We start from the raw sequence: 49,142 nt of genomic DNA on the forward strand, positions 1-49,142 counted from the left end.
CGGAGAAAGACGGACTGGAAGTACTTGCCGAACTGCGTGAAAATAAACAAATGACTCCTGTCATTCTGTTGACGGCAAAAGGAGAAGAATCGGATCGTGTCGGAGGTTTTGAGAGCGGCGCAGATGATTATATTGTCAAACCGTTCAGTCCCAGAGAAGTGGTTCTGCGCGTTAAAGCGATGCTCAGGAGATCTGTTTCTTTCCCGAACGTTTCGACTTCATCCACCTCCAAAGATTTGGTTGTCTTCCCTCAGCTGACGATTGATCACGATGCACACCGCGTCACGGCGGAAGGCAAAGAGGTAAATTTAACGCCGAAAGAATATGAATTGCTTTATTTCCTGGCGAAGTCTCCAGATAAAGTGTTCGACAGGGAACAATTGCTGAAAGAAGTTTGGCATTATGAATTTTTCGGTGACTTGCGGACGGTAGATACCCACGTCAAACGTCTCCGTGAAAAACTCAGCCGCGTATCTGAACGGGCAGCTAAAATGATCGTCACCGTTTGGGGTGTCGGCTATAAGTTCGAGGTTCCGAACGAATGATCAGAATATGGAATTCAATTGTCGGGAAGCTATGGGCCACCATATTGCTTCTCGTTTCATTTGTATTGTTCATTGTGACATTGCTTCTGCTTGAATTTCTGGATAATTTTCATACGAAACAGGCGGAAGAGTCTTTGCAGAGGGAAGCTGCCACCATCAGCAAAATTGTCAATGACCGGGAAGAACGATCATCGAGTTCCATGCACCAAATTATTGATGACATATTAGATATGGAAACGAATGCAGTAATAGTCGATGAGCAAGGGACTGTTCTGTATTCTTTTCACAATGCGGACGCGAAAGAGGAAATCGAAAAGAAACTGCTGTCTGAAAACAGCCTATTCAGATCTCCTGAGGCAGGGAAGCAGAAAGTGAAAGAAATGATTCTGCCTTCATTGACGGAAGATAAAGTAATGGAACAGTATCTGATTCTGTCCTATCCGTTTACACAGCTGTCAGGCGAAAAAGCCAGTGTTCTGATGTATCAGAGTCTGGATGCCGTGCATCGGACAACAAAAAGCACGACAAACATCGTATTTCTGTCAGCCTTCATCGCATTTATACTGACTACGTTTTTTGCATTTTTCCTATCAACACGAATTACACTGCCTTTGCGCAAAATGAAACAGGCGGCATTTGAATTGTCTAAAGGGAACTTTGATACACATCTGCCAGTCGCTCAAAAAGATGAAATCGGTCAGCTGGCGACGGCCTTTAATCAGATGGGACGGCAATTGAAATATAATATCGAACTGATCAAACAGGAGAAAGAGCAATTATCCAGCATCCTCACATCGATGGCGGATGCAGTCGTTACATTTAATCAAGATTATTCTATTTTACTGAAAAATCCACAGGCAGAGCTGCTGCTGAAAAAGTGGTACGGCTATAATAATAATAAGAATAAACCGCTCCCTAAGGAAGTTTTCCACATGCTGGAACATGCGATTTCATTTTCTGAAGAAGTGGAAGATGAACTGGAATTGGGCGGTCAGTTTTATGTTATATCCATTAGTCCGCTATACAGTGAAAACAGTATACGCGGTGCTGTCGCTGTGTTCCGGGATATGACGGAGCAGCATAAGCTGGATAAATTGCGCTCAGATTTCATTGCCAATGTTTCTCATGAACTGCGGACTCCGATATCCATGCTGCAAGGCTACAGTGAAGCAATTATAGATGACGTGGTCAGCAGTGAAGAAGAACGTATGGAAATGGTTCAGATCATTCATGACGAATCAAAGAGGATGAGCCGTCTGGTAACTGATCTATTGAACCTGGCAAGAATGGATTCCGGCCATATACAGCTGCAGGAACAGCCTATGCCGATTGTTGAATTCCTCAATCGAATGGTGACAAAGTTCTCACAGGTGGCAAAGGATGCACATGTTAACTTGTCACTCGATACAAATCAATCGTCCGATTTAACTGTTATGGCAGATGAAGACCGTTTGGAGCAAGTGTTTACCAATCTGATTGATAATGCGATCCGTCACACTCATGATGGAGGCGCTGTGACACTCGGTGTTTATCAGACGAACGGAATGATTGATATGACTGTGTCGGATACAGGTGTCGGCATACCTGAAAAAGATCTGCCTTTTGTATTTGAACGTTTTTATAAAGCGGATAAAGCGAGGACGCGGGGTAAAGGCGGCACAGGTTTAGGTCTGGCCATTGCGAAGAATATTATGGAAGCACACCGCGGTACGATACTGGCGACACGCGGAGATGTCAATGGGACCATCTTCATTTGTTCACTTCCATTAACAAAGAACTGAAACTTTTCCTCGAATAAAACGACTACTCTATAGAACGAGGGGATTGAATGGATGATTCCATTTTTCTGCGATTATATGAAGACTTTCATCACGATGTGTTCAATTTTTTGACGTACTTGACACGCAATCGCGACATCGCAGAGGATCTGATGCATGAAGTGTATGTGCGTGTGTTGAAATCATATGGAAGTTTTGAAGGCAAAAGCTCTGAAAAAACTTGGTTGTTTGCAATTGCGAAAAATGTGTCAATCGATTACTTCCGCAAGCAGGCGACAATGAAAAAACATACGGATCTTCATTTTGATTGGGAAGCACAGCAGCTTGAATCAGCAGATCGATTGCCTGAACAGCTGGTAGAAATGGATGAAGAGACACAATTGGTGTTGGAAGAACTGCATCAATGCACTGGTGATCAAAAAATGGTTATCCTGATGCGTTTCTTCCAAGATCTAAGCATTGCAGAAACGGCTGAAGTGCTTGGGTGGACTGAAGCAAAGGTGAAAACTACCCAGCATCGTGCGGTTAAGGCGCTGAAAGACAAAGTGGAAGCGCGTTCGGTGGGAAAGGGGCGATTATATGAGTAATGATCAGTGGAATGAAGACAAGATTAAAAAGTCATTACGCAATATGCCTGAGATTTCAGATCACCGCTCGAAAGAAGAAATATTGCAACGACTGAAAAACGACACGAGACTGAGCGAAGAATTACAGCCGAAAAGGAAACAGAAGAAACCAAAATGGCCGCCGATTCTTGCGGCAGTGGCAGCAGTTTTTTTGCTAAGTATTTTGATTCCAACTTTTCTTAATCAATCGAGTCAAGTATCGATGGATAAAGCGGTAACGGAGAGAGACAAAATGGATGATTCCCAATTGGATAACAGTGCGGAGTCAGCCCAAAGTCTTCCTGCTGAAACTTTTCAAATCCCTGAAGAGGAATCAGCCGCATTCTCAAGAAAATTCACGGGGGCACCGCCGCATTATGCGGTCTACCTGTCTGATGTAAAAGATTACACGGCATTTCATATCGGGCTTGCCACCAATCAAGCCACAATTGTCCCGATAACTTTCCTGATTCCAAATGAACAGATTGGGGCTGATCTGGGAATCGAGCCGGATGCGGTCGCATTGTATAACCGGTATGCGGGGGAAATCGATGAAGATTCACTCGGCTTTACTTCTTATCATCCTTATAAAGCGGATATTTCATCAAATGGGAATCAGGTTCTTATGAAGTTGTTTGACAAGCATTCCTATGACATGGGGAGTGCCGCGTTAGAAATGCTAAAACTTTCTGTCCAGGATACATTTTACGGCTTCGATGAAGTCCAATTTCTGAAAGAAGACGGCTCTCCGATTACTTTCGATCAAGCAGGAGAAGCAAGTGAGCCTGCGAAAATTAGCGGAAACAAGTCGCGGCAGGCCTATTACCGGTTCACTCAGGATAATGGCGAAGAACTGCTGTCATCGGATTTTGGAAAAACCTTTGATAGCGCGGAACAAGCACTGGCAGCTATGAAGGAAAATCCGAATGATGTGTATTCGAGTGTTATTCCCGAAGGCATAGATTTTACGGTAACCGAAAATAAGGAATTGCTGCAAGTGAAATTTACCGGGCCGTTGAATATAGAGCATTTAGAAATGGAAGATGCTATGCAGATGATTGAAGGGATTCTGCTGACTGCTGCAAGCTTCAATCTGCAAGTTGAATTTGAACAAGTGGTGCAAGAGCAGTGGAGCGATTTTGACTTTACAAAACCGCTGCCCAAGCCGATTGGAGCCAATCCTAAATTTCTTATTCTCGAATAATTCTGTTTTGTAGACGCCAGTAGTTTACAAAACAGTTTTTTTTAGATACAATAGGAGTATAACTTAATATTGATTCATCTTCGGGGCAGGGTGTAATTCCCGACCGGCGGAAATGAAATAGTTTTCTATTTTTAGCCCGCGAGCTTAACAGCTGATTCTGGTGAGATTCCGGAGCCGACAGTATAGTCTGGATGGGAGAAGGTGAAGGTGCAGCCATCTTTTTGTGTACGCAAAAAATGGTGCTTGTTTACACACGGATAAATCTCAGGATTTCATCTGTTATTAACAATGCATTTAAATCTCCCTAAAGCATAGTTGCTTTAGGGATTTTTTAGCGAAGCAGCAGATGTGCGGCCCTTTCCTCTTTTGAAGTGAATCGCAAAAGGAGAGAGGAACAAATGAATAGCAAGAAGTTACACAAATTGATTTTGATCGCAATACTGGGGAGTATCTCAACCGTTTTAATGCAGTTTAACTTCCCGCTGCCTGCAATGCCTGGATTCCTGAAAATTGATTTCAGTGAAATCCCAGCAGTCATGGCAATTATGACGATGGGGCCGGTTGCAGGAATTGGAGTGGAATTACTGAAGAACGTGATGCACTGGTTTTTATCCGGAAGCCCGACCGGCGTGCCGGTTGGTGAAATTGCAAACTTTATGACAGGCGTACTGTTCATCATGCCGATTTACTGGATTTTTATGAAATATCGTTCGGCAAAAGGCCTGGCTGCAGGATTGATTGCAGGCACAACCGCTATGGCCGTAGGAATGAGCTTATTGAATTACCTGGTGTTCCTGCCGATGTACACATATTTCTTAGGCATGCCGGCAGTAACAGGAAATGCGCTTTATCAAATGATTATTCTCGGAATCTTGCCTTTTAACCTGATCAAAGGTGTTATATTACTGGCAATTTCGTTAATGCTATATAGAAGCATGGAAAAATGGATTCTTCAGCAGCAGAAAAAACTGCTCGCATAATATATGAAACAGCAGCCTCCTTTATATTAATAGAGGAGACTGCTGTTTTTAGTTTTTACTGAAGAAAGGGTGTGATCGCTTGTCAAAAGGATTATTTCATCATGTGGAGATATATGTCTCAGATCTAGAAAAATCAATTCAATTTTGGGGTTGGTTATTAGAGGAATTAGGTTGCAGTCTCTATCAGGAATGGGAACAGGGGAGAAGTTGGAAAATACATGATACATACATCGTTTTTGTACAGACAGAAGAACGCTTTATGGATGTGCCATACCATAGATGCCGGACAGGTTTAAACCATTTGGCCTTTCACGCTGATTCGCGTCAACATATCAATTATATTATCGGAAAACTAAAAGATAAAGGAATTTCCGTCCTTTACCCTGAACAACATCCGTATGCCGGAGGAACAGAACATTACGTCGTTTACTTCGAAGACCCAGATAGAATAAAAGTGGAACTAGTCGCTCCTTAAGAAGAAGGTAATGTCACTGGGTAATAAGCAATCAGTTAAGGTTACGTGACAAGTATTCAGATAAATAAAAAACAACACATCCATTACTCTGGAAGTGTTGTTGATTACGAATCAATCTTCATATTTTAAGGGATCGCCTTCGAAAGGGTCATCCGCTATTTTAATCGAATCAGTAGGACAGCCATCGAACGCATCTTCGAGATCCTCCATCAGTTCTTCTGGAACTTCAGTGTTTCCCGTGTTATCATCTAAAATAACAAACGCGATTCCCTCATCATCATAATCGTAGATATCCGGTGCCGCAGCTCCGCAGGCTCCGCAGGCTATACATGTATCCTGATCTACAATTGTATATTTTTTTTCAGACATTGTCTTTCTCCCTTCCCGTTCACTCAACCTATTTTGTATCTACTCTATTCTAAAGCTGTTTTCATCACTTTTCAACAATAAAACTTTATTTCTTGTGGAGGGAGTGCAATTGAATTTTGTTTCGATCTTATTAACGATGTTCCAGCACCTGCACGGCGAACGTTCGGCCTCCGGTGTCTATCATATTCTGCGCGGCAAACGGTCAGGCCAGACATTGCAAGACGTAGAAAACTATCAGCTGAAACCTTTTTATGCTCTGTTTCCTGCTCTCTCAGCCGCAGATTTTCAACAATTGATTGAGCGGATGATGGAAGAGGGCCTAATACATACGGAAGAACAGGTTGTATTTGTGACAGCAAAAGGACACAATCAGCTGCCGAATGAAGAATGGCATTTCAACGGCTGGGAATACCGGGGCAAAGAGAGGGAATTCATGAAGCGGCTTGCCCTGACGGTTCAAACACTTTCGCAGCTTCGATCAGGTGAAACGATGTTTACCCCCATTCAAAACGAATTACATATCCAGCAATTCGTTAAAGAATTCATTCGCAGTCATCGACAGACGACTCGATTAGCGGATTCTTTGCGGCAGGAATTTGAGTTATTGCTGAATGAAGCAACATTCAGCGAAGTTCAGTGTACGATACTTATGTACCGCCTGACTGGTCATCAGAAGACGGCATTTACTTGGGATCAATTGGCGGAAGTACTGGAACTTCCTGTTGAAACCATTCAGCTGTATTTTTTGGAAAGTCTTCATAAAGCCCTTGATTTCATAGGTCGGTCTGAAGAATTGCCTCTGCTAACAACTCTTTCGGCCGGCTGCAGGGTGGAGATTTATTTGACACAGTCCGCAGAACGTTCAAGGAAGTTATTCCAGCAAGGCTTTTCAATAGAGCAGATTGCTTCGCTCCGTCAGTTGAAACTGAGTACCATTGAAGATCATATGATTGAAATGGCGGCAAACAGCCTGCATTTTCCATTTGCCCGGTTTATTTCGGAAGAACAGATTGAAAAGGTCTGGCAGCACATAGACCGGCTGCAGACGAAGCGGCTGCGCCTGCTGAAGGAACAGTCTCCGGAGTTATCTTATTTTGAGCTGAGGCTGATCATCATGCATGGAAGGCGGGTGGAGGACAAGTGAATCTACAGCAGGTACTTCATGACAAATTCGGCTATTCATCATTTCGACCCGGACAGGAAGAAGTGATCCGTCATATCTTAGAAGGCAGAGATACGGCTGCAATTTTTCCAACAGGAATGGGAAAGTCCCTGTGCTATCAGCTGCCCGCATACGTAATGGAAGGCGCCGTCATTATTGTGTCGCCCCTTGTTGCGCTGATGGAAGACCAGGTAGCAATCTTGCGTAAAACCAAAGAAAAACGTGTGGTGGCCATTAATTCATTTTTATCCAGACAGGAGAAGGATTTGGCGCTCAGTACACTGCACCGCTATAAGTTCATTTTCCTTTCACCTGAAATGTTGATGCAGTCCCATGTGCAGCAGCTGATCGAGCAACTGAAAGTCGCCTTCTTTGTCGTTGATGAAGCACATTGTATATCAGAATGGGGTTTTGATTTCCGTCCCGACTACTTACGGATGAAGGATTTCTTTTCTACAGAACACAGAGCGCCTATTCTGGCATTGACCGCGACAGCCAATGATCAAGTAATTTCAGATATCTCTTCTTATTTGAATTTACAGCATCCGCATATCGAAAGGCTGCCGATAGACCGTCCGGCTATTTCTTACCGGGTTCTGCATTTAGAAAACCAAAGAGCAAAAACCGATTGGATCATTGAGAGACTTTCTTCTACCAGGGGACCCGGCATTATCTATGTCGCCTCAAGGAAACGGGCGGATGAACTATCTGCCATCATAAGAGAGAATAATATCCGGACGGCCAGTTACCACGGCGGCAAGGAGCAGGATGAACGTTCAATCATCCAAGAGCAATTTGTTCAGGGAGAACTGGATTGGATTTGTGCAACAAATGCATTTGGAATGGGGATTCACAAAGATGATATCCGGCAAATTATCCACGAACACCTGCCTGCTACACCGTCAGCTTATATTCAAGAAGTGGGAAGAGCAGGCAGGGACGGAAAGAAAGCGGCAGCTACATTGCTGTACAGTGAACGGGATATTGAAAAATTGAAGTTCATTATCTATGAAGATCTGCCGGACGAACAGCAAATTCGTTATTATCATACACTTGTGCAGACAGGTGAATCGGTAAAGCTTGCAGCCGAACGGGCAGGACTGAGTGAAGTAGCTGCCCGTCTGCTGGACTACTATTTTGAACAATTTGATGTACATCATGTTATTCAGCAAATGCGAGATATCATTCAGGTCAAAGAACGGCAGATCAGCGAGATGCAGAAGTATGTAAAAAGTGATGGCTGTCTGCGAAAACAGCTGCTCAGTTATTTTGGTGAAAAACCTGTTAACACAGCAGATGAGTGTTGTTCGCTATGCGCAGAACCTGACGACAGCTGGCTTATGCAAACGAATGTCACAGATAAACATTTGAGCGAATTAAACTGGCGGGAACGACTTCAGCAGTTACTTGGCTAAGGCATCTGTCCTTATTTACTTTTCCGACAAAATTCGGCATAATGGTAGTAAGTATACATTCGAATCGTGTCTGTTTCTTGAGAGTTTAAGAAATGAATTACATCCCATAATGAAAAAGGGTATTATGAGGTGTGAAGGAGAAGTTGCATATGAAAAAAAATCAATACGAAGAAGACTTTGAGCAGCATCGCAAAGAGATTATAGTAGAAGAGTCTAAAGAAATTCCTTCCCGGACTGAAGTTCATCAGTCGAAAAAGAAGGAGAAAAAAAATCGAACAAAACTGATCAACATCATTTTGGCTGTGTTCACATTAATTCCAATCGTAATTTTAATATATGTTTTATCCGATCTTTATTCACCATCCGTGCCGAATCAAGTCCCGGTAGAAAAAGCTAAGGTATCGATCAGCAGTAATACGGCAGTGAAAGAAGACGAACCTAAAGCAGATGATACAAAAAAGCCTGCGGTCGTCGTCAATCCTGAAAAGCCTGTAGAACAGCAGAAGAAACCTGCCGAAAAGCCGGCGGATCCACCAAAAAAAGAGCCGGGTCAAAAGCAGCCTGCACAAAAACCGGTTCAGAAACCCGAACCAAAACCTGAACCGAAACCAGTTGAGAAGCCAGTACAAAAACCAGTGCAAAGCGCAAAGTCTCATGTTGTTAAATCAAATGAAACACTGTATCGTATTTCGGTCAATTACTACGGCGACGGTTCTCATGTGCAAAAGATTCAGCAGGCCAATGGATTATCTTCAAATGAAATCCATGTAGGACAGACATTGGTTCTGCCATAATCAGCTAAGCATCATTTTATGTTTTTCGTCAAAATCTTGATATGATAATAATGATTTTTCACAAACACTAAAAGCAAAGTGCAAGCTTTGCTTTTTTCTATGGGAGCTGTGTAATGAAAGGTATAGGAAAAGCGTTATTCACCACGTTTTTATCTGGAGTCGGTTTGCTGGTTTATATGTATACATTAGCCCATCGGAACCGGTTAATGAAGCATACTCTTACAGTAAAAGAAGATGCTTCTAAACAGCTATCGATCTTTTTTATATCTGATATCCACAGACGGCGGATTCCGATGAGGCTCATTCAGAAATTGCAGATCTCCGGAGTCGATGCGGTGATCGCAGGCGGTGATGTGGCGGAAAAAGGCGTTCCTCTCAAAAGAGTGAAACATAATATGCGGCAGCTTTCGTCAATTGGTCCGCTCTATTATATATTCGGAAATAACGATCAGGAAATTGGAACGGAGCAACTGCTGCAGATTATCAGGGAAGTACAGGGCGTAACGCTCGTTGACAGCAGCGCCCGAATCCCGGGTCATTCATCTTGGGGAATTTGCGGAATGGAAGACCCGTCAAACGGCACGGTGGATGCAGAGAAAGCAATCGAATCAGCTGTCGGCTATGAACACCTGATTCTGGCGGTTCATAATCCTTCATTATTTAGAAAAGTAGAAGATAGATTAAAACCCGACCTGATGCTTGCCGGTCATACGCATGGCGGGCAGATCCGGCTGGGCAAGTGGGGACTGCAAGACCTCGGACGTTACGAGAAAACAGCCAATGGGGCTAAATTAATAAGCAACGGTTTCGGCACGACCATGGTGCCACTGAGGTTCGGTGCGAAACCTGAATGCCATCTAGTGAAAATACATTACTAGAAGGGAAGAATTAAGGAGTGTAGATGTCATGAATTCTGTGGACGTATTAATTATCGGCGGAGGGCCGTGCGGGCTGTCAGCTGCGATTGAAGTGCAGAAGATCGGTTTATCGGCAGTAGTTATTGAAAAGGGAAATATTGTTCATTCCCTATACAACTACCCTACCCACCAAACTTTCTTCAGTTCCAGCAGTAAACTGTCAATCGGGGATATCCCTTTTATTACAGCAATCGATAAACCTAAACGCAATGATGCACTGGTGTATTACCGCACGGTTGCTCAGTTGGAGAATTTACAGATTAACAGCCATGAACGGGCGGAAGATGTGCAAAGGCAAGGCGAGAGATATATTGTGAAGACGGATAAAGCGGTCTATAACGCAAAATACGTGGTGATTGCGACTGGTTACTATGACCAGCCGAACAGATTGAATGTAAAAGGAGAAGAGCTGCCTCACGTGTACCACTATTTTAAAGAAGCTCATCCTTATTTTAATAAACATATTACAGTGATCGGCGGAAAAAACTCGGCCATAGATGCAGCGCTTGAACTTCAGCGTGCAGGTGCGCATGTATCGGTGGTCTATCGAAAAGAAAGTTATTCTGCGAGCATTAAACCCTGGATACTGCCAGGGTTCGACAGTCTGGTGCGCCATGGTCAAATTCAAATGTATTTTGATGCATGTGTGACCGAGATTACGGAAAACGCCGTTACGGTCAATCAGCAGGGAAAGAGTTTTGATTTGCCGAGCGACTATGTCTTTGCTATGATCGGCTATCATCCTGATCATGCGTTCCTCCGTAAAATCGGAATCCAGGTAGATGAAGAATCTGGACGTCCTGTCTTCAATGAATTGACGATGGAGACAAATATGGAAAACCTCTTTATTGCAGGTGTCATCGCAGCAGGAAATGATGCCAATGAAATCTTTATCGAGAATGGGCGTCATCACGGTGGAATGATTGCACAGGCAATTAAACAGAAGAATTGAAACCTCAGCCGTCAGACATTAAATTGTCCGGCGGTTTTTCTTATTATGAAGGGTTTTGTTTGGAAGATTTATGATACACTAGCGTCATGAGGAGGCGCCTATGTTTATTTTACTCACTGTTGCGATTGCACCGGGGCTGGCACTTTTTAGTTATCTGTACTTGCGCAAGCAAATTGCAAAAGAGCCCTCACGCACATTGTTCAACGCGTTTATTTACGGTGCAATCATGACCTTCCCGATTTTGTTTATCCAGCATGTTTTTGAAGAAGAACATGTTTTTAATAATGAATTTTTACGCAATGCATTATTTACCAGCAGTTTAGAAGAGTTTTTTAAGTGGATCGTTATCTTTATACTTGTTTATAAAACGGTTGAATTCGAAGATGCGTATGATGGAATTTTATATGGGGCCAGTGTCTCACTTGGTTTCGCCACCGTCGAAAACATATTATATTTGCTATCATTCGGATTGGATACAGCATTTATCCGGGCTTTGCTGCCTGTATCGAGTCACGCGCTGTTTGGCGTGGTCATGGGCTATTATTTCGGTAAAGCTAAATTTTCTGAAACAGAAGAAAAGGGCAGATGGATCTGGATTGCATTCTTAGCGCCTTTCACTTTGCACTCACTTTATAATGCAATCTTATTCTTATACGATTATTGGCTGTATTTAATGATCCCATTCATGCTGTTCCTCTGGTGGTTCGGCCTGACCCGTGTTAAGTACGCACATACATTTGCCATGCAGCAATTTAGAAAAAAAACTAAAGAAACAAGATGAAATCCGTCCAGAGTGGCGGTTTTTTTTATTTCTTTAATAAAAAAAGATAATTAGGACAAACTAGAAAAAAGCACATTAATTTGGAGGAGGATGTTACATGAAGCGAGCGGCTACACGCTTCCTTTTTCTTGTAATGGCAAGTGTCATGATTTGCTCTTTTTTCGTTAATCAGACTTCAGCATTCAGCGGACGTGATTTAGCGAAAGGTGCAAAAGGTGATGATGTTATCGAGTTGCAGGCAAGACTTCAATATATCGGATTCTACCACGGAGAGATTGATGGGAATTTCGGCTACGGTACGTATTGGGCGCTGCGGAATTTCCAAGAGCAATATGGTCTGCCTGTAGACGGGATTGCAGGTAAAAGTGCGAAAAAGAAGCTGCAGGGAATTTCGGATTATGACGAGAAGTATGTGAAAGGTCAAATTGCTAAAGGCAATCAGTTTACCTACTATGGAGGCCAGCCTTTGGCCTCTCAAGTGAAATCGGGAAGCAAGCCGCAAAAACAAATGCAGGCCCCTGCGAAATATTCTAATCAGGATATCAATTTATTGGCAAATGCTGTGTATGGGGAATCGCGCGGTGAGCCGTATGAAGGGCAAGTGGCGGTTGCAGCTGTCATTTTAAACCGTGTCGAACATCCTGATTTCCCCGATACTATCGGCGGGGTGGTGTTCCAACCCGGTGCGTTTACCGCAGTGGCAGACGGACAGATCTGGCTGACTCCGAATGAACGTGCAAAGGAAGCGGTAATTGACGCGATAAACGGATGGGATCCTTCTGAAAACGCCATTTATTATTTCAATCCAATTACCGCAACAAGCAAGTGGATCTGGTCACGTCCGCAGATTAAAAAAATCGGGCTGCACATCTTCTGTCATTAATAGAAAGGAGGGAAAATGCTCGAGATGAAACGAATGATATTTATTTTAAGTTATGCATTTATCGTATTAGGAGTTTATGCTTTTGGAAAAGCGCAGGAGAGCGAACAGCTGTCAATTGCACTGAACACGCAGTATTCCAAGAGTATCTCGGATGCCTCGGAAAAATTGGGTGAGTTGGAGGAAGCCGTTAAGAAATCGATGCTTTTTGAAGATCAAAAAAGCACATCTAAGGAAAGAGAGAATATTTGGCGACTTTCATCAGATATTAAAAATTCCATCGGTTCTCTTCCCGTGAACGAAAGCTTTTCTACAGCCTGGATGAACTACCTGGGAAGATTGGGGAACTTTGCGAAAGAGTCAACGGAGGAAGGAAATCCAGATGAATATTATGCGGTGATTCAGCGTGCTTCGGAAAACTTAAATGAATTGTCGGCTGAATGGCAGTCTGCGACATCGGATTTACTCTCCGGACAAATGAACATGGTAAACTGGGAACAAAAATTAGGAGCAGCAAAAGAACATTCAGAGGATTGGCATCAGCTGGGGCAGTCAATTAAGCAATACGGCGAAGCGGTATTTCCTTTGACGGCAAGTGAAACGGATGCGCAAAAGAAGAAGGAGCTTCAAAATATTAAAGACGCTAAAATAACGGAGGAAGAAGCAATACGATTGTTTAAAAAGCTGCTTCCCGGCGTTTCCAATGATATTATTGCAGCAGAAAAAAGCAGGAAGGGATCGCCATACCCGTTTTACCATATCCGATTTGCTGAAAATTCCTCGATCGGCTATATTGATATCACACAGAAGGGCGGTCATATTCTGTCCTATCTAATTGAACGCCGGATGGGTGAGCCGACAAAGGAATATGAGGAATTGAAGAAATTGGCAGCCGATTTTCTGCATCAGGCAGAGTACCGTGATGTGGTCTTTGAAGAAGCAAGAGAAAATGACACAGCCTGGCACTTTGTGTTTGTCAGAAAAGATCCGGTGAATCAGGCAAAAGTATTTTCCGATCCTATTCATATCAAAATGGCGAAAGATACTGGCGAAGTATTAGGGGTGAATACATCAGAATATATTCGCGCAGAACAGCTGAAACCTCAGCCGATCAGACCGGTGAATTGGCAGGAGTTTTTCCGTCCCGGAGTAAAAGTGATGGAAGAAGAACTGGCATATGTAGAAAATATGCAGCTGCAGCAACGTTTGGCCCATTACCTGACAGTAGTTTCGAACGATGAAAATCCAGAGACATACAAAATTGTGATCGATACGGACACATTAGAAGTGATTAAAACAGAAAAACAATAAAAAATAGATTGGAAAAAACTTCTCCGCATGACATAATAGGATTAAATAGTAATATTGGCAGGTGGAGAAATGAAGCTCACAATTGGTACGGTGTTGACGATTGAAAAAGATTACACAGAGGAATCGGAAAAGTTTAAATGCCGTGTAGTGGATATAGATGGAGAACATTTCATGATGGACTATCCAATCAGTATGGAAACAGGCAAAACTGCTTTCTTTATTGACGGGACACAGCTGGTCATCACTTTCGTTGATGATTACAAAATGTCTTATGCTTTTCGCACAGAAGTCCACAGCAGAATGAATAAAACCATTCCTATGCTGAAGGTTAAATACCCGGGTGATAAAGAACTGGTCAAAATCCAGCGAAGAGAGTTCGTCCGTGTAGACACTTCACTGGATGTGTCTGTACAGGCGGATTCAGAATCGCTGCAACTGGTATCATCTGATTTGAGCGCAGGCGGTTTAGCGGTCAATATGAAAAACCATGAGTTTTTTAATCCGCAGGAAGAATTGGATCTTCTGATCGTGCTTCATTTTTCGAAGACGGAGATCAAATATATCTCCTGTAAAGCAAAAGTTGTTCGGAACTGGGAACAGGATAATCGTCGCTTAACTTCTTTACAGTTTGAAGAAATTGATGAAAAAGACCGTCAGCATATTATACGCTACTGCTTTGAGCGCCAGCTGCAGCTGCGGAATTCCTAAGGAAAAGTCTATCTTCAACAGACTTTTCCTTTTTGCTTATGGTACAATAATAGCGAAAATGGAGGGGTAGGCATGACGCGTGAAATGAGAATTGCAATCGACGGACCTGCAGCTGCAGGGAAAAGCACGATTGCCAAATTAGTAGCAAAAAAATTAGGTTACACATATATCGATACAGGTGCGATGTACCGGGCGATCACTTATAAAGTGCTTCAAAACGCCGTGGATCCCTGTAATGAAGAAGAAGTGGAAAAATTAATCAGCCGGACTCAGATTGAACTGGAACAGGGAAATGAAGCCCAAAGAGTTTTATTGGACGGTGCAGAAGTGTCGGAAGCCATTCGCTCACATGAAGTGACTTCTCAAGTATCTGCGATTGCAGCGCTTACATCCGTTCGCCAGCTGCTGATGAAGAAACAGCAGAATCTTGCGGAAGAGCGTTCGGTTGTAATGGACGGCCGCGACATTGGCACAACTGTACTGCCTGACGCCGAATTGAAGATTTTTATGACTGCTTCTGTGGAAGAACGTGCGCAAAGACGTTTACTAGAAGAACAGCTTCGCGGAATGAAAAGTGATTATGTAACTTTGAAGCGTGAAATCACGGAAAGAGACAAGGCGGACAGCGAAAGAGAAATTTCTCCGTTAAAAAAAGCAGAAGATGCGATTATAATTGATACAACAGGGAAAACAATAGAACAGGTAACGAATATGATTGTGGAATATGCCGAAATGAGGTTGGCAAGATGAATTTGTATCCTTTAGGCAAGTTTTTAATCAGCACAGTCTGTTATCCCCTCTATCGAATAAAAGTGATTGGCAAAGAGAATTTCCCTAAAGAAGGCGGCGTGCTGCTGTGCACAAATCATATTGATAATCTGGATCCGCCGATTGTCGGGATTACTTGTCCGAGAACCGTTCATTTCATGGCGAAAGAAGAGTTATTCCAGAAGCCTGTCCTGAAAACCGTTTTGCCGAAAGTACAGTCCTATCCTGTGAAAAGGGGGATGAGCGACCGGGAAGCTTTCCGTACGACAATTAAACTGCTGCGTGACGGGAAAGTGGTGGGATTGTTTCCTGAAGGCACCCGGAGCAAGACAGGAGAACTGGGGAAGGGGCTGGCGGGTGCTGGGTTCTTTGCTTTAAAAGGCGGCGACGCGAAAGTCGTGCCTTGTGCGATCATCGGACCGTATAAAGCGTTCTCCCAGTTAAAAGTCGTCTACGGCGAGCCGCTTGACATGACTCCCTACCGTGAAAGAAAGGCTTCGGCTGAAGAAGTGACAGAAGCAATCATGTTTGAAATTGCCAAGCTGATAGAGCAGTATAAATGATTTTAGAAGAATCGGTTACGGCCGAAAAAGTTTGAAAACAGTTTCATCAAGCAATAAAGGAATTAAAAGAATAAGTGTAATTTTTTGTTTTTACCTGTAGTTTCGAATACTATAGAGATAAGATTCATTATGGAGGAGGACTACATATGACTGAAGAGATGAATATGGATGAAGTTAAAGAATACCGTGAAGGCGAGCATGTAACAGGTGTAGTAACAAAGGTTGAAGAGAAATCTGTAACAGTTGAAATTTCAGGCGCACCATTTGACGGCGTAATCCCGATCAGCGAACTTTCCAGCTTGCATATTGAAAAAGCTTCGGATGCAGTCGAAGTCGGTGATGAATTGCAGCTGGCGATTACAAAAGTAGAAGATGATGCATATGTATTATCCAAGCGCCAGGTTGACGCGGAAAATGCATGGGATTCATTAAAAGAAAAGTATGAAAACGGTGAAATTATTGAAACAGAAGTAAAAGACGTAGTAAAGGGCGGCTTGGTTGTAGACTTGGGTGTCCGCGGATTTATTCCGGCTTCTTTAGTAGAAGATCATTTCGTTGAGTCATTCGAAGACTACAAAGGTCGTACAATGACATTTAAAATTGTGGAAATGGATCAGGAAAAGAACCGTTTAATCCTTTCACACCGTGCTGTCGTACAAGAGCAAAATAATAAGAAAAAAGAAGAAGTGCTTTCTGAAATACAGGACGGCGACGTAATAGAAGGGACTGTGCAGCGAATTGCTTCATTCGGAGCATTTGTGGACATTGGCGGCGTGGACGGACTTGTTCATATTTCGCAAATTTCCCACGGTCACATTGATAACGTGTCCGACGCCCTGAAAGAAGGCGATAAAATAAAAGTCAAGGTACTCTCAGTAGACCGTGACGCAGAGCGGGTGTCATTGTCGATCAAAGACACGCTGCCCGGACCATGGGAAGGCATTGAAGACAAAGCACCGATCGGTTCCGTTCTAGAAGGGACAGTGAAACGTCTGGTGGCATATGGTGCATTCGTCGAGATCTTCCCGGGAGTGGAAGGACTTGTACACATTTCAAGAATCGCACACACTCACATCGGCACACCGGATGAAGTGCTCGAAGAAGGGCAGACAGTTCAAGTGAAGGTGCTCGACGTCAACCCGGAAGAAAAACGTATCTCACTGAGCATCAAAGATCTTCTTGAAAAAGAAGAAGCGCCGGGTGAAGAGAATTTCAGCTACGAAATGCCGGAAGAAACATCTGGCTTTTCATTCGGGGATGTCATCGGTGATCAGTTGAAGAAGTTTAAAGAGTAAACAGGCAGTTGTGATCAACAAACGACATCTAATACAATAAGCGGGACGGGAATGATGATGCTTTCATATGCATCATCATTCTTTTTGTGTATAATATTCAAAGATAGGTCGGAAGGGTGTAATGAACTAAAATGAAAAAACCAACAGTAGCAATCGTAGGAAGACCGAACGTCGGAAAATCGACTATATTCAACCGGATCGTCGGCGAACGGATCTCCATCGTAGAGGACGTGTCGGGTGTAACGCGCGACCGTATATACAGTGCAGCAGACTGGCTGAACTATGAATTTAATCTGATCGACACAGGCGGCATCGATATAAGCAACGAACCGCTGATTGAACAAATTCGCATGCAGGCGGAAATCGCCATCGAAGAAGCAGATGTAATTATCTTCTTAACAAACGGCAGAGACGGCGTAACCGACTCGGATGAGCAAGTAGCAAGAATGCTGTATAAGACTAAAAAACCCATTGTCTTGGCGGTCAATAAAGTCGATAATCCAGAAATGAGAGAAATGATTTATGATTTCTATTCACTTGGATTTGGAGAACCGTACCCTATTTCGGGTTCCCATGGATTGGGTCTTGGAGATTTATTGGATGCGGTTGCGGAAAGCTTCAAGGAAATGGATTTGGAGGAAGAGGACGAAGATACGATCCGTTTCTCCCTTATTGGACGTCCGAACGTCGGGAAATCCTCATTGGTTAATGCGCTGCTTGGAGAAGACCGTGTAATCGTCAGTGATATTGCCGGAACAACAACAGATGCAATTGACTCAACAAAAGAAGTGGACGGTCAGCTTTATAAAATTATCGACACTGCCGGAATGCGTAAAAAAGGCAAGGTCTATGAGAATATGGAGAAATACAGTGTTCTTCGTGCACTGAAAGCCATTGACCGCTCGGATGTAGTACTGATCGTACTGAATGCAGAAGAAGGTATTCGTGAACAGGATAAGCGTGTTGCCGGCTATGCCGAAGAAGCGGGTAAAGGTGTTATGTTCGTCGTCAATAAATGGGATGCGTTAGAGAAAGACGATAAAACGATGAATAAATTTATTGATGATATCCGTCATAATTTCTTATTCCTTGATTATGCGCCAATCGTCTTTGTTTCGGCTAAAACTAAGCAGCGCGTCCATACTCTGTTCTCCCAGATTCAAATGATCAGTGAAAACCATGCATTGCGCATCCAGTCCAGTGTACTGAATGAAGTCATTGAAGATGCAGTTGCCAGAAATCCGGCACCTTCCGATAAAGGAAAACGTCTGCGCATTTATTATGCAACACAAGTAGCAGTAAAGCCGCCGACATTCGTAATCTTTGTCAATGAACCTTCACTGATGCACTTCTCGTATGAGCGCTTTTTACAAAACAGACTGCGTGAAGCGTTCGGTTTTGAAGGAACGCCTATTCGCTTGATCACTAGAGCAAGAAGTTAAATTCCAAAGCAGAAAGGGATTGAGCCAATGGAGAAAATTTCTATCGTTGGAGCAGGAAGCTGGGGAACCGCCCTGGCATTCGTGCTGGCTGAAAATGGCCACGACAGCTTGATATGGACAAGACGTGAAGAGCAATCCAATGAAATAAACGGGCAGCATACGAATCATCAGTATTTGCCGAATACCACCCTGCCCGAAAACCTGGCCTCCACCAGTGACTTGGCTGCGACAGTCAATCATTCGGACATCATCGTGCTCGCTGTCCCGACGGTCGCCATGCGTGAAACATGCAGGAAGATTCAGGCAACACTGAAGAAGCCTGCATTATTTGTTCATGTTTCTAAAGGAATTGAACCGGATTCGCTGAAACGTATTTCTGAAATTATCGAAGAGGAAATAGATGAATCCATGCGTTCGGCTGTTGTCGTCTTATCCGGACCCAGCCACGCTGAAGAAGTAGTGCTCCGCCATCCGACAACGGTGGCTGCCGCTTCGTCAAATATGGAAGCGGCCGAGCGGGTGCAGGATGCATTCATGAATAATTATTTTCGTGTCTATACGAATACGGATGTGATAGGAGTGGAGCTAGGCGGTGCGCTGAAAAATGTCATCGCGCTGGCTGCCGGTATTTCAGACGGCCTCGGTTACGGAGATAATGCGAAAGCAGCGCTCATTACACGGGGGCTGGCTGAGATTACAAGACTGGGCGTCCGCATGGGTGCCGACCAGCAGACCTTTTCCGGTTTGACGGGACTTGGTGACTTGGTCGTTACCTGTACAAGTGTCCATTCGCGAAACTGGAAAGCAGGCAATCTTCTAGGAAAAGGGCAATCTTTAGATAAGGTGACGAATGAAATGGGAATGGTGATTGAAGGCGTCCGCACGACGAAAGCCGCCAATCAGCTGGCGGAGCACTTTGACACGACTATGCCGCTGACGTCCGCTCTGTATTCCATTTTATTTGGAGAGATTCCTCCTAAAGAAGCAGTGGATCAATTGATGAGCCGCGGTAAGAAACAGGAAATTGATATGTTCTTCGGTGGTATTTAAACAGTAGGAAGGTGACAGTTTTGTCCTCGTTAGATAAAATGTGGCTATCTTTTTATGCAATGGGTTTTATGGTGATTTCCATGGGCTTGATTTATGTAAGCCGCTATAAATTGAAAAATCGTCTAGTAAAAGTCCTGTTAGCAATTATAGCCTATATATTATTAATTACCGCATTCTTTGCGATGGTCTATTTAGTGTTCAATGGGCCGACGGGAGGAGCGTAATCTATGAATAAAAGAATTATTATGCTCGCTGTAATGCTCTGCATAAGTATGGTTCTCTCAGGATGTCTGACACGTCCGCCTGATGAGAAGCAGGCCAGCGAGACGCCTTATCCGGATCAGATTGAAACGATTCAGAAAGCAATTGACCGGTATCAGGAACAGTCAGGCGGTCTGCTTCCAATTAAAACACGTGATTTGGAAACGGACCAATATATAAAATATCCAATCGAATTTTCAAAGATTGTTCCTGATTTCACAGAAAAGATTCCTTCCAATGCATTTGAAAATGGCGGGATCTTTCAGTATGTACTGACAGATGTTGAGGAAAACCCTACAGTAAAATTAGTAGACTTGCGGATTGCAGAGAAACTGCGCGATTTGAACTTACGTAAATTCATCAGCGGCGATCTTCCTTTCCTGGATCCTGTTGGGGAATTTGTTTACGAAGTTGATTTTAAGAAAATGGGTTTCAAGGAGCCGCTGACGGTTGAAAGCCCGTATTCCAACGCCCATCTGCCGATTGTTGTGGCGGGAGACGGGAACTTCTACGTAGATTATTCTATAGATCTGAACAAAATTCTAATGGAACAGAAACCTGAAGTGAAACCAGGTGAAGACATTCGCCATCTGCTTGTTGACAATTCTCAAGTCCTTCCGGCATACTCATTGCCATACACAGTGAACGAAGACAATGAGCCCGTATTTATGAAAAGATAAATAGAAACTTCTTAAACGTTTCGTGCTTTATGCATGAAACGTTTTTCTGTTTCATAAACTACTATGCGGAGAAAAAGGAGGGCGAAAGATGAAAGAAGAATTATATGAAAACCTAGCCAGAAGAACAGACGGTGATATTTATATAGGAGTGGTCGGCCCTGTACGTGTGGGGAAATCCACTTTTGTTAAACGCGTCATGGAAGAAGTCGTGATCCCTAACATGACAGACGCAAACGACAGGATACGTGCACAGGATGAATTGCCTCAGAGTTCACCGGGCCCTGTGATCATGACAGCGGAGCCGAAATTCGTCCCTGCCCAGGGTACCAGTGTGTCGATTGGAGACGGCGAGCTGGCATTCCAGGTTCGTCTGGCAGACTGTGTAGGTTATGTAATCGACGGGGTGAAAGGGTATGAAGATGAGGAAGGCCCGAAATATGTCCATACACCCTGGCATAATGAACCAATTCCATTTGAAGAAGCTGCACGGATCGGCACTGACAAAGTCATAAGAGACCATTCGACAATCGGAATTTTGCTGACGACTGACGGCACGGTGAACAATATACCGAGAGCAGCTGCGGAAGTGGCAGAACAAGAAATTGTTGCGAAGCTGAAGGAAATCGGCAAGCCATTCGTCATTGTATTGAATTCTAAAATGCCTGCTCATGAGAGGGCGCTTGACCTTAAACAGCAGCTGCATGAAAAGTACGGTGTGCCTGTTATCGCCATCAGTGCGGATCAGCTGAACGCCCAGGAAATCCAGTTAATCCTCAAAGAAGCGCTTTATGAATTTCCGATCACGGACATTGAGTTGCAGCGTCCGGACTGGATGGAAGAGCTCGGTGATGAACATAAATTAAATGCACGGATTGATCACGTAATCAATGATGGTTTCCTCGGCGTATCGAAGATCAGGAAAGTGCAGGAAATTGCGGAATTGCTGCAGGAAGAAGAGTTTGTGCGCCAGGCGGATGTTGTGGAAGTGGATGCGGGTAAAGGCAAGGCCATTGTCAATATCGATATGGATGAAAGAGCTTTTATTGCGGTATGTGAGGAGTTTATGGGCACAGAAATGCGTTCCAAGAAAGACTGGCTGGCATTCATTAAAGAAGCGGTCAAGGCAAAGAAATCCTATGATATGTACGCGGAGGCCATCGATACGGCCAAACAAACCGGATATGGTGTAGCACTGCCGACGATCGCAGATTTCCAGCCGACTCCTCCTGAACTTATTAAACAAGATACATTTTTCGGCGTGCGAATGAAAGCAAAAGCTCCTTCACTGCATATTATACGGATTGATATGGAAGCGGAATTTTCACCATTGATCGGATCGGAATTCCACAGTCATCACTTGCTGAAAGAATTGAAAAATGCCTACTTGCATGACCGGGATGCATTATGGGAAACTCAGCTTTTCGGAACACCGCTACATGAAGTGATGAAAGAAAGCATTCGTTTTAAGACCGCTGCAGTTCCGGATAATGCCAGAAAAAGACTGCGGGAAACGATTGAGCAGATGGTGAATGACGGCAATAAAGGAATGATTACATTTATCGTTTAATACATGTACAAAGAAAAGATCCGGACAATATCGGGTCTTTTTTCTTTGATTTCGGCAAGAAAAGCGGGGAAATGCTGATTATAAGCGGAAAGCGCGAGAATATTGTTGCACCGCAGTTTTTCTTATGTTACTCTTTTTACAGTGTTAACAGCAATAGCATCCCCCTTTGAGAGGAGGTGAACGGTGTGAATAAAACAGAATTAATTAACTCTGTGGCAGAAGCGGCAGGTCTAACTAAAAAAGACGCAACTAAAGCTGTTGAAGCTGTATTCGATACAATTCAATCAACTCTTGCTAACGGTGATAAAGTTCAATTGATTGGTTTCGGAAACTTTGAAGTGCGCGAACGTGCTGCCCGCAAAGGTCGTAATCCGCAATCAGGAGAAGAGATCGAAATCGCTGCTAGTAAAGTTCCGGCTTTCAAAGCAGGTAAAGCACTGAAAGACGCAGTAAAATAATTAGAGATGTTACATAGGAGTCCGTCCAGCGAATCTGTTCTGCAGATGCGAATGGATGGACTCCTTTCTTTTTACATAATGAAGCAGACTAGCTGTACGGAATGTGCGGAATATGCTACTATTTTGGTGAAATAGGTTTTGTTCCTAAGGAGGACATGCTGAAATGAATGAGCAGGATGTAAATAAAATTGAACAGGCTGTCACGATGATTTTGGAAGCAATTGGAGAAGATCCACAGCGTGAAGGCTTACTGGATACACCTAAGCGTGTCGCCAAAATGTATCAGGAAGTTTTTGAAGGATTAAATAAAGACCCGAAGGAATATTTCGAAACCATTTTTCATGAAAATCATGACGAAGTAGTATTAGTGAAAGATATTCCGTTTTATTCCATGTGCGAACATCATTTAGTGCCTTTCTTCGGCGTGGCGCATGTTGCTTATATTCCGCGTGATGGTGTCGTTGCAGGATTGAGTAAACTGGCGAGGGCTGTCGAAACGACTGCACGCCGTCCGCAGCTGCAGGAACGCATCACATCGACTGTGGCAGACGCAATGATGGATATGCTGAATCCGATCGGCGTCTATATCATTATTGAGGCAGAACATATGTGCATGACGATGAGAGGAATCAAGAAACCCGGTTCCAAGACAATCACGACGGTAGCGAGAGGGATTTATGAGCACGATGACGTAAAACGTGCGGAAATTTTATCGCTCCTGCGAACGAACTGAGGTCTTTGCCGGGCGCCCGATTTATATGCTATCATTAAGACCATATAGAGACTGGAGATGCGTACATGACACAACCGGATTATCTAATTATTAAAGCCAAAAAAGACGGCGTGAATGTCATTGGTCTGACAAGAGGCAATGATACGAAGTTTCACCATACCGAGAAGCTGGATCGGGGAGAAGTCATGATCGCTCAGTTTACAGAGCACACATCCGCCATCAAAATTCGGGGAGAAGCTGAAATTCATACAGCACACGGAGTGGTTTCGAGTGAAGAAAAAGAATGACCGGCACTTTTACAGCTGATGGGAATGGAGCTTACTGATGGAGACAAAAGGATACACTGACCAAATCGACAATTATATACAGAATTTGCGGAGAGCGATTTATCAGCCGATTGTTGAACGGGATGCGGGCCATGCCCTGATCGATAGAGAGAAAGCGTTCTTGCTTCTGCTGCCTTTATTGAATGGCGAGCAGTGGACAGATGAAATGAATCAAGCTGCTTTGGCAATCGGCGCTATTCATACAGCGTTTGAAGTCCATGATCAAATTGATGCCTCAGATGCTTCTTCCAAAGAACAGCAGTTGATGGTCCTTGCAGGCGATCACTTCAGCGGCATTCATTATAAGCTATTGGCTTCTATTCCTAATTTTCAGCTCATCCGTTCATTGTCTGCCGCAATCGGCCGGATCAATGAATGTAAAACAACATTGCTGCAATCTCCGCCAGCCCGATCTGAAGACCGGCTGCAATTAATCGGGGAAGTGGAAAGCGCCTGTATAATGGAATTCTATGAAACATTCGGATTCACACGCTATAAAGCAATTGCGGAAGTGCTGTTTCCGCTGCTGTGGCTGATCCACAGTAAAGAAATGAATCTGCAGGACATGAAATTTCCGCATTTAGTTCCCAATGCGCTGGATACAGATCAATGGATCAAGCAATTACAGGATAACTTTACAGATCGGGTTAAACAAAGCTTTTTCTTACATAAACCCTTGGTTGATCAATTGCTGGGGATGGCTGAACTTGACGCAGGCAACTTGACGTAGAAAGAAGGGACCAACTCGTGACACTTTCAAAAGAAGAGAAAGTTCATAACGTCTTTGAAAAAATCTCGACAGATTATGATAAAATGAATTCTGTAATCAGTTTCAATCAGCATATCAAATGGCGTAACGATATAATGCTCCGTATGAATGTGCAGCCGGGTGCAAAAGCGCTGGACGTTTGCTGCGGGACAGCAGACTGGACAGTGGCACTGGCTAAGGCAGCAGGACCTGAAGGGGAAGTAACGGGATTGGATTTCAGTGCCAATATGCTTGCATCGGGAAAAGACAAGGTGGCTCCTTACCCGAACCTGACACTCGTACAGGGAAATGCCATGTCCCTTCCTTTCCCAGATCATTCATTCGATTATGTGACGATTGGATTCGGTTTGCGGAATGTGCCGGATTATTTGACTGTTTTAAAGGAAATGCGCAGAGTATTAAAACCGGGCGGCATGGCAGTTTGTCTGGAGACTTCTCAGTCGAAGATTCCTGTCTATCGCCAAGTATTCCGTTTATATTTCAAATACATCATGCCGCTTTTCGGTAAAATTTTCGCGAAAAGCTATAAAGAATATTCCTGGCTGCAGGAATCGGCTAATGATTTTCCGGACATGAAGGAGCTTGCCCAGCTGTTTGTAGATGCCGGCTTCGATGAGGTATCATACAAGTCCTATAGCGGCGGTGCGGCAGCTGGCCATATCGCTTTCAAATAAATGAGTACACGGGAGAAGGTAATTGGTTTGGAAAAAATTAAGTTAATGTCACTTTATACGGATTTCCGAAAAGATGTGGCCTATATTGAAAAAGAACTTGAGCGCTCCGTGCAATCTTCTTCTCCCATTGTTCGTCAAGCTTCTTTGCATCTGTTGAAGGCGGGCGGGAAACGCATCCGCCCGATCTTTGTCATTCTGGCTGCGCAATTTGGCAATTACTCTCTTAAAAATGCTTCCAAAGTGGCCGTGTCACTGGAATTGATACATATGGCTTCGCTGGTGCACGATGATGTCATCGATGACTCAGACATGCGCCGGGGCCTTGAGACAGTGAAAGCGAAGTGGAATAACCGGGTGGCGATGTATGCAGGAGATTTCATTTTTTCCCGTGCGCTGACATCTATCGGCGGGATTGAAAAGGAATCAGTACACGGTATTTTAGCCGAAACCATGCTGGAGATCTGTAAAGGGGAAATCATTCAGATTGATTTTCAGCGGCAGACGGATCAGAATCTGCGGGATTATTTGCAGCGCATCAAACGCAAGACCGCGTTATTGCTCGCATCCAGTTGTGAATTGGGTGCACTCAGTGCGAATGCTGACATCGAAACCGTCCGAAAGCTTCGGAGATACGGCTACTTTACAGGCATGGCTTTTCAAATTGTTGACGATATTCTGGACATCATTTCAACGGACTCTCAACTGGGGAAACCAGCGGGCAGTGATTTATTGAACGGCCATATTACGCTGCCGATTTTATACATAAAAGACGATGAAGAATTTAAGCCGTACATGGAACAGGCATTTACAGGAAATATGCCGGAAGAAGAACGTCAGCAGATGCTGCAGTACATCCGACAGAGCAGCGCAATTGAAAAAGCGCAGCACGTCAGCGATCTTTATCTGGCGAAAGCGCTGAAAGAACTTGAAGGGCTGCCGGACGGCAAGTCCAAAAAGGCACTCATTCAAATTGCAGATTTCATCGGCCAGCGGAAATACTGACGGATTTTGTTATTAGTTGAAAGAAAAAGGCGTCAATGGTACGATTTAAAAGGGTATTTCCCAGATAGACAGATGAAGGAGTGTTTGACAGATGGAAAGAACATTTTTAATGGTAAAGCCAGACGGCGTACAACGTAACCTTATAGGTGAAATTGTCGGACGTTTTGAAGACAAAGGGTATCAATTAGTTGGCGGGAAATTAATGAACATTTCTCAAGAACTTGCAGAACAGCATTACGGTGAGCACAAAGAGCGTCCGTTTTTCGGAGAGCTTGTAGAGTTCATCACTTCCGGACCAGTTTTCGCAATGGTGTGGGAAGGCGAAAACGTCATCTCGACTGCACGCTTAATGATGGGTGCTACGAATCCAAAAGAATCAGCGCCAGGAACTATCCGTGGAAACTTCGCTGTTACTGTAGGCAAGAATATCATTCACGGTTCAGATTCATCTGAGTCAGCAAGCCGCGAGATCAACTTGTTCTTTAAAGAAGAAGAGCTTGTGACTTATGACAAAACAGTGAACAGCTGGATTAACTAATTGCCAAAAACAGCCGAGCGAATTTCGCCTGGCTGTTTTTGTTATACATACGCTATACATTTTCCGTTATAATAGGAACGTACATAGAAAGATAGGCAGCAGAGGGGGGACTTGAAATGTCTGATTATTCTATTTTGATTCAAGGAATCAAAAAGAAAACCGGCATTGACTTATCATTATATAAAGAAGCCCAGATGAAACGAAGACTCACTTCTTTATATGAGAAAAAGGGATTTAAAGATTTCAAAGAATATTTTCAGGCGATTCAATCCAATCAAGAGCTGTTGGATGAATTTTTGGACCGCATGACGATTAATGTGTCAGAATTTTACCGCAACGCAGTGCGCTGGAACGTGCTGGAGAAAAAGATTTTGCCGGAGCTTTTGCAGCAAAATAAACGTTTGAAGGTATGGAGTGCAGCCTGCTCAACAGGCGAGGAGCCGTATTCTCTGGCAATGGTATTATCCTCACACATGCCGCTGCGCGATATTTCCATTCTGGCCACCGACTTGGATTTGGGTGTCATCGACCGGGCGAAAGTCGGATTATATGGCGAACGTTCATTGAAAGAAGTACCGAAATCGGTTGTCGCTAAATATTTCATCAAAGAAGGACAGTCTTATCAAGTGTCTGATGAAATCAAAAAAACCGTCACGTTTAAACAGCATAATCTATTGGAAGACCGTTATGACATAAATTATGATTTAATCGTGTGCCGGAATGTCATGATTTATTTCACTGAAGAAGCGAAAGATCAAATTTATTCAAACTTCTCGAAAGCATTGAAGCCGGGCGGAGTGTTATTTGTCGGCAGTACAGAGCAGATATTCAATCCTGAAAAATACGGTTTTGAATCAATGGATACTTTTTTCTACCGTAAAAAATAAACTTATATATATAAGTTGAATTAAACTTTTTTCATCATAGGGAAGCTATGTTCTATCTACTCAGTTGATTGGAGTGCAAGGCGGCGACTCTGGGAGGATCAGCCCGACAGGTGAGACAACTTAGGGGAGCGAAGCGACCAAGTTGGCTCACCGCGGGCCCTCCAGAAAGCGTCCGCCTGGAACGGAAATCAACGGTGCTAAGTAATTTGTAGAATGATTATTTATTAATTCAACTTATATAGAAGGAGGAACAGAACATGCGGTTTATCACAGCTGGAGAATCACACGGTCCGCAATTAACAGCCATCATCGAAGGACTTCCTGCACAGATGGAATTGACGGCTGAAATGATTAACAAAGAACTAATAAGAAGACAGGGCGGACACGGAAGAGGACGCCGTATGCAAATTGAAAAAGACCGCGTGGAAATTTCCTCAGGTGTACGCCATGGCAAGACAATCGGCTCACCGGTCACTTTGACAGTTGTAAATGACGACTGGAAGCACTGGACATCCATTATGGGAGTAGAACCGCTCGGAGAAGATGTAAATCCTGAAGATGTGAAACGACAAATTACCCGACCCCGTCCGGGTCATGCGGATTTAGTCGGCGGCATGAAATACGGCCACCGTGATCTGCGAAATGTACTGGAGCGTTCATCTGCACGGGAAACGACGATGCGGGTAGCGATTGGTGCTGTGGCGAAGCAGTTTTTAAGCCAATTAGGCATCCATACAGTTGCACATGTGACGGAAATCGGAGGAATTGAAACGAATCCCGCTGCTTACGCAAATTTATCTATGGAAGAGCTGCGTGAAATCGTAGAAGGAGATCCTGTTTACTGTGCGGATAAAGAAGCCTCCGTTAAAATGACGGAAGCGATTGATGCTATTAAAAAGCGCGGAGATACGCTTGGCGGTGTCGTTGAAGTAATGATCGAGGGATGTCCGCCGGGAATCGGCAGCTATGTGCAGTTCGACCGCAAGATGGACGGTAAATTAGCCGGCGCTATGATGAGTATCAATGCATTTAAAGGTGTGGAAGTGGGTCTTGGGTTTGACATGGCTAAAATGCCGGGCAGTGAAGTGCATGACGAAATCGGATGGAATGATGAGTTGGGCTATTACCGCAAGTCCAATCGTTTAGGCGGCCTGGAAGGCGGAATGACTACGGGAATGCCTATTGTGGTGCGTGGAGTTATGAAACCGATCCCTACGCTCTATAAACCGCTTGAAAGTGTCGACATTGATACGAAAGAATCATTTGTTGCGACCATTGAGCGCTCTGACCCTTGTGCAGTGCCGGCAGCTTCTGTTGTAGCGGAGCATGTCATTGCGACAGAAATGGCAAAAGCGATTATGGACGAATTCCGTTCCGATACAATGGACGGTCTTCAAAAAGATATTGAGCAATATAGACAGTATGTAAAGGAGTTTTAAGATGGAGAAATTAACCGTTTCCGTCAAAGAACATACGTACAATGTCCATGTCGGTTCCAATACGTACGAGCTGTTCGCGACTGAATACGCTGATTTGATCAGCAGTGCAGATAAAATCGGAATTATTGCAGATGCACATGTGGCAGAATTGCACTTGCCTTTGCTGCAGGAAGCACTGGCTAAAACAGGCCGGACAGTTTCAGTCAAGATTGTGCCGGGCGGGGAACGCTGTAAAGCCCCTGATGTCTATGTGGATTGTCAGTCGTTTTTGCTGAATGAAGGATTTACACGGAACTCTGTTCTCCTGGCATTTGGCGGGGGCGCCTGCGGTGATTTGACGGGTTTCGTGGCAGCAACATTTATGCGGGGAATCCGTTTTATCCAATGTCCTACTACGGTACTGGCACATGACAGTGCTGTAGGCGGCAAGACGGCGATCAATATGCCGGAAGGAAAGAATATGGTCGGGTCCTTCCACCAGCCCGCTGCAGTGCTGTTTGATACCAATGTATTCGAGACACTGCCAGCTTCAGAAATGCGATCCGGGATGGCAGAACTGATCAAGCATGCTTTTATTTCAGATGCGGACTGGTCTGATGAACTTCTCAACGAACAGCAATTTTCAGCACCTTCAATTGAATGGCTGCAGAAAGAACTGCTGCGGGGAATTAAAGTGAAAGCGCAAATCGTCGGAGAAGATGAATTCGAGCATTCCACTCGAAAGTTTTTAAACTTTGGCCATACATTCGGACACGCTATTGAGGCTGCGTCAGGATACGGCAGTCTTAGTCACGGAGAATGTGTCATGATCGGGATGGGCTACGCGTTTATTTTGAGTGAAAAACACGGTGATATTCTTCCGGAATATACAAATCGTTATCTGCAATTTGCCAAGGACAACGGTTATACATTTGAGCGGGTATTTTCTTATCCGTTTGAAGAGCTGCTGTCTTATATGCAGAAAGATAAAAAGGCTTCATTCGGGAAAATGAATTTTGTTTTGCTCAAGGAAGCCGGACAGCCTTTTGTTCAGGAAATCAGCACAGCGCAATGTCAGGAAGTATATGAAGAGTTTAAGCAAAGACTGGAAAGCGGGGGGATTGTGTGACGGTTAGGGGTATTAGAGGCGCAACGACTGTTGAACAGGACGACGCACAGGAGATTTTATCGTCAACAGAACAATTGGTGCTGGAAATGGCGGAAACTAATGGATTTGAGCCTGAGGATATTGCATCTGTCATTGTTTCGACGACGGTGGACTTGAAGGCAGCATTTCCTGCTAAATCAATTCGTTCCATTGAAGGATGGGCTTACGTACCGGTCATGTGTACACATGAAATTGATGTACCCGGCTCTATGCGTAAATGTATTCGTGTCATGATGAATGTTAATAGTGAGAAAAAACAGCATGAGATTCAGCATATTTATCAAAATAATGCAGTTCAGCTGCGGCCGGATCTGCAGAAATAATTTATTATTTATAAAGGAAGGTGACCCGGCTTATGAAATGGAAGCCTGTCTTATCAACTATGAAACCTTATACACCAGGACGTTCGATAAATGAAGTGAAACGTACATATGGACTCCAGGAAGTAAACAAGCTGGCATCCAATGAAAATCCCTACGGTTCATCTCCCGCTGTTGCGGAATATTTGCGTTCAAAGGCGGATCAATTTGAGATGTATCCGGATGTTTATACAGCAGGTCTGCGAACAAAATTAGCGGAGTTCCATCAAATAGATCCATCTGAAATTCTATTCAGCAACGGCTCCGATGAAATGGTGACGATTCTTTCCCGCGCTTTACTCCAGGCCGGTTCAAACACTGTAATGGCTGATGTGACTTTCCCTCAATATGCGCATAACGCAAAAATTGAAGGCGCAGAGGTGCGGGCAGTTCCTGTTCTTGAAAATGGTGATCATGACTTAGAAGGTTTTTTACGGGCAGCGGATGAAGAAACAGCAATTATCTGGGTGTGCAATCCGAATAATCCCACTGGCAATCTGCTGTCAAGTCAATCGGTAAAAGACTTCCTGGACCGTGCACCTAAAACAGCATTAGTTGTGCTGGATGAAGCGTACTTTGAATATGTGACGGCTCCGAATCAAGAAGATTCATTAAAATGGATCCACGACTACGACAACTTGATGGTCATGCGTACATTCTCTAAAGCGTACGGTCTTGCCAGCTTCCGTTTAGGGTATGCTGTGATGAATAAAGACCATGTCGCAGAACTGAATAAGGTGCGAAATCCCTTCAATAATAACTCACTTGCACTGGCTGTCGCAGAAGTGGCACTCGGGGATCAGCAATTTTTGCAGGACTGTGTATCGAAAAATGATAGAGAACGGAAAAGGTATGCAGAGTATGCAAAGAAGAACTCGCTTGCCATCTATCCTTCCGAGACGAATTTTGTGTTGATCGAAGTGCCCGTGGATGCAGATGTAGCTTGTGAAGTGCTGTTGCAGCAAGGATTCATCGTACGCAGCGGCAATTTGCTTGGAACGCCGGGATTTGTCCGGATTACGATAGGAACAACACAGCAGAACACGGATTTATTCAAAGCGTTCGATGTATTATTAACTAAAAAGTAAGGATAGATGACGATGAAAACTACTGTAAGTATTATAGGACTCGGCCTGATCGGAGGATCTCTCGGACTGGCGCTGAAACGGAATCCCGATGTACATGTAACCGGTTTTGACCGTTCCTATGCGACTGCAGACGAAGCATTTCGCAGAGGAATCATTGACACGGTCGCGCCTTCAGCAAAATCAGCCTGCGAGCAGGCTGACTTTGTCATTTTTGCGACGCCGGTAAATACGACGGTCGCTCTTTTTGAGGAAGCGGTTAATTGGAATTTTAGAGAGAATGCGATTGTCTCGGATACAGGAAGCACCAAAAAGCCTATTATGCAGGCTGCGGAGGCGCTTAAAAAGAAAGGCATCCATTTCATCGGAGGTCATCCGATGGCAGGTTCACATAAAAGCGGTGTATCCGCTGCGCTGGAGCATCTTTTTGAAAATGCATATTATATTTTGACGCCTGCTGATTCCACAACGGAAGAACAAATCACCCGGCTTGAAAATGTGCTGGAATCGACAAAAGCAAAATTGATTGTTCTGCAGGCGGAAGAACATGACCGTATGACTGCGATCATCAGCCACTTTCCGCATATCGTTGCGTCTTCACTCGTTGGCCGTTTAGCCGCACAGGAAGAAGGACAGCCCTTCGTCAAAAGACTTGCGGCAGGCGGATTTCGTGATCTGACACGCATAGCTTCTGCAGATCCCATTATGTGGCGGGATATTACCATTCAAAATCGGGAAGAGCTGCTGTCGCAGGTAGACGGCTGGCTGGGAGAGATGAATAATATCCGCGCGATGCTGGTGGAAAATAATTCTGATCATATATACAATTTCTTTAATCAGGCAAAAGAATACCGCGATCAGTTGCCTTCAACATACGACGGTGCCACTCAGGGTGCACTTTATATGACTTTTGATTTGCATATCGACGTACCTGACCATCCGGGGGTAATTTCTGAAATCACAAAGATTCTCGCAGAGGCGGATATCAGTTTGACGAATATTCGAATCGTAGAAACGAGAACAGACGTATATGGTATTTTAGTAGTCAGTTTCCAATCGGCAGCCGAGAGAAAACGTGCCCGTCAAGTTCTTTCACAGGAGACGGATTATTCAATGCATGTACTTTGATACAGCAATTTCATTTGTTAGGAGGAGAGCGAAATGACGGAAAAAAAGACGGTTTCATTCGAACAGCCTGTCCTCCGGGGAACGTTGGAAGTACCAGGAGATAAATCCATTTCTCATCGTGCGGTGATGCTTGGTTCAATTGCGAAAGGGAAGACATCTATCACAGGTTTCCTCGACGGCGAGGACTGTCTGAGCACGATCAGTATGTTCCGGCAGCTTGGTGTTTCCATTACACGTGAAGGGACCGCTGTTCAAGTGGACAGCCCCGGGATTGCAGGCTGGCAGACACCTCCCGGGAAGCTGGATGCGGGAAATTCGGGTACGACAGCCCGTCTGATGCTTGGAATTTTAGCAGGGGCATCTGTAAAAAGCACAATTTGCGGCGATCAATATTTAACCAAACGTCCAATGAAGCGTGTAACAGCGCCATTAGCCTTGATGGGTGCAGATATTGCCAGTGAAGAGCATGAAGATTACTTACCGCTTACTGTACAAGGAACAAAACTGCAGGCGATCGATTACCGGATGCCTGTAGCGAGTGCTCAAGTGAAATCCGCTGTTTTATTGGCAGGGCTTCAAGCGGAAGGTGTGACGGTCATTACGGAAACAGATATTTCACGAGACCATACAGAACGCATGCTGCGCCAATTCGGCGCTGAAATTTCACAAGAAGGAAAGACGATTTCAATCAAAGGAGGACAGCAATTGACCGGTACAGACGTGGTAGTGCCGGGAGATATATCATCTGCGGCTTTCTTTATGGTTGCTGCAGCAATGACAGCAGACAGCGACGTTTTGTTTGAAAAGGTTGGATTGAATCCTACACGAACAGGTATACTGGACGTATTGGACGCAATGGGTGTCCAGATGGAGCTGTCAGACGAACAAGGATTTGCCGGCGAACGGTATGGTACTGTCAGAATCCGGCATTCGAAGCTGAAAGCGACGGAAATCGGCGGTGAACTCATCCCGAGACTGATTGACGAACTGCCCGTACTCGCTCTGCTGGCGACGCAGGCGGAGGGCCGGACAGTAATTAAGGACGCGGAAGAGCTTCGGGTGAAAGAAACGGACCGAATCGAGGCGGTCGCGGCGGAACTCGGGAAGCTGGGTGCCAATATCGAGACGACGCCGGACGGAATGATTATTACCGGTCCTACAGTGTTGAAGGGCGCGACCCTGGCCTCATACGGCGACCACCGTCTCGGTATGATGGCGGCTGTTTCGGGTCTGATCACTGACGGCCCTGTCCATATTGATGACGCTTCCTGTATTGCGATTTCCTATCCGCAATTCTTTGAAGATCTGGAAGGACTAGTGAACACATAAAGATTTACAGAAAGCTCAGGTGAAATAATGAATAGTTTGCAGGAACTGGAGCAGTTTTTATTGGACGGAGATCTGAAATCTCTCAACGAAAGAATAGAAAAACTTCAAGCCACAACAGAGTTTGACCAGTTGTATGATGCGGCAAATCTTTTTATAGAATATGGTTTTCTCAGCCAGGCGGACGCTATTTTCTCTCAGCTGCTTGAGTTCTTCCCGGATGAAGCGCAGCTGAAAATCGACCGTGCTGCAGTGCTTCTGGAACTGGGCGAAGAAGATGATGCATTGCTTTTACTGACGGAAATCAAGCCGGAAGAAGAAGAGTATGCGCAGGCATTGCTGGCGCAGGCGGATTATTATCAGACGATCGGTCTTGCAGAAACAGCACTTTCTAAAGTGCGTGAAGCGAGCGCGCTTGCTCCTCACGAACCGGTGATTCAGCTGGCAGAGGCAGAGTTGCTGCTGGATTCGGGCAGATACAGTGAAGCGGTCAGAATCTATCAGAAGCTGCATGAGAAGGCGGATGAACTGGCGGGTGTACGCCTGTCTTCACGTCTCGCAGAAGCGTATAGTGCAGGAGCAGCTTATGAGGAAGCCATTCCTTACTATGAAGAACTGCTAGATCAGGAAACGAATCCAAATGAATTATTTGGACTCGGACTGGCATATTATCAGACAGAGCAATATACGGATGCGCTCAGCAAGCTTGAACAACTGCTTGAAATGGACCCTGACTATTTCTCGGCCTATATGCTGGCGGGGCAAAGCCATGCTCATCTGAATGAAGATGCACAGGCGCTGAAACTGTTCCAGAAGGGCATTGAGCGGGATGCCTATGACAAAGAACTTCAGCTGGCAGCAGGGAAGTCTGCCCTGAAACTTCAGCTGCCGCAAGAAGCAGAACGCTATCTGAAAGAGGCACTTGTTCTGGACCCTGAATATATTGATGCCCTCGTTACGCTTGCTTCTCTGTATGATCAGCAGGGAGATGACGGTGCTTTAATTGAATTACTGATCTATTCAGAAGCGGATCAATTAGAAATACCGCTGCTTCATGCGTTCATGGCCTATGCATATGAACGGACAGAAAGCTATAATGAGGCATATGAAATGTACAAGAAAGCATATGATGGAATGCAGGAGGATCCGGGCTTCATGGATCAGTATGCAAGATATTTATTGGAAGAAGGCAAGCAGGCTGAAGCACTGAAGGTTATTCGTCAGCTCGTTGAAATTGCACCCCAAGCAGAAGAATGGACAGTATATCTAGAAGGGCAATCTGAAGAGGAGGTGTGAAATGAATGCCATGGTTCCTGTAACCGCTAAGAAAGACTTTTTAAGGTGGTTTTTAAAGCGCTATCGGCTGAAGCGCCGGGAATGTGTATGGATTTTAAATTATCTTCTTAGCAATGAGCATTTATTGACCAATGTACACTTTACAGACGAAGCTCATCATTGTCCGAGGGCAATGATTATTTCCACCACGGAAGTAGACAGTATTCCATTTCGGTTTTATAAAGGAAACTTAATGACTGCGGATGCTGAAAAATCGTTTCACGACTTACGGCTTCATCCGGATGAAAAGATGTACATTCAGCTAAATTTCAAAAACAGCAATAAGTGTCCGGAATATGCCAGTGTTGCAGAAGAGAATCCATACCTTCCAGAAGACCTTCTGACTAAACGGAAGGATCAGGAAATCGCTGAGCGTCTGCTGGAAGAAAGCGTGACGCTGATGACGAATGAGATGCTGATGAAACGAATCGATGAAGCGCTGGATAAAGGGGATCGCGAACTTTTTATCAGCTTGACGGCACTTCTGAATGAAATGAAAAAAGATAAGGACCAGTGACCAATGACTTCGCCACATTCGGTGAAGTCATTGGTTTGCCTTGCGGTAAAATATGCGCTAAACTTTATGGAGCACTGAGGGAGGAATGAATATGAACTGGATTCCAAAAGATGTGGATACATATATTAGCCAAAAAGAGTATATTGACACCGTAGTAGTGCCGCTGATTGCAGTCGATACGAAGCCGGAAACAATGAAAAATAGTGCGTCCTCCTCAGAATTTCTGATGAATCTTTCTAAATTCATCGAAAAACAATTCAAAGGACGGATGATGTTCCTGCCTCCTGTATCGTATACACAGTCAACAGATATTCAGCAGCTGGCGGATACACTCTCCGAGGATTTGAAGAAATCTTCTTTCCTGCATATTTTCTATCTGACTACTGATCCGAAGTGGACAAGCGTTTCCACCGATGAGAAAGTCATCTGGCTGCCTTCTATACCGCTCGAAACAATGGACGACCATCTGCGCCAGACCATCATGGAAGACCAGCTGAGACAAGTGCTGACTCATTTCATGGATAAATGGAATGGACAGCAAGTAAATGAATGAAAACTAGTTTTTAGTGCAACAGTAAAGACTGGAGGAAAATTCATTCTTGTGCAGGTTGACAAGTAAATCTTCTTTTTCTAAAGTCTTTTCAGGCTGTATCGCTCATTTGAACCTTCTATTTGAGAAAGTTTGAAGAACTGTTCTCGTTTGTCACCAAATCTTAATATTTGTTCACAAACTTAAAGGCCTACTAAAAGCATTATTGAATTTACTTTCATCTTGATATATCATAGATATGTCCTAGTATTACAATTAGCAAAAGAATGTCCGTGGGACTGACTTTGGAGTAAGAGGAGGGAAATTACTGATGAGCAATAAAGTGTCTAGACGCACGTTCCTGAGCTATACACTAATGGGAACTGGTGGGTTCATGGCTTCTGCGATGCTGATGCCGATGATTCGCTTTGCAATTGATCCTGTATTGGCGAGTGCTGGCAGTTCGGATTTTATCCCGACACCACAAAAAGAGGCTGAGTTGACAGAAACTCCGGTTCGAGTAGACTATACAATCAAAGACCGACAAGATGCATGGTATACTTCTGACGAATCAAACACAGCTTGGGTCTACAAAGAAGGCGACAAGGTTATCGCACTTTCTCCAGTCTGTAAGCACCTTGGGTGTACAGTAAACTGGGAAGGCGACGAGCATAAAAATGAGTTTTTCTGCCCATGTCACGCAGGACGTTACAAAAAGAATGGTCAAAACATACCAGGAACACCGCCGCTTGGACCGCTTGATGAGTATGAAGTGGAAATCGTCGACGGATTTGTCTATCTTGGTGCAACAATACCGAACACATTAGTCTAAAGGGTAAGGGGGTACGAACGCAGTGTTAAATAAAATTTACGATTGGGTGGATGAACGGTTAGACATCACTCCAATATGGCGAGACATCGCTGACCATGAAGTACCTGAGCACGTAAACCCTGCACATCATTTTTCTGCATTCATCTATTGTTTCGGAGGTTTGACGTTCTTCGTAACGGTGATTCAAATCTTGTCTGGTATGTTCCTGACAATGTATTACACACCGGATATCGAAAACGCATGGAAATCAGTTTTCTACCTTCAAAATGATGTTGCATTCGGTGAACTTGTGCGTGGAATGCACCACTGGGGAGCTTCGTTAGTTATTGTTATGATGTTCCTACATACTTTGCGTGTATTCTTTACAGGGTCTTATAAGAAGCCTCGTGAATTGAACTGGATCGTCGGCGTGCTGATTTTCGGCGTAATGCTAGGTCTTGGGTTCACAGGATATCTATTGCCTTGGGATATGAAAGCATTATTTGCAACAAAAGTTGGGATTGAGATTGCCGCGTCGGTACCTTTCATCGGAGAACAGATCAAGATTCTTCTCGCTGGTGATTCTACAATTTTAGGTGCGCAGACGTTAACAAGATTCTTCGCGATTCATGTATTTTTCCTACCGGCTGCTTTGCTTGGGTTGCTTGCAGCACACTTTATCATGATCAGAAGACAAGGTATTTCCGGACCACTATAAGAACCAATTTTTTGGTTAGGGTCATCTGAAATTTAAGAAGGAGGGAATAACATGCACCGCGGAAAAGGGATGAAATTTGTTGGGGATTCGCGCATCAAAGCTTCAAACAAAATGCCGAATACACCAAAGGATTACTCAGAATATCCGGGTAAAACCGAAGCATTCTGGCCAAACTTTCTATTGAAAGAGTGGATGATTGGAGCCGTTTTCTTAATTGGTTATCTGATTGTCACACTTGCACACCCGTCTCCGCTTGAGCGTCAAGCGGACCCGACGGATACTATGTATATACCGGTTCCAGACTGGTATTTCCTATTCATGTATCAATTACTGAAATATGAATTCGCATCCGGTCCTTTCAACGTGGTCGGTGCCATCATCATTCCAGGATTGGCATTTATGGCTTTAATGTTGGTTCCTTTTATGGATACAACAAAAGAGAGACGTCCATTTAAACGTCCATTGCCAACAGGATTCATGATTCTTTCATTCTTGGCGATTTTCTACCTGACTTGGGAATCAGTTGCTAACCATGACTGGGAAGCTGCAAAAGTTCAAGGTGCAATCGTTGATGAAGTAGAATTTGATGAAACGGCTGAGGGGTATGAAATCTACCAAGGTTCTTCCTGTATTGGCTGTCACGGTGACTCATTCCAAGGCGGACTGGGCTTGCCATTGACGAATACAGGTATGACAGCAGATGAAATTATAAACATTGCCCATGAAGGCCGTGGAGGAATGCCTCCTGGTACATGGGAAGGTTCAGATGAAGATCTTCAAGTGCTTGCAGAGTTCATTGAAGGTTTGAATACTAAGTAAGAAAAAAGAGTCAGGAAACTGACTCTTTTTTTATATAGAATTCTAAAGTGTAAAGCGCCGTTTAGTCTCGACAGGCACTGGAGGGCTTGCCAATACGGTGCGTTCTTTGCACCTTATTGGCGAGACCGAAGTGACCCGAGAGACTGGCGCTTGGAACTGGATGTATCTAAAGCGGAAGATGCCGTTTAGCTCCGACAGGCGTTGGCCGACTAAGTTCGCCGCGTCCTGCGGCAACGTCGGCACTAATACTTCCTGTACGTCGGAGGCCTGGCCACAAAGGCGTTCTTTGCCTTTTTGGCCAGGCCGAAACGACCCGAGGAGCTGGCATCTGCAGCTGGATGTATCTAAAGTGTAAAGTGCCGTTTAGTCTCGACAGGCACTGGAGGGCTTGCCAATACGGTGCGTTCTTTGCACCTTATTGGCGAGACCGAAGTGACCCGAGAGACTGGCGCTTGGAACTGGATGTATCTAAAGTGTAAAGCGCCGTTTAGTCTCGACAGGCACTGTAGGGCTTGCCGCAAAGGCATACATACAAATACATTAAAAAGTAAGGGGGATTGTTTTTGCGTATTTTATTCACGCAGCTCTGGATAACTTTGTCTCACAAATCTTTTTTGTGGTTTCTGCTCTTCATTAATATATTTGGCACGGTTTACGGATATGACTGGTATATGTGGCAGCTGGAAATAACGGAACCGAAGTTTTGGATATTCGTGCCGGACAGCCCGACCGCTACCTTGTTTTTCTGTTTCGCCATTATCGGCTGGCTGATGAAACGTCATTTCAAGTTAATGGAAGCGCTCGCACTGATCACACTGGTGAAGTATGGTGTCTGGGCAGTCGTCATGAATTTACTGACTCTGGCAGAAACAGGATCGATCGGCTGGGTTGGCTGGATGCTGATCGGCTCTCATTTTGCAATGGCGCTGCAGGGAATACTGTACTTGCCGAATTATCGATTCAACGGCTGGCATATCGCCATCGCTGCGATTTGGACCTTGCATAATGATGTGATCGATTATGTATTCGGCCAAATGCCAATTTACCACGATCTCATGAAGTACAGTCCGCAGATCGGCTATTTCACGTTCTGGATGTCGATCGCGTGTATCGGAATTGCTATTTGGAGCCTGAACTCGAGACGTACTTCGCTTCAGAACTGACTGTAGTTAAAAGTTGCAGTAAGCAAGTAAACATTATAAAATTAGAGTAGAAAGAAAGGGGAGAGATCGGCTTGTTCTTGATCTATTTAGGTATTATTATATTGCTTCCGCTCTATGCGCAATTTAAAGTGAAAAGCACATATAAGAAATACTCGAAAGTAGCTTCTACGTCAGGTATGACAGGAGCGCAAGTGGCTCGTCTTATTTTAGACCAAAATGGTTTACATGATGTGAAAGTGGTGGAGAGCAAAGGATTCCTTAGTGACCACTATAATCCAATGACAAAAATTGTTGCATTATCTTCAAGTAACTATCACGAAGCATCGGTTGCAGGGACCGCAATTGCCGCACACGAAGTGGGCCATGCGATTCAAGATAAAGAGGCGTATGCTTTTCTGCGCTTCCGTCACAGACTGGCACCTGTTGCCAGCTTGACTTCAAACGCTTCTTGGGTTTTCATTATGATCGGCTTAATTTTCTCAAGCATGAATTCATTGCTGGGGATCGGAATAGTATTGATGGCTGTAGGAGTTTTATTCCAGGTTGTTACTTTGCCTGTAGAATTCAATGCTTCTTCACGTGCTATGGATCAAATTGTTGCACACGGAATCATTCGCAACGAAGAAGAACCATTGGCAAAGAAAGTATTGAGTGCCGCTGCTATGACATATGTTGCTGCTACTGCAGTGGCTGTTCTGGAGCTGGTGCGTTTATTATTAATTTTCACAAGCCGCGACTGATTATTAGAAATTTATATGAATTAAAGGCCGTCCGCTTAGCGGACGGCCTTTAATCTTGTATCGGACGCTTTTGCTCGTCCAATGTAAAGCCTTCGCCCATCACGTCGTGGACTTCCATTAAGGATACGAACGCTTCGGGGTCGACTGAATTAATGATATTCTTCAAACGGATCATTTCGTTCTTACCGACCACGCAATAAAGAATTTCACGGTCAGCTTTGGAAAAATGTCCATATCCTTTGAAGACTGTCACACCCCGGTCCATCACTGTGCTGATCATCCCTGCCAGCTCATCAGGATAATTGGTGATTATAAATGCCCCGCGTGCTGAATACGCACCTTCCTGAACGAAATCAATGACTCGTGCGCCGACAAACAGGGCGACCAGTGTATACATCATCGAGCGATAATCCAAGTACACAGCCCACGACAGCAAAATGACTGCTGCATCAAATGCAAACATCGTTTTTCCCATTGTGATGCCGTACTTTTTATGAGCAAGTCTTGCAATAATGTCTGAACCGCCTGTCGTTCCGCCGCTTCTGAAAATAATACCGAGACCGACACCGATGAAAACACCCGCAAATAAAGAGACTAGGAATAAATCGCCCTCCATATGGATCTCCACTTGGTATTTCATAAAAATCTTAATGAAAACAGATACAGCGACCGTTCCGATAACTGTATAAATAAACGCCCGTCTCCCAAGCATCTTCCAACCTAGAAAGAACATCGGGATATTCAGCACCAGGTTCATCAAGGCAGGATCCCATTGAAATGCAAAAAGCAAAATAAGCGTAATCCCTGTAAATCCACCCTCGGCCAGCTCATGCTGAATCGTGAAATTCACCAATCCAAAACTGAAAATAGCTGCCCCGAGTATAATTAATAATATATTTCGTATACGGATGCCACTGAACAACGACAACACTCCTTTTATTCGAGCAATAATAACAGTATGTCCCAAATATTTTATTTTGACAATAGTCAGCGAAATGCATACGATAGGAAGGGGAGCTGATACTGCATGGAAACAACAAAAACAATGGTACAATTACAGCAAGAAGTCGATACATACATAACAGGCTTTAAAGAAGGCTATTTTCCGCCAATGGAACTGATGGCCCGGCTGACAGAAGAGCTTGGCGAACTGTCCCGCGAAGTGCAGGACCGCTACGGCATAAAGAAAAAGAAGTCTACCGAAGCAGTACGGACACTTGAAGAAGAAACAGGAGATCTTTTATTCGTCCTGATTTGTTTTGCCAACTCACAGAATATTAACTTGACCGAAGCGCTGGGTACCGTAATGGATAAATTCAAAACGAGAGATGCAGACCGCTGGACCAAAAAGGAGGAATTGTAATGACAATCAAATTAGCAATAGCAGGCGCCCGTGGACGTATGGGCGGAACGGCGGTGCTTGCTGCGAATGAAGTTGCTGATATAGAGGTAGTGGCAGCACTTGATTATAAACATGACGGAGAATTTCTACATAATGAAACGGTAACAGATATGGAAGGCGGAGTTCCGATCTATACATCACTTTCCGCACTGAACGCAGCGCATCATCCCGATATCCTGCTTGATGTGACAGATCCTGACGCAGTTTTTGCCAACGCAAGTGAGGCACTGACACTTGGTCTGCATGTCGTCATCGGTACATCCGGATTGACGGCAGAAATGCTAACGGACTTAGAATCACTATCAAAAGAGCAGCAGAGAAGCTGTATTATTGCGCCGAACTTTTCAATCGGAGCGGTCTTGATGATGAAATTTGCACAGCAGGCGGCCCGCTATTTAGGTGATATTGAAATACTGGAAATGCATCATGACCGGAAATTGGATGCACCGTCCGGGACTGCAGTAAAAACAGCTGAAATGATCCGGGAAGTCCGTGCAGCGCATATTCAGGGACACCCGGAGGAACAGGAAAAGATGGCAGGAGCACGGGGAGCTGACGTCGAAGGAATGAAAATTCACAGTATACGCCTGCCCGGATTGCTTGCCCATCAGGAAGTATTGCTTGGGGGAGAAGGGGAATTGCTGAAGATCCGCCACGATTCATTCGATCGTAAATCGTTTGCGCCGGGAATTTTACTGGCGATCCGTGAAGCAGTCTCAACAACTCAGTTCGTTTACGGACTGGAAAAGATTATCGATTAAACATCCCAGTGAGGCGGTAGAGCATATGCAACAGCATAAATTAAAAGTAGGTGTCATCTGTTATCCTTCATTGGGCGGGTCGGGTGTTGTCGCAACTGAATTGGGCTTGAAAATGGCAGACAGAGGACATGAAATGCATTACATCACATCCAGCAAACCATTTCGGTTTCTTGATGCGCATCCGAATATTCATTTTCATGAAGTGACAATTGAAGGATATGCTGTTTTCAAATACCCGCCGTATGATATTGCACTGGCTAACCGCATAGCGCAAATCATCGAATCGGAGGATCTGGATCTTTTGCATGTACATTACGCAGTACCGCACGCGATATCTGCGGTTTTAGCGAAAGATATGGCGGAATCCACAATCGGAATTATCACCACACTGCATGGAACAGATGTGACAATTCTTGGCTATGATCCTAATTTAAAAAATACTCTATCCTATGGCATTAATAAATCGGATCGTGTCACTGCAGTTTCACATTCATTACAAAATGAAACGATCGAACTGCTGCATCCAAAAACTGCTATCCAAACCATTTACAATTTCATTGATGAAGATAAATATTATCCGCATGAAACGACATCGCTACGTGAAGAACTCGGAATTACGGCTGACGAAAACGTACTGATCCATATTTCGAACTTCCGTAAAGTCAAACGAATCCCGGATATCATCAAAAGCTTTGAGCTAATCCGCAAGCAGCATAATGTCAAGCTGCTGCTTGTCGGTGAAGGTCCTGAGAAATTTGATTTGGAAAAGTATGTGAAGACGAAGGGACTGCAGGACGATATACTGTTCCTCGGCAAGCGTGATGATCTCCCGGAATTATTATCCCTCAGCGATGTCATGCTCTTGCTTTCAGAGAAAGAAGCATTTGGACTTGTGCTTCTTGAAGGCTTTGCGTGCGGTGTGCCGGCTGTTGCCACTGCGATTGGCGGCATCCCGGAAGTTGTGGAGGACGGACATAATGGCTATCTTGTTGAGCTGGGTGATGTACAGGCGGTTGCGGAGAGAGTAACCCGTTTACTGACGGATGAGGAGCTGCGCAGACAAATGAAACAGCATGCTGTCCAAACTGTGCAGGAACAATTCAGTTCGGAACATATTGTGTCACAGTACGAAGCATTATATGAAGAAGTGGCGGAGATAAAATGAAAACTTCTTTTGGATCGGCAGCGAGCCGGAGTGTCGTCAGGCAATTGGCGGCTGCTGGTTACGAAGCAGTATTTGTTGGCGGTGCTGTACGTGACTTTGCACTGGGCAAAGAACCTGCCGATATCGATATCGCAACGTCAGCCTTGCCCGAACAAGTAAAAGAGGTATTCGGCCATACAGTTGATATCGGCATCGCACATGGAACGGTGTTAGTCATATTGGAAGGCGAACCGATCGAGGTCACAACATTCAGGACAGAAGGCACGTACAGTGATCACCGGCGGCCAGAGGGAGTCTTCTATGTCACTTCGCTGAAAGAAGATCTGCAGCGGCGTGATTTTACGATTAATGCACTGGCGATGACACTGGATGGTGAATTGATCGACCTTTTCGGCGGACTGCAAGATTTGGAAGACCGGTTCATTCGCTGTGTTGGAAATCCTGCCGAACGTTTCAGTGAAGATGCTTTGCGGATTTTTCGTGCGCTGCGTTTTACTTCCGTACTCGATTTCCGGATTGAGCAGGAAACACTGGATGCGATGAAGAAAATGGCATATGAATTGCGTCACATCGCCAGAGAGCGGATTAAAACGGAAATGGATAAGCTGTTAACAGGCCGGAATCCGTCTGCTGCATTCCAATTCAGCAGAGAAATAAAACTTCCGGAACTGTTTCCAGAGCTGTTTTCTTCATTCGAAAGACTGGACGAGTATGCTCCTTTCCGAAGTGTCCGTCACGGCTGGGCTGCAATACTTGCGCTGAGTGAAAGTAATGCTTCAGAGCTTACCCGACAGTTTAAGCTTTCCAATGAAGACAAACGTTTTTTGAAACAGTTTGAGGAAGCTTCGGCAAAACGAAAAAAACATTTATTCGAAGAGCTCGACCTGTATGATTTTCCGCTCGATGTATTGGAAATCACCGAAATGATCCATTTATCGCGATATCCCAATGAAAAAGTGGAGCCAGTGGAAGAATTAGCTGCACGAAAGCAGCAATTACCGATCCAGCAGCGGTCTGAACTGGCATTTACTGGGACAGATTTATTGGAGTGGTCAGGCAGACGCGGCGGAAAATGGACGAGTGAGTGGATACGAATCATTGAAGAAGCGGTTGTATGCAGACTGATTGAAAATGACGCGCAGGCGATAAAGGAATGGTTTGTCTATGAAATCTCCCGTAAAGAATGAGTTATTGAAAAGATTATTTGCTGCTCAAGGCGAGCCGGTATCAGGCCAGGACATAGCCGATGAATTTGGGCTGTCTCGCACGGCAATATGGAAATATATTAAAGAGTTAGAAGAAGAGGGCTATGAAATCGGTTCGATGCGTAAAAAGGGCTATTTTTTAATTCAGGCACCGGATTTGGTGAATGCCGCGAACATCAGTACATATCTGCAGACGGAGCGCTATGGACGTCATATCCAACATTTCTCCACATGCCCGACAACTCAGACGATAGCACATGAGAAAGCACAGGGCGGAGCAGTGGACGGCACGCTGATTATTTCTGAAGAACAAACGGCCGGAAAAGGACGCCTCGCGCGGCCCTGGGCTTCAAACGCCGGGCGCGGTATCTGGATGAGTCTGATCATTCGTCCCAAACTGGCGCCGCAGCAAGCACCCCAGCTGACTCTTGTTGCAGCAGTTGCAATCGTCCGGGCGATAGAAGATGTGGCGGAAATTCAGCCTGTCATTAAATGGCCTAACGATATTTTACTTAACGGCAAGAAAGTGACCGGTATTTTGACGGAGCTGCAGGCAGATCCCGACCGTGTAAAAGCGATTATCCTCGGAATAGGATTGAACGCCAATCAGGAGCCAGAAGATTTCCCGGATGAGCTGCAGGCGATTGCCACTTCATTGAAAATTGAAACAGGCATACATATAGACCGGGCGGAATTGGTGGCAAAAATACTGCAATATCTGGAGCACTACACAACACTCTATGTAGAAAAAGGCTTTGCGCCCATAAAATTATTGTGGGAAAGTTACGCAACGATCACAGGTAAGCGAATTACTGCCCGTATGGTCAATGAAACGGTTGAAGGAACTGCGCTTGGTATTTCATCAGAGGGTATGCTGGAATTGAAGCTCGATGACGGAACGGTGCGGGGAATTTATTCTGCTGACATAGAAATTAAGAATTAAAACTATACAGAATCTTACTGTTTTGATATAGTATACATCGAAGGGCGGTATCGATGAAGAGCTGCACCTGTATATGAATTGAAATAGCAACTAGATCTGCCTTGATCTGAAAAGACAGGGACGGAGGATGCATTGACTAATGCTTACACAACCCTTCTGTCCAATTATGGATCAGCAGGGTTTTATTTTTGTGATAATGGACAAGAATACCCGCTGAAATCATTCCAAAAGGAGAAGATGAACAGTGAAAACTACAACAGATTTTTCAAAAATGAAAGCAGCCGGGGAAAAAATCAGCATGCTGACGGCATATGATTTTCCGACAGCACAAATTGCAGAGCAGGCAGGCGTAGATGTCCTGCTGGTCGGTGATTCATTGGGAATGGTCGTATTAGGATATGATTCGACAGCACTCGTGACACTTGACGAAATGATTCACCACGGAAAAGCAGTACGCCGAGGGGCAAAAGATACGTTTGTCATCGTGGATATGCCTTTTGGGACGTATCACGGTTCGGCGGACCAAACGCTTCAGCAGGCGCTGCGTCTATTCCAGGAAACTTCTGCGAATGCAGTGAAAGTGGAAGGCAGCGGCGAAGTGATCGACAAGATTCGTCTGCTGACAACAGCAGGAATTCCAGTCTGTGCACATCTGGGACTGCTTCCTCAGTCAGCGGGCGTAACGGGCGGCTATAAAGTGCAAGGGAAAACAGCTGCAGCTGCACAGCAGTTAATTGATGATGCCAAGGCTTGTGAAGCGGCAGGGGCATTCATGATTGTCGTTGAATGTATTCCGTTCCAATTGGCGAAAGAAGTGGCAGCTGCTGTATCGATTCCGCTGATCGGTATCGGTGCGGGCGCAGAAACAGACGGTCAGGTTCTTGTTTTTCACGATATGGTGCGCTACGGCAATCATAATCTGCCGAAATTTGTAGAAAGCTATGCAGATATTGGCAAAGATATTGAAGGAGCAATCAAACTCTATAATCTGGCAGTGAAAAACGGTTCTTTCCCTTCAGAAAGCCATCGCTTCACAATGAAAGAAGAAGAGCTGGATGCCCTGTACGGAGGAAAGAAACTATGAATGCAAATGCGACTATGCAAATCGTACGCTCGGTAGCGGAGCTGCAGAATATCTTAAACCCGCGGCAGCGTGAGGGCAGGACAGTCGGTTTCGTGCCGACAATGGGTTTCCTTCATGAAGGACATCTTGCGCTGGCCGGCCAGGCAAGAAGAGAGCATGATGTAGTTGTCATGAGTATTTTCGTCAATCCTGCACAATTCGGACCCGGGGAGGACTATGAGGCCTATCCGCGTGATGAGCAGCGCGATGCGGAATTGGCGGCGGCAGCAGGGGTGGATTATTTATTCATTCCGTCCGTTGAAGAAATGTATCCGCATGACAGCTCGATACGGATTTTACCGGGAACGCAGGCTGAACAGCTCTGCGGCGCGAGCAGACCGGGACATTTCGACGGAGTTCTGAAAGTTTTGCTGAAACTGTTCAATATCGTCGATCCTGATGAGTCCTACTTCGGAATGAAAGATGCACAGCAATTGGCGATAATTGAGACATTTGTACGGGACTTTAATTTGCGAACAGCGATTAACCGTGTCGAAACAGTGCGTGAAGAAGACGGCTTGGCGAAAAGCTCGCGCAACGTCCGTCTGACAGAGCGGGAACGAAAAGAAGCAAGTGCGATTAACCGTGCGTTGGCAAGCGGCAAGAAAAGTTATTATGAAGGTGTGCCGCTTAGTGAAATTGAGAAAATCGTCAGTTCAGCAATTGAGAATCATACTTCAGGTACGATTGATTACGTCAAAGCATTAGCCTATCCTTCTCTGGATGAAGACTTCAGCGATGCAGATGAGGTAATTATCGCAGCTGCCGTTAAATTTTCTTCCACAAGGTTAATCGATAATATTATTATGTCAACAATAAAGGATGAGAGAAAATGATTAGAATGATGATGAATGGGAAAATCCACCGCGCGACTGTAACAGAAGCCAATCTGAACTATGTAGGCAGTATTACAATTGACCGCGATCTGTTGGATGCTGCAGGCATGCTACCAAATGAAAAGGTACAGATCGTCAATAATAACAACGGAGCACGCTTTGAAACCTATATTATTGAAGGTGAAAGAGGGAGCGGCGTCATCTGTGTAAACGGCGCAGCAGCCCGCCTGGTACAACCAGGAGATATTGTCATCATTTTGAATTATGTCTACTTGTCCGACGAAGAAGCACGCACACACCAGCCGAACGTTCTGATCATGGACGAGCAGAACCGCATTAAAGAACTCATCACTGAAAAACCCGGTGTGGCAATATTTTAAGACTGCCGGCACACAGGGAGAAAACGTTAAAAAACATAGCAATTGGGGACGCAATTCGCTTATGAATTGGTGTCCCCATTTTTGTTGTTATATCAATATTTAGACGATTATCGATAGTAAACCGTGTTAGAATCGGCAGACGAATTAACAACAGCACATAAATTTATGTGCCACTGCTAATTACGTTGTTAATATGCTTGTTAATTGGTGGGTGGAATGGATTCCTTGAAAGCAATTTTGAATCAATTGAAAACGTCGAAGAGAACAAAGTATTTTATGCTAAAATAGATTATAAGAGGACGGCTTATTAAACAATCAGGGC

General features: G+C 44.5%; 55 protein-coding genes and 1 riboswitch (1 of these 56 only partly in view). Of the genes, 53 read left to right on the forward strand and 2 right to left on the reverse strand.

Annotation, left to right across the window (positions count from 1 at the left end):
• The 6 genes from NCCP2331_RS08890 to NCCP2331_RS08915 form a co-directional block, all read left to right on the forward strand.
• Positions 1-545: the 3' portion of a response regulator transcription factor gene (locus NCCP2331_RS08890; RefSeq protein WP_153720300.1), read on the forward strand. 175 nt of this gene lie to the left of the window's left edge; the window shows 545 of its 720 coding nt (coding positions 176-720); the start codon falls outside the window, past its left edge; its stop codon occupies positions 543-545.
• On the forward strand, positions 542-2,326 hold the full coding sequence (locus NCCP2331_RS08895; protein ID WP_251670087.1) for an ATP-binding protein: 1,785 nt from the start codon (positions 542-544) through the stop codon (positions 2,324-2,326). The genes NCCP2331_RS08890 and NCCP2331_RS08895 overlap by 4 nt, the downstream gene beginning before the upstream one ends.
• 47 nt (positions 2,327-2,373) lie before the next feature.
• Positions 2,374-2,910, forward strand: a complete 537-nt coding sequence (locus NCCP2331_RS08900) for a sigma-70 family RNA polymerase sigma factor (RefSeq protein ID WP_153720298.1) — start codon at positions 2,374-2,376, stop codon at positions 2,908-2,910.
• Positions 2,903-4,132, forward strand: a complete 1,230-nt coding sequence (locus tag NCCP2331_RS08905; RefSeq protein ID WP_153720297.1) for a GerMN domain-containing protein — start codon at positions 2,903-2,905, stop codon at positions 4,130-4,132. The genes NCCP2331_RS08900 and NCCP2331_RS08905 overlap by 8 nt, the downstream gene beginning before the upstream one ends.
• Before the next feature lie 72 nt (positions 4,133-4,204).
• Positions 4,205-4,339: riboswitch (FMN riboswitch) on the forward strand.
• Positions 4,340-4,530: 191 nt separating this feature from the next.
• On the forward strand, positions 4,531-5,112 hold the full coding sequence (locus NCCP2331_RS08910) for an ECF transporter S component (protein ID WP_153720296.1): 582 nt from the start codon (positions 4,531-4,533) through the stop codon (positions 5,110-5,112).
• 79 nt (positions 5,113-5,191) lie between these two features.
• Positions 5,192-5,587, forward strand: coding sequence for a VOC family protein (locus tag NCCP2331_RS08915; RefSeq protein WP_251670089.1), 396 nt, complete (start codon positions 5,192-5,194; stop codon positions 5,585-5,587).
• Positions 5,588-5,698: 111 nt separating this feature from the next.
• Here NCCP2331_RS08915 and NCCP2331_RS08920 read toward each other — a convergent pair whose 3' ends face one another.
• Positions 5,699-5,956, reverse strand: a complete 258-nt coding sequence (locus NCCP2331_RS08920; protein ID WP_153720294.1) for a ferredoxin — start codon at positions 5,954-5,956, stop codon at positions 5,699-5,701.
• Between the two features lie 109 nt (positions 5,957-6,065).
• Between NCCP2331_RS08920 and NCCP2331_RS08925 the strand changes: the two genes are divergently transcribed.
• The 39 genes from NCCP2331_RS08925 to NCCP2331_RS09115 all read left to right on the forward strand — a co-directional run bounded on the left by NCCP2331_RS08925 (position 6,066) and on the right by NCCP2331_RS09115 (position 41,005).
• On the forward strand, positions 6,066-7,100 hold the full coding sequence (locus tag NCCP2331_RS08925) for a YpbB family protein (RefSeq protein ID WP_251670092.1): 1,035 nt from the start codon (positions 6,066-6,068) through the stop codon (positions 7,098-7,100).
• Positions 7,097-8,533 (forward strand): RecQ family ATP-dependent DNA helicase, encoded by a 1,437-nt coding sequence (locus NCCP2331_RS08930; RefSeq protein WP_251670094.1) that lies wholly within the window; start codon positions 7,097-7,099, stop codon positions 8,531-8,533. The genes NCCP2331_RS08925 and NCCP2331_RS08930 overlap by 4 nt, the downstream gene beginning before the upstream one ends.
• A gap of 149 nt (positions 8,534-8,682) precedes the next feature.
• Positions 8,683-9,327 carry a LysM peptidoglycan-binding domain-containing protein gene (locus NCCP2331_RS08935; RefSeq protein WP_251670096.1) on the forward strand — a complete coding sequence of 215 codons (645 nt, stop codon included), beginning with the start codon at positions 8,683-8,685 and terminating at the stop codon, positions 9,325-9,327.
• 113 nt (positions 9,328-9,440) lie between these two features.
• Complete coding sequence (locus NCCP2331_RS08940; protein ID WP_251670099.1) at positions 9,441-10,205, forward strand: metallophosphoesterase; 765 nt, start codon at positions 9,441-9,443, stop codon at positions 10,203-10,205.
• A 28-nt stretch (positions 10,206-10,233) separates the two neighbouring features.
• Complete coding sequence (locus NCCP2331_RS08945) at positions 10,234-11,196, forward strand: YpdA family putative bacillithiol disulfide reductase (RefSeq protein WP_251670101.1); 963 nt, start codon at positions 10,234-10,236, stop codon at positions 11,194-11,196.
• Between the two features lie 100 nt (positions 11,197-11,296).
• Positions 11,297-11,977 (forward strand): glutamic-type intramembrane protease PrsW, encoded by a 681-nt coding sequence (gene prsW / locus NCCP2331_RS08950; RefSeq protein ID WP_251670103.1) that lies wholly within the window; start codon positions 11,297-11,299, stop codon positions 11,975-11,977.
• 97 nt (positions 11,978-12,074) lie between these two features.
• Positions 12,075-12,860, forward strand: coding sequence for a spore cortex-lytic enzyme (sleB, locus tag NCCP2331_RS08955; RefSeq protein WP_153720287.1), 786 nt, complete (start codon positions 12,075-12,077; stop codon positions 12,858-12,860).
• 15 nt (positions 12,861-12,875) lie between these two features.
• On the forward strand, positions 12,876-14,168 hold the full coding sequence (locus tag NCCP2331_RS08960; protein WP_251670106.1) for a PepSY1/2 domain-containing protein: 1,293 nt from the start codon (positions 12,876-12,878) through the stop codon (positions 14,166-14,168).
• A gap of 69 nt (positions 14,169-14,237) precedes the next feature.
• Positions 14,238-14,876 carry a flagellar brake protein gene (locus NCCP2331_RS08965; protein WP_153720285.1) on the forward strand — a complete coding sequence of 213 codons (639 nt, stop codon included), beginning with the start codon at positions 14,238-14,240 and terminating at the stop codon, positions 14,874-14,876.
• Between the two features lie 72 nt (positions 14,877-14,948).
• A complete protein-coding gene (gene cmk, locus NCCP2331_RS08970; protein ID WP_251670108.1) occupies positions 14,949-15,626 on the forward strand; it encodes a (d)CMP kinase in 678 nt (225 codons plus the stop codon).
• The gene (locus NCCP2331_RS08975; RefSeq protein WP_251670110.1) at positions 15,623-16,207 is read left to right on the forward strand and encodes a lysophospholipid acyltransferase family protein; all 585 of its coding nucleotides are present in this window, start codon (positions 15,623-15,625) and stop codon (positions 16,205-16,207) included. The genes cmk and NCCP2331_RS08975 overlap by 4 nt, the downstream gene beginning before the upstream one ends.
• Positions 16,208-16,353: 146 nt before the next feature.
• Positions 16,354-17,502 carry a 30S ribosomal protein S1 gene (rpsA, locus tag NCCP2331_RS08980; RefSeq protein WP_251670112.1) on the forward strand — a complete coding sequence of 383 codons (1,149 nt, stop codon included), beginning with the start codon at positions 16,354-16,356 and terminating at the stop codon, positions 17,500-17,502.
• A 131-nt stretch (positions 17,503-17,633) separates the two neighbouring features.
• A complete protein-coding gene (gene der / locus NCCP2331_RS08985; RefSeq protein ID WP_153720281.1) occupies positions 17,634-18,944 on the forward strand; it encodes a ribosome biogenesis GTPase Der in 1,311 nt (436 codons plus the stop codon).
• 27 nt (positions 18,945-18,971) lie between these two features.
• On the forward strand, positions 18,972-19,994 hold the full coding sequence (locus NCCP2331_RS08990) for an NAD(P)H-dependent glycerol-3-phosphate dehydrogenase (protein ID WP_251670114.1): 1,023 nt from the start codon (positions 18,972-18,974) through the stop codon (positions 19,992-19,994).
• A gap of 11 nt (positions 19,995-20,005) precedes the next feature.
• Positions 20,006-20,218 (forward strand): DUF2768 domain-containing protein, encoded by a 213-nt coding sequence (locus tag NCCP2331_RS08995; protein ID WP_376776812.1) that lies wholly within the window; start codon positions 20,006-20,008, stop codon positions 20,216-20,218.
• Positions 20,219-20,221: 3 nt separating this feature from the next.
• Entirely contained in the window at positions 20,222-20,935 is a 714-nt protein-coding gene (locus NCCP2331_RS09000) for a hypothetical protein (protein ID WP_153720278.1), read from the forward strand.
• Positions 20,936-21,023: 88 nt separating this feature from the next.
• On the forward strand, positions 21,024-22,502 hold the full coding sequence (gene spoIVA, locus NCCP2331_RS09005) for a stage IV sporulation protein A (RefSeq protein WP_251670117.1): 1,479 nt from the start codon (positions 21,024-21,026) through the stop codon (positions 22,500-22,502).
• A 185-nt stretch (positions 22,503-22,687) separates the two neighbouring features.
• Positions 22,688-22,960, forward strand: a complete 273-nt coding sequence (locus NCCP2331_RS09010) for an HU family DNA-binding protein (protein WP_037561579.1) — start codon at positions 22,688-22,690, stop codon at positions 22,958-22,960.
• A 163-nt stretch (positions 22,961-23,123) separates the two neighbouring features.
• Positions 23,124-23,693 carry a GTP cyclohydrolase I FolE gene (folE, locus tag NCCP2331_RS09015; RefSeq protein ID WP_251670120.1) on the forward strand — a complete coding sequence of 190 codons (570 nt, stop codon included), beginning with the start codon at positions 23,124-23,126 and terminating at the stop codon, positions 23,691-23,693.
• A 65-nt stretch (positions 23,694-23,758) separates the two neighbouring features.
• Positions 23,759-23,980, forward strand: a complete 222-nt coding sequence (gene mtrB, locus NCCP2331_RS09020) for a trp RNA-binding attenuation protein MtrB (RefSeq protein ID WP_085428802.1) — start codon at positions 23,759-23,761, stop codon at positions 23,978-23,980.
• 37 nt (positions 23,981-24,017) lie between these two features.
• The gene (locus NCCP2331_RS09025) at positions 24,018-24,749 is read left to right on the forward strand and encodes a heptaprenyl diphosphate synthase component 1 (protein WP_251670122.1); all 732 of its coding nucleotides are present in this window, start codon (positions 24,018-24,020) and stop codon (positions 24,747-24,749) included.
• 17 nt (positions 24,750-24,766) lie between these two features.
• Complete coding sequence (locus NCCP2331_RS09030; protein WP_153720274.1) at positions 24,767-25,462, forward strand: demethylmenaquinone methyltransferase; 696 nt, start codon at positions 24,767-24,769, stop codon at positions 25,460-25,462.
• A gap of 27 nt (positions 25,463-25,489) precedes the next feature.
• Positions 25,490-26,464, forward strand: coding sequence for a polyprenyl synthetase family protein (locus NCCP2331_RS09035; RefSeq protein WP_251670124.1), 975 nt, complete (start codon positions 25,490-25,492; stop codon positions 26,462-26,464).
• Positions 26,465-26,555: 91 nt separating this feature from the next.
• Entirely contained in the window at positions 26,556-27,002 is a 447-nt protein-coding gene (gene ndk / locus NCCP2331_RS09040; RefSeq protein WP_251670126.1) for a nucleoside-diphosphate kinase, read from the forward strand.
• A gap of 116 nt (positions 27,003-27,118) precedes the next feature.
• Positions 27,119-27,889, forward strand: coding sequence for a CheR family methyltransferase (locus NCCP2331_RS09045; RefSeq protein ID WP_153720271.1), 771 nt, complete (start codon positions 27,119-27,121; stop codon positions 27,887-27,889).
• A 257-nt stretch (positions 27,890-28,146) separates the two neighbouring features.
• On the forward strand, positions 28,147-29,328 hold the full coding sequence (gene aroC / locus NCCP2331_RS09050; protein WP_251670128.1) for a chorismate synthase: 1,182 nt from the start codon (positions 28,147-28,149) through the stop codon (positions 29,326-29,328).
• 1 nt (position 29,329) lies between these two features.
• Positions 29,330-30,436, forward strand: coding sequence for a 3-dehydroquinate synthase (aroB, locus tag NCCP2331_RS09055; RefSeq protein ID WP_251670130.1), 1,107 nt, complete (start codon positions 29,330-29,332; stop codon positions 30,434-30,436).
• On the forward strand, positions 30,433-30,798 hold the full coding sequence (aroH, locus tag NCCP2331_RS09060) for a chorismate mutase (protein ID WP_251670132.1): 366 nt from the start codon (positions 30,433-30,435) through the stop codon (positions 30,796-30,798). Before aroB ends, aroH begins: the two co-directional genes overlap by 4 nt.
• 32 nt (positions 30,799-30,830) lie before the next feature.
• On the forward strand, positions 30,831-31,922 hold the full coding sequence (gene hisC / locus NCCP2331_RS09065; protein WP_251670134.1) for a histidinol-phosphate transaminase: 1,092 nt from the start codon (positions 30,831-30,833) through the stop codon (positions 31,920-31,922).
• Positions 31,923-31,934: 12 nt separating this feature from the next.
• Positions 31,935-33,047, forward strand: a complete 1,113-nt coding sequence (locus NCCP2331_RS09070) for a prephenate dehydrogenase (protein ID WP_251670136.1) — start codon at positions 31,935-31,937, stop codon at positions 33,045-33,047.
• A 33-nt stretch (positions 33,048-33,080) separates the two neighbouring features.
• Complete coding sequence (gene aroA, locus NCCP2331_RS09075; RefSeq protein WP_251670138.1) at positions 33,081-34,376, forward strand: 3-phosphoshikimate 1-carboxyvinyltransferase; 1,296 nt, start codon at positions 33,081-33,083, stop codon at positions 34,374-34,376.
• A gap of 27 nt (positions 34,377-34,403) precedes the next feature.
• On the forward strand, positions 34,404-35,669 hold the full coding sequence (locus tag NCCP2331_RS09080; protein WP_251670140.1) for a tetratricopeptide repeat protein: 1,266 nt from the start codon (positions 34,404-34,406) through the stop codon (positions 35,667-35,669).
• Position 35,670: 1 nt separating this feature from the next.
• Entirely contained in the window at positions 35,671-36,225 is a 555-nt protein-coding gene (locus NCCP2331_RS09085) for a ReoY family proteolytic degradation factor (protein ID WP_153720263.1), read from the forward strand.
• A gap of 91 nt (positions 36,226-36,316) precedes the next feature.
• The gene (locus NCCP2331_RS09090) at positions 36,317-36,778 is read left to right on the forward strand and encodes a DUF2487 family protein (RefSeq protein WP_251670142.1); all 462 of its coding nucleotides are present in this window, start codon (positions 36,317-36,319) and stop codon (positions 36,776-36,778) included.
• 304 nt (positions 36,779-37,082) lie between these two features.
• The gene (locus tag NCCP2331_RS09095) at positions 37,083-37,586 is read left to right on the forward strand and encodes a Rieske (2Fe-2S) protein (RefSeq protein ID WP_153720261.1); all 504 of its coding nucleotides are present in this window, start codon (positions 37,083-37,085) and stop codon (positions 37,584-37,586) included.
• A 22-nt stretch (positions 37,587-37,608) separates the two neighbouring features.
• Positions 37,609-38,283, forward strand: a complete 675-nt coding sequence (gene qcrB, locus NCCP2331_RS09100; protein ID WP_029053030.1) for a menaquinol-cytochrome c reductase cytochrome b subunit — start codon at positions 37,609-37,611, stop codon at positions 38,281-38,283.
• 51 nt (positions 38,284-38,334) lie between these two features.
• Entirely contained in the window at positions 38,335-39,102 is a 768-nt protein-coding gene (locus NCCP2331_RS09105) for a menaquinol-cytochrome c reductase cytochrome b/c subunit (protein ID WP_153720260.1), read from the forward strand.
• Between the two features lie 563 nt (positions 39,103-39,665).
• A complete protein-coding gene (gene lhaT / locus NCCP2331_RS09110) occupies positions 39,666-40,265 on the forward strand; it encodes a lipoprotein heptaprenylglyceryl N-acetyltransferase LhaT (RefSeq protein ID WP_251670144.1) in 600 nt (199 codons plus the stop codon).
• Between the two features lie 65 nt (positions 40,266-40,330).
• The gene (locus NCCP2331_RS09115) at positions 40,331-41,005 is read left to right on the forward strand and encodes a zinc metallopeptidase (RefSeq protein WP_251670167.1); all 675 of its coding nucleotides are present in this window, start codon (positions 40,331-40,333) and stop codon (positions 41,003-41,005) included.
• A 49-nt stretch (positions 41,006-41,054) separates the two neighbouring features.
• Here the strand turns inward: NCCP2331_RS09115 and NCCP2331_RS09120 are convergent, their stop codons facing one another.
• Positions 41,055-41,927 carry a YitT family protein gene (locus NCCP2331_RS09120; RefSeq protein WP_251670146.1) on the reverse strand — a complete coding sequence of 291 codons (873 nt, stop codon included), beginning with the start codon at positions 41,925-41,927 and terminating at the stop codon, positions 41,055-41,057.
• A gap of 105 nt (positions 41,928-42,032) precedes the next feature.
• Between NCCP2331_RS09120 and NCCP2331_RS09125 the strand changes: the two genes are divergently transcribed.
• From NCCP2331_RS09125 to panD, 8 genes are all read left to right on the forward strand, one after another.
• Entirely contained in the window at positions 42,033-42,368 is a 336-nt protein-coding gene (locus tag NCCP2331_RS09125; protein ID WP_251670148.1) for a nucleotide pyrophosphohydrolase, read from the forward strand.
• Positions 42,368-43,168, forward strand: a complete 801-nt coding sequence (dapB, locus tag NCCP2331_RS09130; RefSeq protein WP_251670150.1) for a 4-hydroxy-tetrahydrodipicolinate reductase — start codon at positions 42,368-42,370, stop codon at positions 43,166-43,168. Before NCCP2331_RS09125 ends, dapB begins: the two co-directional genes overlap by 1 nt.
• Before the next feature lie 25 nt (positions 43,169-43,193).
• Positions 43,194-44,333 (forward strand): N-acetyl-alpha-D-glucosaminyl L-malate synthase BshA, encoded by a 1,140-nt coding sequence (gene bshA, locus NCCP2331_RS09135; RefSeq protein WP_251670152.1) that lies wholly within the window; start codon positions 43,194-43,196, stop codon positions 44,331-44,333.
• The gene (locus NCCP2331_RS09140; RefSeq protein ID WP_251670155.1) at positions 44,330-45,520 is read left to right on the forward strand and encodes a CCA tRNA nucleotidyltransferase; all 1,191 of its coding nucleotides are present in this window, start codon (positions 44,330-44,332) and stop codon (positions 45,518-45,520) included. Before bshA ends, NCCP2331_RS09140 begins: the two co-directional genes overlap by 4 nt.
• Positions 45,498-46,481: a biotin--[acetyl-CoA-carboxylase] ligase gene (locus tag NCCP2331_RS09145; protein WP_251670158.1), complete on the forward strand. Its 984-nt coding sequence runs from the start codon at positions 45,498-45,500 to the stop codon at positions 46,479-46,481. Before NCCP2331_RS09140 ends, NCCP2331_RS09145 begins: the two co-directional genes overlap by 23 nt.
• A 244-nt stretch (positions 46,482-46,725) precedes the next feature.
• Complete coding sequence (gene panB, locus NCCP2331_RS09150) at positions 46,726-47,565, forward strand: 3-methyl-2-oxobutanoate hydroxymethyltransferase (protein WP_251670160.1); 840 nt, start codon at positions 46,726-46,728, stop codon at positions 47,563-47,565.
• Positions 47,562-48,440 (forward strand): pantoate--beta-alanine ligase, encoded by an 879-nt coding sequence (gene panC / locus NCCP2331_RS09155; RefSeq protein WP_309296366.1) that lies wholly within the window; start codon positions 47,562-47,564, stop codon positions 48,438-48,440. Before panB ends, panC begins: the two co-directional genes overlap by 4 nt.
• Positions 48,437-48,820 (forward strand): aspartate 1-decarboxylase, encoded by a 384-nt coding sequence (gene panD, locus NCCP2331_RS09160; RefSeq protein ID WP_251670161.1) that lies wholly within the window; start codon positions 48,437-48,439, stop codon positions 48,818-48,820. Before panC ends, panD begins: the two co-directional genes overlap by 4 nt.
• Positions 48,821-49,142 lie beyond the last annotated feature (322 nt).

It is taken from the genome of Sporosarcina sp. NCCP-2331 (assembly GCF_023707945.1).
In the GTDB taxonomy this organism is placed as follows: Bacteria; Bacillota; Bacilli; order Bacillales_A; family Planococcaceae; genus Sporosarcina; species Sporosarcina cascadiensis.

What these genes read in the sequence shown, in the direction of transcription:
- panD (WP_251670161.1), top strand. Translation starts at nt 48,437, where the DNA reads ATGATTAGAATGATGATGAATGGGAAAATCCACCGCGCGACTGTAACA.
- hisC (WP_251670134.1), top strand. Translation starts at nt 30,831, where the DNA reads ATGAAATGGAAGCCTGTCTTATCAACTATGAAACCTTATACACCAGGA.
- bshA (WP_251670152.1), top strand. Translation starts at nt 43,194, where the DNA reads ATGCAACAGCATAAATTAAAAGTAGGTGTCATCTGTTATCCTTCATTG.
- NCCP2331_RS09140 (WP_251670155.1), top strand. Translation starts at nt 44,330, where the DNA reads ATGAAAACTTCTTTTGGATCGGCAGCGAGCCGGAGTGTCGTCAGGCAA.
- NCCP2331_RS08975 (WP_251670110.1), top strand. Translation starts at nt 15,623, where the DNA reads ATGAATTTGTATCCTTTAGGCAAGTTTTTAATCAGCACAGTCTGTTAT.
- aroB (WP_251670130.1), top strand. Translation starts at nt 29,330, where the DNA reads ATGGAGAAATTAACCGTTTCCGTCAAAGAACATACGTACAATGTCCAT.
- sleB (WP_153720287.1), top strand. Translation starts at nt 12,075, where the DNA reads ATGAAGCGAGCGGCTACACGCTTCCTTTTTCTTGTAATGGCAAGTGTC.
- NCCP2331_RS08920 (WP_153720294.1), bottom strand. Translation starts at nt 5,956, where the DNA reads ATGTCTGAAAAAAAATATACAATTGTAGATCAGGATACATGTATAGCC.
- NCCP2331_RS08905 (WP_153720297.1), top strand. Translation starts at nt 2,903, where the DNA reads ATGAGTAATGATCAGTGGAATGAAGACAAGATTAAAAAGTCATTACGC.
- NCCP2331_RS08990 (WP_251670114.1), top strand. Translation starts at nt 18,972, where the DNA reads ATGGAGAAAATTTCTATCGTTGGAGCAGGAAGCTGGGGAACCGCCCTG.
- NCCP2331_RS08900 (WP_153720298.1), top strand. Translation starts at nt 2,374, where the DNA reads ATGGATGATTCCATTTTTCTGCGATTATATGAAGACTTTCATCACGAT.
- rpsA (WP_251670112.1), top strand. Translation starts at nt 16,354, where the DNA reads ATGACTGAAGAGATGAATATGGATGAAGTTAAAGAATACCGTGAAGGC.
- NCCP2331_RS09085 (WP_153720263.1), top strand. Translation starts at nt 35,671, where the DNA reads ATGAATGCCATGGTTCCTGTAACCGCTAAGAAAGACTTTTTAAGGTGG.
- NCCP2331_RS09070 (WP_251670136.1), top strand. Translation starts at nt 31,935, where the DNA reads ATGAAAACTACTGTAAGTATTATAGGACTCGGCCTGATCGGAGGATCT.
- NCCP2331_RS09025 (WP_251670122.1), top strand. Translation starts at nt 24,018, where the DNA reads ATGGAGACAAAAGGATACACTGACCAAATCGACAATTATATACAGAAT.
- aroA (WP_251670138.1), top strand. Translation starts at nt 33,081, where the DNA reads ATGACGGAAAAAAAGACGGTTTCATTCGAACAGCCTGTCCTCCGGGGA.
- spoIVA (WP_251670117.1), top strand. Translation starts at nt 21,024, where the DNA reads ATGAAAGAAGAATTATATGAAAACCTAGCCAGAAGAACAGACGGTGAT.
- NCCP2331_RS08940 (WP_251670099.1), top strand. Translation starts at nt 9,441, where the DNA reads ATGAAAGGTATAGGAAAAGCGTTATTCACCACGTTTTTATCTGGAGTC.
- NCCP2331_RS09045 (WP_153720271.1), top strand. Translation starts at nt 27,119, where the DNA reads ATGTCTGATTATTCTATTTTGATTCAAGGAATCAAAAAGAAAACCGGC.
- dapB (WP_251670150.1), top strand. Translation starts at nt 42,368, where the DNA reads ATGACAATCAAATTAGCAATAGCAGGCGCCCGTGGACGTATGGGCGGA.
- panC (WP_309296366.1), top strand. Translation starts at nt 47,562, where the DNA reads ATGAATGCAAATGCGACTATGCAAATCGTACGCTCGGTAGCGGAGCTG.
- ndk (WP_251670126.1), top strand. Translation starts at nt 26,556, where the DNA reads ATGGAAAGAACATTTTTAATGGTAAAGCCAGACGGCGTACAACGTAAC.
- NCCP2331_RS08965 (WP_153720285.1), top strand. Translation starts at nt 14,238, where the DNA reads ATGAAGCTCACAATTGGTACGGTGTTGACGATTGAAAAAGATTACACA.
- NCCP2331_RS08945 (WP_251670101.1), top strand. Translation starts at nt 10,234, where the DNA reads ATGAATTCTGTGGACGTATTAATTATCGGCGGAGGGCCGTGCGGGCTG.
- NCCP2331_RS08935 (WP_251670096.1), top strand. Translation starts at nt 8,683, where the DNA reads ATGAAAAAAAATCAATACGAAGAAGACTTTGAGCAGCATCGCAAAGAG.
- NCCP2331_RS08910 (WP_153720296.1), top strand. Translation starts at nt 4,531, where the DNA reads ATGAATAGCAAGAAGTTACACAAATTGATTTTGATCGCAATACTGGGG.
- NCCP2331_RS09090 (WP_251670142.1), top strand. Translation starts at nt 36,317, where the DNA reads ATGAACTGGATTCCAAAAGATGTGGATACATATATTAGCCAAAAAGAG.
- der (WP_153720281.1), top strand. Translation starts at nt 17,634, where the DNA reads ATGAAAAAACCAACAGTAGCAATCGTAGGAAGACCGAACGTCGGAAAA.
- mtrB (WP_085428802.1), top strand. Translation starts at nt 23,759, where the DNA reads ATGACACAACCGGATTATCTAATTATTAAAGCCAAAAAAGACGGCGTG.
- NCCP2331_RS09125 (WP_251670148.1), top strand. Translation starts at nt 42,033, where the DNA reads ATGGAAACAACAAAAACAATGGTACAATTACAGCAAGAAGTCGATACA.
- NCCP2331_RS09000 (WP_153720278.1), top strand. Translation starts at nt 20,222, where the DNA reads ATGAATAAAAGAATTATTATGCTCGCTGTAATGCTCTGCATAAGTATG.
- NCCP2331_RS09105 (WP_153720260.1), top strand. Translation starts at nt 38,335, where the DNA reads ATGCACCGCGGAAAAGGGATGAAATTTGTTGGGGATTCGCGCATCAAA.
- NCCP2331_RS09145 (WP_251670158.1), top strand. Translation starts at nt 45,498, where the DNA reads ATGAAATCTCCCGTAAAGAATGAGTTATTGAAAAGATTATTTGCTGCT.
- NCCP2331_RS09080 (WP_251670140.1), top strand. Translation starts at nt 34,404, where the DNA reads ATGAATAGTTTGCAGGAACTGGAGCAGTTTTTATTGGACGGAGATCTG.
- prsW (WP_251670103.1), top strand. Translation starts at nt 11,297, where the DNA reads ATGTTTATTTTACTCACTGTTGCGATTGCACCGGGGCTGGCACTTTTT.
- folE (WP_251670120.1), top strand. Translation starts at nt 23,124, where the DNA reads ATGAATGAGCAGGATGTAAATAAAATTGAACAGGCTGTCACGATGATT.
- NCCP2331_RS08895 (WP_251670087.1), top strand. Translation starts at nt 542, where the DNA reads ATGATCAGAATATGGAATTCAATTGTCGGGAAGCTATGGGCCACCATA.
- aroC (WP_251670128.1), top strand. Translation starts at nt 28,147, where the DNA reads ATGCGGTTTATCACAGCTGGAGAATCACACGGTCCGCAATTAACAGCC.
- cmk (WP_251670108.1), top strand. Translation starts at nt 14,949, where the DNA reads ATGACGCGTGAAATGAGAATTGCAATCGACGGACCTGCAGCTGCAGGG.
- NCCP2331_RS08960 (WP_251670106.1), top strand. Translation starts at nt 12,876, where the DNA reads ATGCTCGAGATGAAACGAATGATATTTATTTTAAGTTATGCATTTATC.